The 52869-nt window shown below is 49.0% G+C and carries 43 protein-coding genes, 1 rRNA gene and 1 pseudogene; 18 read left to right on the top strand and 27 right to left on the bottom strand.

The annotated features are described in order from the left end of the window. Window positions 1-625 precede the first annotated feature (625 nt). A pseudogene (locus F1593_RS29305) lies at window positions 626-769 on the bottom strand (IS3 family transposase); the annotation flags it as partial. Between the two features lie 14 nt (window positions 770-783). Between F1593_RS29305 and F1593_RS16375 the strand changes: the two are divergent. Together F1593_RS16375 and pgeF are read left to right on the top strand one after the other, a co-directional pair. Continuing rightward, on the top strand, window positions 784-1557 hold the full coding sequence (locus F1593_RS16375) for an LCP family protein (RefSeq protein WP_149402640.1): 774 nt from the start codon (window positions 784-786) through the stop codon (window positions 1555-1557). Window positions 1558-1726: 169 nt separating this feature from the next. After that, a complete protein-coding gene (gene pgeF, locus F1593_RS16370; protein WP_149402639.1) occupies window positions 1727-2635 on the top strand; it encodes a peptidoglycan editing factor PgeF in 909 nt (302 codons plus the stop codon). A gap of 231 nt (window positions 2636-2866) precedes the next feature. Here pgeF and F1593_RS16365 read toward each other — a convergent pair whose 3' ends face one another. From F1593_RS16365 to F1593_RS16320, 10 genes are all read right to left on the bottom strand, one after another. Continuing rightward, window positions 2867-3217, bottom strand: a complete 351-nt coding sequence (locus F1593_RS16365; RefSeq protein WP_172632172.1) for a cupin domain-containing protein — start codon at window positions 3215-3217, stop codon at window positions 2867-2869. 173 nt (window positions 3218-3390) lie between these two features. Beyond that, window positions 3391-4011, bottom strand: coding sequence for a TetR/AcrR family transcriptional regulator (locus F1593_RS16360; RefSeq protein WP_149402637.1), 621 nt, complete (start codon window positions 4009-4011; stop codon window positions 3391-3393). A 194-nt stretch (window positions 4012-4205) separates the two neighbouring features. Continuing rightward, on the bottom strand, window positions 4206-5798 hold the full coding sequence (locus F1593_RS16355; protein ID WP_149402636.1) for an acyl-CoA carboxylase subunit beta: 1593 nt from the start codon (window positions 5796-5798) through the stop codon (window positions 4206-4208). A gap of 28 nt (window positions 5799-5826) precedes the next feature. Next, on the bottom strand, window positions 5827-7068 hold the full coding sequence (locus F1593_RS16350; protein WP_149402635.1) for an RNA-guided endonuclease InsQ/TnpB family protein: 1242 nt from the start codon (window positions 7066-7068) through the stop codon (window positions 5827-5829). Then, window positions 7046-7654, bottom strand: coding sequence for an IS607 family transposase (locus F1593_RS16345; protein WP_149402634.1), 609 nt, complete (start codon window positions 7652-7654; stop codon window positions 7046-7048). Before F1593_RS16345 ends, F1593_RS16350 begins: the two co-directional genes overlap by 23 nt. Window positions 7655-7840: 186 nt before the next feature. Continuing rightward, window positions 7841-8293: a hypothetical protein gene (locus F1593_RS16340; protein WP_149402633.1), complete on the bottom strand. Its 453-nt coding sequence runs from the start codon at window positions 8291-8293 to the stop codon at window positions 7841-7843. 16 nt (window positions 8294-8309) lie between these two features. Beyond that, window positions 8310-8549 carry a hypothetical protein gene (locus F1593_RS16335; protein WP_235932602.1) on the bottom strand — a complete coding sequence of 80 codons (240 nt, stop codon included), beginning with the start codon at window positions 8547-8549 and terminating at the stop codon, window positions 8310-8312. Between the two features lie 229 nt (window positions 8550-8778). After that, window positions 8779-10047: a GAF domain-containing sensor histidine kinase gene (locus F1593_RS16330; protein WP_149402631.1), complete on the bottom strand. Its 1269-nt coding sequence runs from the start codon at window positions 10045-10047 to the stop codon at window positions 8779-8781. 141 nt (window positions 10048-10188) lie between these two features. Beyond that, the gene (locus tag F1593_RS16325) at window positions 10189-11805 is read right to left on the bottom strand and encodes a sensor histidine kinase (RefSeq protein ID WP_149402630.1); all 1617 of its coding nucleotides are present in this window, start codon (window positions 11803-11805) and stop codon (window positions 10189-10191) included. A 2-nt stretch (window positions 11806-11807) separates the two neighbouring features. Continuing rightward, window positions 11808-12563, bottom strand: coding sequence for a response regulator transcription factor (locus tag F1593_RS16320; protein ID WP_149402629.1), 756 nt, complete (start codon window positions 12561-12563; stop codon window positions 11808-11810). Between the two features lie 205 nt (window positions 12564-12768). Between F1593_RS16320 and F1593_RS16315 the strand changes: the two genes are divergently transcribed. Together F1593_RS16315 and F1593_RS16310 are read left to right on the top strand one after the other, a co-directional pair. Continuing rightward, complete coding sequence (locus tag F1593_RS16315) at window positions 12769-13458, top strand: hypothetical protein (protein WP_149402628.1); 690 nt, start codon at window positions 12769-12771, stop codon at window positions 13456-13458. 255 nt (window positions 13459-13713) lie between these two features. Continuing rightward, window positions 13714-15120, top strand: a complete 1407-nt coding sequence (locus F1593_RS16310; RefSeq protein ID WP_149402627.1) for a hemolysin family protein — start codon at window positions 13714-13716, stop codon at window positions 15118-15120. A gap of 34 nt (window positions 15121-15154) precedes the next feature. On the opposite strand, the gene F1593_RS16305 is transcribed toward F1593_RS16310, so the two are convergent. Together F1593_RS16305 and F1593_RS16300 are read right to left on the bottom strand one after the other, a co-directional pair. Next, window positions 15155-16522, bottom strand: a complete 1368-nt coding sequence (locus tag F1593_RS16305) for an AGE family epimerase/isomerase (RefSeq protein WP_149402626.1) — start codon at window positions 16520-16522, stop codon at window positions 15155-15157. 35 nt (window positions 16523-16557) lie between these two features. Next, window positions 16558-17613, bottom strand: a complete 1056-nt coding sequence (locus F1593_RS16300; protein ID WP_149402625.1) for a lysylphosphatidylglycerol synthase transmembrane domain-containing protein — start codon at window positions 17611-17613, stop codon at window positions 16558-16560. A gap of 520 nt (window positions 17614-18133) precedes the next feature. On the opposite strand from F1593_RS16300, the gene F1593_RS16295 reads away from it, so the two are divergent. From F1593_RS16295 to F1593_RS16270, 6 genes are all read left to right on the top strand, one after another. Further along, a complete protein-coding gene (locus F1593_RS16295; RefSeq protein WP_149402624.1) occupies window positions 18134-20572 on the top strand; it encodes an FtsK/SpoIIIE domain-containing protein in 2439 nt (812 codons plus the stop codon). A 2-nt stretch (window positions 20573-20574) separates the two neighbouring features. Then, entirely contained in the window at window positions 20575-21687 is a 1113-nt protein-coding gene (locus tag F1593_RS16290; protein ID WP_149402623.1) for an FtsK/SpoIIIE domain-containing protein, read from the top strand. A 297-nt stretch (window positions 21688-21984) separates the two neighbouring features. Beyond that, entirely contained in the window at window positions 21985-22740 is a 756-nt protein-coding gene (locus F1593_RS16285) for a 2-phosphosulfolactate phosphatase (RefSeq protein WP_149402622.1), read from the top strand. A gap of 162 nt (window positions 22741-22902) precedes the next feature. Next, window positions 22903-23715 carry a hypothetical protein gene (locus F1593_RS16280; protein ID WP_149402621.1) on the top strand — a complete coding sequence of 271 codons (813 nt, stop codon included), beginning with the start codon at window positions 22903-22905 and terminating at the stop codon, window positions 23713-23715. Between the two features lie 447 nt (window positions 23716-24162). Continuing rightward, window positions 24163-24936, top strand: a complete 774-nt coding sequence (locus F1593_RS16275) for a hypothetical protein (RefSeq protein WP_149402620.1) — start codon at window positions 24163-24165, stop codon at window positions 24934-24936. A 48-nt stretch (window positions 24937-24984) separates the two neighbouring features. Further along, window positions 24985-25521: a hypothetical protein gene (locus F1593_RS16270; protein ID WP_149402619.1), complete on the top strand. Its 537-nt coding sequence runs from the start codon at window positions 24985-24987 to the stop codon at window positions 25519-25521. 101 nt (window positions 25522-25622) lie between these two features. On the opposite strand, the gene F1593_RS16265 is transcribed toward F1593_RS16270, so the two are convergent. From F1593_RS16265 to F1593_RS16250, 4 genes are all read right to left on the bottom strand, one after another. Further along, window positions 25623-26600, bottom strand: coding sequence for an NAD(P)H-quinone oxidoreductase (locus tag F1593_RS16265; RefSeq protein WP_149402618.1), 978 nt, complete (start codon window positions 26598-26600; stop codon window positions 25623-25625). 187 nt (window positions 26601-26787) lie between these two features. Continuing rightward, window positions 26788-27306, bottom strand: a complete 519-nt coding sequence (locus F1593_RS16260; protein ID WP_149402617.1) for a YceI family protein — start codon at window positions 27304-27306, stop codon at window positions 26788-26790. Window positions 27307-27559: 253 nt separating this feature from the next. Further along, window positions 27560-27745, bottom strand: coding sequence for a 30S ribosomal protein S21 (gene rpsU, locus F1593_RS16255; RefSeq protein ID WP_149402616.1), 186 nt, complete (start codon window positions 27743-27745; stop codon window positions 27560-27562). Window positions 27746-27751: 6 nt separating this feature from the next. Next, window positions 27752-28117, bottom strand: coding sequence for a zinc-ribbon domain containing protein (locus tag F1593_RS16250; RefSeq protein WP_149402615.1), 366 nt, complete (start codon window positions 28115-28117; stop codon window positions 27752-27754). Between the two features lie 282 nt (window positions 28118-28399). Here F1593_RS16250 and F1593_RS16245 point away from each other — a divergent pair, with 282 nt between their 5' ends. From F1593_RS16245 to F1593_RS16235, 3 genes are all read left to right on the top strand, one after another. Beyond that, window positions 28400-29830, top strand: a complete 1431-nt coding sequence (locus F1593_RS16245) for a UDP-N-acetylmuramoyl-tripeptide--D-alanyl-D-alanine ligase (protein WP_149402614.1) — start codon at window positions 28400-28402, stop codon at window positions 29828-29830. A gap of 28 nt (window positions 29831-29858) precedes the next feature. Beyond that, a complete protein-coding gene (locus F1593_RS16240; protein WP_149402613.1) occupies window positions 29859-30974 on the top strand; it encodes a D-alanine--D-alanine ligase family protein in 1116 nt (371 codons plus the stop codon). An 88-nt stretch (window positions 30975-31062) separates the two neighbouring features. After that, the gene (locus F1593_RS16235) at window positions 31063-32136 is read left to right on the top strand and encodes a dipeptide epimerase (RefSeq protein ID WP_149402612.1); all 1074 of its coding nucleotides are present in this window, start codon (window positions 31063-31065) and stop codon (window positions 32134-32136) included. Window positions 32137-32315: 179 nt separating this feature from the next. Here F1593_RS16235 and F1593_RS16230 read toward each other — a convergent pair whose 3' ends face one another. After that, window positions 32316-33857, bottom strand: coding sequence for an ABC transporter ATP-binding protein (locus F1593_RS16230; RefSeq protein WP_172632170.1), 1542 nt, complete (start codon window positions 33855-33857; stop codon window positions 32316-32318). Between the two features lie 262 nt (window positions 33858-34119). Between F1593_RS16230 and F1593_RS16225 the strand changes: the two genes are divergently transcribed. The 4 genes from F1593_RS16225 to F1593_RS16210 all read left to right on the top strand — a co-directional run bounded on the left by F1593_RS16225 (window position 34120) and on the right by F1593_RS16210 (window position 43053). After that, window positions 34120-35508: an IS110 family RNA-guided transposase gene (locus tag F1593_RS16225; RefSeq protein ID WP_149402610.1), complete on the top strand. Its 1389-nt coding sequence runs from the start codon at window positions 34120-34122 to the stop codon at window positions 35506-35508. Window positions 35509-36158: 650 nt separating this feature from the next. After that, a complete protein-coding gene (locus F1593_RS16220; RefSeq protein ID WP_149402609.1) occupies window positions 36159-37001 on the top strand; it encodes a sulfurtransferase in 843 nt (280 codons plus the stop codon). Between the two features lie 295 nt (window positions 37002-37296). Then, window positions 37297-40092: a protein kinase domain-containing protein gene (locus F1593_RS16215; protein ID WP_149402608.1), complete on the top strand. Its 2796-nt coding sequence runs from the start codon at window positions 37297-37299 to the stop codon at window positions 40090-40092. Window positions 40093-40170: 78 nt separating this feature from the next. After that, window positions 40171-43053: a protein kinase domain-containing protein gene (locus F1593_RS16210; protein ID WP_149402607.1), complete on the top strand. Its 2883-nt coding sequence runs from the start codon at window positions 40171-40173 to the stop codon at window positions 43051-43053. Between the two features lie 76 nt (window positions 43054-43129). On the opposite strand, the gene F1593_RS16205 is transcribed toward F1593_RS16210, so the two are convergent. The 6 genes from F1593_RS16205 to F1593_RS16180 all read right to left on the bottom strand — a co-directional run bounded on the left by F1593_RS16205 (window position 43130) and on the right by F1593_RS16180 (window position 46132). Then, window positions 43130-43381, bottom strand: a complete 252-nt coding sequence (locus F1593_RS16205) for a DUF167 domain-containing protein (protein WP_149402606.1) — start codon at window positions 43379-43381, stop codon at window positions 43130-43132. A 4-nt stretch (window positions 43382-43385) separates the two neighbouring features. Next, a complete protein-coding gene (locus F1593_RS16200) occupies window positions 43386-43676 on the bottom strand; it encodes a YggT family protein (RefSeq protein ID WP_149402605.1) in 291 nt (96 codons plus the stop codon). A gap of 2 nt (window positions 43677-43678) precedes the next feature. After that, window positions 43679-44173, bottom strand: a complete 495-nt coding sequence (locus F1593_RS16195) for a DUF6391 domain-containing protein (protein WP_149402604.1) — start codon at window positions 44171-44173, stop codon at window positions 43679-43681. 66 nt (window positions 44174-44239) lie between these two features. Beyond that, a complete protein-coding gene (locus F1593_RS16190) occupies window positions 44240-44998 on the bottom strand; it encodes a YggS family pyridoxal phosphate-dependent enzyme (protein WP_216368884.1) in 759 nt (252 codons plus the stop codon). Between the two features lie 115 nt (window positions 44999-45113). Beyond that, on the bottom strand, window positions 45114-45527 hold the full coding sequence (gene mce / locus F1593_RS16185) for a methylmalonyl-CoA epimerase (protein WP_149402603.1): 414 nt from the start codon (window positions 45525-45527) through the stop codon (window positions 45114-45116). 44 nt (window positions 45528-45571) lie between these two features. Beyond that, window positions 45572-46132 carry a ribonuclease FAU-1 family protein gene (locus F1593_RS16180; protein WP_149402602.1) on the bottom strand — a complete coding sequence of 187 codons (561 nt, stop codon included), beginning with the start codon at window positions 46130-46132 and terminating at the stop codon, window positions 45572-45574. A 315-nt stretch (window positions 46133-46447) separates the two neighbouring features. Between F1593_RS16180 and F1593_RS16175 the strand changes: the two genes are divergently transcribed. Then, a complete protein-coding gene (locus F1593_RS16175; protein WP_172632169.1) occupies window positions 46448-50560 on the top strand; it encodes an adenylate/guanylate cyclase domain-containing protein in 4113 nt (1370 codons plus the stop codon). Here F1593_RS16175 and F1593_RS16170 read toward each other — a convergent pair. The 3 genes from F1593_RS16170 to F1593_RS16160 all read right to left on the bottom strand — a co-directional run. Next, the gene (locus tag F1593_RS16170; RefSeq protein ID WP_149402600.1) at window positions 50557-51552 is read right to left on the bottom strand and encodes an MBL fold metallo-hydrolase; all 996 of its coding nucleotides are present in this window, start codon (window positions 51550-51552) and stop codon (window positions 50557-50559) included. The two genes, F1593_RS16175 and F1593_RS16170, sit on opposite strands and share 4 nt — an antisense overlap. Before the next feature lie 81 nt (window positions 51553-51633). Continuing rightward, the gene (locus F1593_RS16165; RefSeq protein ID WP_172632168.1) at window positions 51634-52488 is read right to left on the bottom strand and encodes an amidohydrolase family protein; all 855 of its coding nucleotides are present in this window, start codon (window positions 52486-52488) and stop codon (window positions 51634-51636) included. Window positions 52489-52661: 173 nt separating this feature from the next. Next, window positions 52662-52869, bottom strand: a 23S ribosomal RNA gene (locus tag F1593_RS16160); the annotation flags it as partial.

Below are 52869 nucleotides of genomic sequence, written 5' to 3'. Positions count from 1 at the left end.
GATAGACCATCACGACGGCATTGAGCTTGCGTTCACGTGAAAACCAGCGCTGGTGCTGGCTCAGGAGATCACAAACCAACGCACGAGGATAGAGACGTTCAAGCATCGGCAAGGAAATGTGATGGCAAAGCTTGTCATCATCAGGAAGATACGTTATTCTAAAAGGCATAAGGAATTTTCTTTCTGGATCTATGTAACGTTTTTTTTATTATGCCAGAAAGAAACTTCCTTTTCTCGTTATTTAAGCGGTATTGCCCTTCACGGGTGGAGGGCCACGATCCTCTCGCACTGGCTCTCCTTCCTGCCTGCTCTGGTGCGGCTTTGGGGCGCAATGGCAATGCCCCTCCACCCGTGAAGGGTGGCTCCTACGGATGCATCGGCGTTCCCCATGCTCCCTCTTTCCATTCATTTGTTGGAGTAGGTGAGTCATTCTGCCACATGGTCGCTAAAGTACGCGATTGCTTATGAGCAGTTTCCTGCTTGAAAGCCTTATCCTGGTTAGTCACTTCTCTTGTCACAACATGAACTTCTCGCGAAAGGTCATACAAACAAACAAAGACACAAAGTAAGAGAGGTCGTATGAGGCATTTTTACAAACTCTCTTACTCCACCAATCAAGCACGGCTTTTTTCAACCAGTCCAGCTCCACTTTTAACTGACCAATCTGCTGATACAAGGTGGCCGTGAGATCCTCCTCACTTTTTTCCTGGCTAGAACTCCGTGTTGAGAACAGCGTGAGGAATCTGTCTAAGGCTTGTTTTTTCCATTGCCAATAAGGTGACCATGGTTTCCATTCCACGTGACTCCTGGGTTTCGGTGCCGGATGGCATAGGCATGCATAAAATCGATCAAGCATTCTCGCTTGGGGTCCAACAAACAAATAAATTCGATGATGGGGTACGTGTTGCCCGCGATACCATCGAACAGGATTATAGCATCACCATTGATCGCTATGCCTGGGTGGGCCTGGATGGCTTCTCCAAAATCATTGATACATTAGGCGGTGTCGATATTGATGTTGAGCATTCTGTTGTCGATGATGCCTATCCCAATGATGCAGGCAAGGGCAGCAACTCCGGGGATACCTATGCCTATAAACGCCTCCATCTAACGCCTGGACCGCAACATCTTACCGGTCAGCAAGCCCTGGAATATGTGCGCTCCCGCCATTCTGATCTGGTGGGAGATATTGGACGTACCCAACGTCAACAACAGGTGCTGGAAGCGCTCAAATTGAAAATCAATGCCTCTACAATCATTGAAAATTTCACCCAGCTTCTTAATGATGTATCTGGAAGCATCTATACAGATCTCAATGAGACTGAAATGCTCGCCTTCGCCAATTATGGGCGCACACTCCTCAACCAACCCATTGACCATCTCATCTTAGGCGTTGGGACTGGTAATCAAAATTATGGCGCTCTCGCCACCATTTATGATCCCTCAGCCGGCGCGGATCAGGATATCGTCATTTCAAATTGTGACAATATCCAGCCTGTCATCAACCGCATTTTCAACCTTGGCAACACGCAGAGCTGTAAAGTCAACGGCTCTTGATACCATCAAGACGCCCTAAATGGCCATGTATTCAACTAGCAGGGCTGGAGCCTGCTAGTTCTTTTTGGGTAGCAGATCTGTCACAGAAAAGCCATTGGAACAGCTATGATGGTACAATAAAGGTAGCGTTTTTAGCCAAACGGATTGGGATTGTAACAAAGGAGCCGCTTTGATCGAGCAACACTACGAGAACGTCCATTATCTGCAATTTAGCCACTACCAGGCCTTTCCAGAACTTACCCATGGAGTATTTACCCGCCATGGCGGCGTGAGCAAAGCTCCCTATGCCAGCCTGAATACCTCTGCACCTCCACGTGGAGGAGGAGATAGCTTTACCAACGCCATCCAGAACCGCCAGTTAGCACTCCAGGCATTGGATCTGTCGACTCTTCCCAGCGTCACCTTATGGCAAATTCACGGTGCTGATGTGGTTACCCTTGATCGACACGCGGGATGGCGCACCGACTGGGCCAATATGTCCTATTATGAGCAGCCCTGGACGGCTGAGACGATCCATCAGGGAGATGCCTTGCTGAGCCAGGAACAGGATATCGCCATGGCGCTCTCCTTCGCTGACTGCACCCCGATCACCGTCTATGATCCCGTCAAACGCGTCTTTGGCATCGCCCATGGAGGATGGCGTGGAACCGCACGCGGGATTGTGCTGGCGACCATTGAAGAGATGCAAACACGCTTTGGTTGCCGACCAGAGGATATTTATGCCGGTATCGCGCCTGCCATCGGACCTTGCTGCTATGAGGTTTCCCAGGAGGTCGAGGATATCTTTCTAGGCCGACAAGACTTTCCAACCCAGCCGACCCTGCCCGAATACCGTCCATTAGTCCAGGCATCCGCCGTCTTTTCGCGTGTGGCCCTGGCCAACGGCAACAGCTTGCGACTTGACCTGCAGGCCACAAATCACAAACAACTACTACAAGCTGGAGTATTGCCAGAACATATCGAAACAATGGATATCTGTACCGGCTGCCATACCGATCAATTCTTCTCACATCGCAAAGAACAGGGCAAAACCGGACGCTTCGTAGTCATCATGGCCCTCACACCAGAGCAAGCATAAGACACCACAAGCAAAGAATGCCTCATTTTTCACACAATACTGCTCAAATACCGAGAATCAGGATGGAGAAGTGTAGGTGCGTGCCGAGGTCGCAACCGAGGTGCGCTCTCCCGCTCCTCTATTTCCCCTATTCCTCCCTCAATATCGGTGCTGGGGACATTCGAGATGCGTTGGGGTGAGATAATCGTACGAGCAAGGGAGCATTGGCCTACACTGCGCTCCGTGCAATGCCTACAACACAATAACCTCTGTTTGATAGCGGGCCATCAGCTCGACCATTTGCCTGGGATCAGCGGGTGTAGATTCCTGCATCAGCTTGCTCAATTCCTCAAAGTAGTCAATATAAAGTGGAGGTGTAAATGTGTTCAGGAAACGAGCAGGCTTGTTAGTTAGATTGTCGAACGTATGGATGGCTCCAATGGGGACCATAATGAAATCCCCCTGGCTGGCCCGCAGCTTTTCTGTCCCAACCATAAATTCCAACTCGCCTTCAAGGATATTAAAAACCTCTTCGTGCGCATGATGCACGTGGAGAGGTGGGGTTGGAGCATGAGGAGGGATAGTAAATTCGGCTATGCCCAATGTTCTCCGCGTATGCGTCCCGTCCTCCTGCACGATCATCTAAATAGGACCAAGTGGAATAATACGTCCTTCTCCCGCCTTTAGTACCACAACATCCATAAAAATTCCCTTTCTCCAAATCATCGATGCTTATTGCTTATTCGAGCAAGCAATAAGACTTATAAAAAAAGTATCTACTCTCCAGCATGTGAAAGTAAACTGTGCAACATGCGTGCGAGCAATTGATAGGAGGCATCGAGATCGAAGGTAGGGTCCATGATCTTTTGCAACGCCAGCCCATCAAAGAGAGGGAGCAGCAGAGACGCCAGGGTATTGGGATCGATAGCTGAACCCTTTGTATCAGACTCCAATACTTTCGCCATCACAGAGCCAATCTCCTCGCGCCGCTGTGCCAGCCGTTCCCGCACCTTCGGCTCGATGAGTGGATTATGTAAGCCAAGCGAGAACGATTCGTAGCGCAGGCGATACACATTTGGTTCCTGACCAACACGCTCATACAGTTTTGTCAGAAAAGCATCTAGCGCCTGGTCGGCGGGCACCTCCTGGACGAGCAGTTTCATCGTCTGGTTGAAACGCTGACCAGCTTCTTGCAACACCTCAACCAGCAACTGATCCTTACCACCGAAGTAGTAATGCACCAGTCCGGGCGCAGCTTGGGCCTCACGCGAGATCTCACGCAGGGTTGTCGCATCATATCCTTTTTCGGCCAACACCTTAGAGGTAGCGGCAATAATGCGCTCCCTGGTCATTTGCAGTTCTTCTGATTGGTCAGTTTTGTTTTGTTGCTTGCTCATGCAATTAACATACCATAACTTTGATAGCAATTGCAAGTGGCTTCTCTATGATTTATGCTGCCATAGCAGCAAAAAAAGTGCTAGCAAGATTGTGACCTCTTGCTAGCATTACGCAATGGGCATTAAGGGCACGCGTGGTTTCAATTACAGCATAGCCAGGCGACCAAATGTATAGCTTCATCTCACGCCTGCTATTACAGTGGAATGTTGCCGTGCTTCTTAGGAGGATTGGTGTCCCGCTTGTTCTTGAGCATCTCCAGCGCGCTGATTAATTTGATGCGTGTATAGGCAGGCTCAATAACCTCATCGATATAGCCTCGGCTGGCGGAGATATAGGGATTGGCAAATTTGACATTGTATTCGGTAATCAACTCTTTACGTCGCAATTCAGGATCAGCCGCCCGTTCTATCTCATCCTTAAAAAGGATATTGACCGCGCCTTCCGCACCCATCACGGCTATCTCAGCGGTAGGCCAGGCATAATTGATATCGCCGCGAATGTGTTTGCTACTCATGACATCATAGGCACCGCCGTAGGCTTTGCGGGTAATCACCGTAATCTTGGGCACCGTGGCCTCACAGTAGGCATAGAGTAGCTTCGCGCCGTGGCGGATAATGCCCGCGTGTTCCTGTCCTACACCAGGTAAGAAGCCGGGGACATCCTCTAGCGTGATCAATGGGATATTGAAGCAATCGCAGAAGCGTACAAAGCGTGCGGCCTTATCCGAGGCATTGATATCCAGGACGCCCGCCAGGGAGCGCGGCTGCTGCGCGATGATACCCACCGAGCGACCATTCAGCCGTGCGAAGCCAACAATGATATTGGGAGCAAAGCGTTCCTGAACCTCAAAGAAGACGCCATCATCCACAATCTGTTGAATCACTTCCTGCATATCGTATGGCTTGCCAGGATGGTCAGGAATAATTTGATTGAGCGAGGATGCGATCCGATCAGGCACATCGGTCGGCGTGATGCGGGGAGGATCATCGAGATTATTAGACGGTAGATAACTGAGGAGCTGGCGGATCATACGCATGCAAGCAGGTTCGTCGGGACAGGCAAAATGGGCCACCCCACTGACACCATTATGCACCTGAGCGCCGCCCAGATCCTCGAAACTGACATCCTCATGGGTGACTGATTTCAGAACATTTGGGCCGGTCACAAACATATAGCTAGTCTCTTCAACCATAAAAATAAAGTCGGTGATTGCTGGTGAATAGACCGCGCCACCCGCGCAGGGTCCCATAATCGCTGAGATCTGTGGCACCACTCCCGAGGCAAGTGTATTGCGTAAGAAAATATCAGCATACGCACCCAGACTAACTACACCCTCCTGAATACGTGCGCCGCCAGAATCGTTTAAGCCCAGCACAGGTGCCCCGTTGCGCATCGCCAGATCCATCACCTTGCAAATCTTTTCCGCGTGCGCCTCCGAGAGTGATCCCCCAAAGACCGTAAAGTCCTGCGAAAAGACATAGACCAGACGGCCATCGATCTTCCCATAACCTGTCACCACACCATCGCCGGGAATACGTTGTGCATCCAGACCAAAATCGCTGGCACGATGCGTCACAAACATATCCAGTTCATTAAAGCTCCCTGGATCAAGTAAGAGATCCAGACGCTCACGGGCCGTCAATTTTCCCTTTTTATGTTGAGTGGCAATGCGCTTCTCGCCGCCACCGCGTAACGCTTCCGTACGCAAGGCATGCAATTCAGCAATCTTCTCCTGCGTACTCTTCACATCAGACATTTCCTGTGGGCTTCGTTCATCCGTAGTCATCTTAGGCTCATCTGCTTTCTAAAATGTGTTAAAACATACTTAGTTGTTGCACTTGAACCGGACAGGAAGCCTCTTTGACTTCTACGCTGTTTTGATCCGCCTGCAATACACCGCACTCCACAATAGGAGTGTGTGGCGGGAGCCCCGCAAGGAACCTCGTAAGGATGTTCACGGCAGAATTGTCGTCTCGATCCATGACGAGTCCACATTCCACGCAACAATACGTCCGTTTCCACAGCGGCATAGCTTGAAGGTGCTCACACCCGCTGCACATTTTCGAAGTGTTGCGCTCATCTATAAAGTGAAGCTCTTTCCCGTACAATGAACATTTGTATTTCAGCATCTCAATAAAGGTGGAGAGCCCCCAATCGTTGAAAACTGCTCGATTGAGATACTTCTTGCGCTCGACATGCTGTTTCATGACCATTTGTCTCTGGGAAAGATTACCCACGACGACGGTTCTCTCAACCATTCGTCGTGCAACGAGGTGGGATGCCTTATGGAGGCTATCCCTCTGTTTATCGCGCTTCTTTTGCGAAACGCGCTTATACACCTTACTCAGATGCTTGTAGCGTCTCGACTTCTTTTTACATTTGTCGCGCTTGGAGCGGATCTTATCGAGTTGACGGTTATACCACTGTCCCCCCTTGAAGCCGCCAACGTGATAAAACGTACCATCGGTATTGACGCCTGTTGCCAGCGTCTTGATGCCCAAATCAAAGGCAACAACACCATCTGTGTTGCAGGTCTCTTCTGGCTGTTCAGCTACAAAGGAGGCAGAGTAGTTTCCTCTGGCATCTCGACTAATAGCAACCTCTTTAAAATTTGGAGGCGGTTCCTCGGTAAATCGAGCTTGAACGTTGGGGTAGTGTTTCTTCTTGCCTTTTCCTCCCGTAGGCAGAATTATCACCTTCCCCTCAATTTTGATATACATGGCTGGATAACACAGGGTAAAGAAACTATGCCGCGGTCGCACTCTGGGAAACCCCGGCGTTTCACCTGCCTTGACGCGACGGAAAAAGGCTTGCATCGCTCCGTCAAGACGAAAATACACTTCGTGCAAGAGCTTGCCGTACACCTGTCGTAACTCAGGATCGTGCTGTTTGCTCTCTTGGAGGCTCTTTTTGGCTTCGTAGAGATTCCACTTTTCACCATCGCGCAACCGCATGACCCACCAATTGTAAAGACCACGGCATTTTCCTTGCATAAATTCAAGCGTTGCAGCATCTTGATCGGAGACTTCAAGCCTAATCTTTGTGCAAAGCAGCATCTTTAATCCCTCGCTTATAGGATCGAAGCCCATGAAGCCTTGCAGAGAATACAGTGGTTATAGCGATCAAGTCCTGAACCATTTCCTGCTCAGGTGAAAATGTATCGCCATTGATTATCACAATCTCACAATTGTGCCGTCCACAAAATGCCTCAAAGTAGCTATACCCAAAACGCACTAAACGATCACGATGTGCAATCACCATCCGCCTGACATTGCCTAGTTCAACCTGTTCCATCAGGTAATTAAAGTTCTTGCGCTTGTAGTTAAGTCCACTGCCGATATCCTGTAACCACTCATCAACTTTGAGATGATGCGCCAGGCAATACCTTTTCAATGCCTCAACCTGATTGAGCAAATCAGGCTTTTGTGCAACCCCTGATACTCTGGCATACACGATGGTCTGTCCTTTGTCAGCCGCTTTCAATCCTCGATACTCAAGGTATTGATCGTGTGTGTAGTAGCGTCGATTAGATTGTGGAGACCGATGAGCAACCAGCTTCCCCTCACGATCCCACTTCTGTAATGTTTTGGTAGACTTACCGATAAGTTTCCCAAACGATTGTATATTATATGTGTTTAACATGCACACAAATTAACATAATTGGGTGCATAAGTCAATGCTGTTTTTATTTCTCCATTGACATCACATACAGATCCAAAAATAGACAGGGCCACATGAGATGACATCAGAGAAATCATCCTGCATGCGGCCTAACAGATTATATACACAGAGCTCAGACCAGGCGCCGTAGCTTGCATAAGAATTTTTTTACAGATGTTGGCAACGCAGTGAAATTATACCAGGGGCAAAATGATTCGCCTTTTGCAAATACTCTTGCTCGTTGGCCTCAATCATCAACTTATGCAGAACCACTACATCGCCATCAGGAAGTGGCTCAGCGGGCTGTAAGCATAGCTCCATTACTGCGCAGCCGCGTTCGTACACCTTTACCAGACCACCTCCACCTGGAATGCGATAGACGCGACTATCGATTGTCGGACTCGGTACTTCAAGGTATCCGAACTTGATCAGTTGCTGATATTGATTCTCGGAGAGCATCTCGCGCATAAGGGCCTTGGCTCGACTCTCAGCTGAGAGGTGCTCACTCACCGATTCACGTAAACGTCCAACACTGCCATCTGGAGATTGTGACAGGTAGTAAATCGCGAGCAAGAGAAACAACAGCCAGATACCGAGGAATAAACTCAGCGTTTCCAACATAGGTTGCCTCTACTCCTCACCCACCGACAACGCGAGGGACGAGGACAATTTGCTCGGCGGTACGATCAAACTTGTCGATACGCTCTACAGTTTTTCCTGGCTCTACTTTGAAGGCGGTGGCCCCTTTTTTGCGCTCGTCCATAAAGATGCGCTCAGCCTCGTGAATAGCCGCCATCGCTTCTGGATCGTGTGTCTCCACTTTCTGGGCATCCCAGGTGATCCGATCATCGCCACGGCGGGACATGACTCGTAGCATACCCACAGTCTGTCTCCTTCTCCTGTACAAAAGCTTCAATCGAAGCTTCCTTACCGAGCCCGATTTCCTGGCTTCTCAACAGCAAGGAACGTATTGGAACAATTTGAGCATAGCACGCAAACATAAGCGCGTCAAGGGCAATGTATTAAGCAGCCATAAATATATCGGAAAAACTGTTCTGGTTATTGAACAGGGAGGTGAATTTAAGAGTAGATTCGCGAGGTTACATCTAACTTAACAGGCACGGCAAAAGACAGGTAAAGGTGCTTCCCTGTCCAACAACACTTTCAACAGAAATAGTTCCACCATGTAATTCCACTATCATTTTGATAATTGCCAGCCCTAAGCCCTGTCCGCCAGCATGCCCTACACGCTCATTGGGAGCTTGAAAGAAGCGCTCAAAGATCTGCTGCTGAAATTCCGGGGCAATTCCACAACCGGTATCCTGTACCTGCAATCTGACCATACGCTCCATGCTATCGTCATCATCCTCGACATCCTCAGCAGCAAAATCAGATCTGGATGATGAGGACAGAGCATGTCCTGTCTCGATAACAGAGGCGGTAATTGTTACCTCGCCACCAACGGAGGTAAATTGGAGGCCATTGTTGATAAGGTTGCGCAAGACCTGCTGTAAACGAACCGCATCAGCATACAGATGAGGAAAGTCTGGCTCAATAGCCACATGGATTTGAATACCATTATCTGCTGCCGTTAACTCTAGCTCTTCAACCGCGTTCTCAATAATCTCTGGTAGCCGGATTATTTCGCGATTAAGGCGCATCTGGCCTGCATCGGCGCGCGAAATCAGCAACAGATCTTCCAGCAGGGCATACAGATTCTCGCTACTGGCACGCGCACGCTGCACAAAGTCCCGTTGCTGCTCATTTAAATCGCCGCCAACACCGGAGAGAGTCAATTCCAAATAACCATTGATCGCATTCAGAGGGGAACGCAATTCATGCGTCAGCATCGATAAAAAATTCGCCCTGGAACGTGTCGCCATATGCTGTGCATTCGCCTGTTGCACACTCCAAATGGTCAAAGATGCTTGATCTGCCAGCACAGTCAACAACTGGCGAGCAGCAGCATCAAAGGCGATCCTGTCAGAGTACGTAATAGTCAGAGTACCAATACAGATCTGCTCATATAACAAAGGAACAGCAAATAAAGAGGTCGTCACGCAACCATCCAACACGGTGGCATCATCGGTAGCCAGTGGCTCCGCATGCTGGACCACCCAACCGGCAACACCCTCGCCATAGCGAAAAGGCACCTCTAGCCAACCATCAGAGACGGTCTGAGTAGAAGAGAAGGACAGTAACGAGGTACCGGACTGCACCAGCAGAGCAATAGTACAGCAGGCAGAAGGAAATAAAGCGCTCACATTCCGCACAATTTTCTGTACTGCCTGCAGTAGGGGCAATGAATCATTGGAAAACTCAGGAACCTTTTCCAGGAACCTACAATCATGTACAAATGCACTATGCGAATTCATCCGCTTCTCTTCACTTCTCTACTAAAAATATAGCTTTCTTTTCCTTATCGACAAAACATGTGTATCTATTGAACGTCATGAGTTATAGTATATCATTGATGTATAATGTGGTCGAGAGAACAGCTCCGATAGGCTATGCAATTACGACAAACGCATTTGACTCTGCAGCAATGGTTGGGGAGGTTGCGTATCATCTACCGTCTGCAATGGCAGGATAAAAGAGATACACGCACCCATACCCGGTCGGCTTTCGGCCCAGACCTTCCCGCCATGCACTTCAACAATCGCCTGCACAATCGCCAGTCCCAGACCACTCCCGCCGATATGGGATTGACGAGCATGATCGACGCGATAAAAGCGCTCAAAAACACGCGGCAATGCATCCTCTGGTATACCTTCGCCTGTATCCATCACAGAGACAACTAACAAGCTATCGCGCTGCTGCGCATCGATGATCACCTTACCACCTGCTGGCGTATAGTGGAAAGAATTATTGCAGAGATTCGAGAAGACGCGGGTTAGCATATCCGGATCAGCCTCGATCAGGGGTAAACTATAAGAAACGCTATTTACAGGTTCTATCTGGCGGCGCTCAAACTCGGTTGCCAGCGTCGCAAATGTCTCATCTATCAGAGCTGCCAGACGGAGCGGCTTCAATTTGGGTTGTAATGCTCTGGCCTCTACTTTCGCCATCACATGCAGATCCTGGACCAGGCGGCGCAACCGCAATGTCTCACGAACGATAATGCGACCCGTCGCCTCATAATCCTCATGGCTCTGATCAATACCATCTACCAGTGCCTCACCCAGTCCTGCAATCGCGGTCAGTGGAGTCGCCAGATCATGTGTGATATTCATAATCAGTTCACGCCGCCAGGCTTCCTGCTTATGCAGTTCATCGACATCGCTTTTCAACTGGGTCGCCATCTCATTAAAACTATGGGCCAGTTCACCCAGTTCGCCCGGCGCATCCACGCTGACCTGCGTGTCATAGTCGCCAGCGGCCAGAACACGCGATGCCTGCGTGAGCCTTGCCAGAGGCCGGGTAATCGTCTGAGAATAGGCAATGGCGGCAGCGGCAACCAACAAAGCAATAATAGGGGTTGCAATCAGCACCGCGACACCGGCAGTACTCACAAAACCTGGTATGGCAGTGGAAAAGGGTGTGGCAATCACAGCCCCGATGGGTGCACTCGAACCATCATTCCTTCCACCTCCAAAAATTGGAGCCACGGCAAATGGTAACGAGGTATTCACCGGTGTTTGCCGACCCAGGCTCCCATCAGCGGACGTTCCCTTTAATGCACTTTTGATCGCATTCTGTAACCGGGCTTGATCCGCACTGAGATGGGTTAAATCCGAAGGATAAAAGAAGGCGCGCAGAGCTGTGAATGCACTGTTGCGGGTAATACCAAGTGGATAAATGAGCCTCCCCTGATCATTCAAAAAGAGATAAAGATGCTCAGGATCATGGCTGATTTTATCTGTGTTTGCATTCATCACGCCATTGGCCGAGCGCTTGAGATTTTCTAACGTAGTGCGCTCAGGATGCGTCAGGTGATTATGTTCATAGAGGATACCGACGCTTTGCGCTTTATCCTGCACCAGTGAGCCCAGATGTGATTGCAAATCAACGCTATAATAATACTCAATCACGAGGATGGTCGTCAGGGCTAACAGGCCAGTTGATACCAACGCAATCAGCGCCGAGCCCAGCGCCAGACGCCAACGAATATTTTTCCACCAGCGAATACGCATCGTTACTTCCCCTGTGAAGCTGTATGTATGGGCAGCTTAAATTCAAAACGATAGCCTACACTCCAAACGGTTTTAATATACCGTTGTCCTGGATCAACATCGACCTTCTTACGCAACGCGCTCATATGCACATCAATGGTATGCCCATCCCCCAGATAATCATATCCCCATACCTTATTCATCAGAACCTCACGGGTAAAGACTCGATTGGGCGATTGGGCCAGGAGAGCCAGGAGATCAAACTCGGTGGGGGTCAGCGCAACTTCACGCCCTTTGACTTCGACGCGCCGCGCCAGCATATCAATCGTCAGCCCCGGAAAAATTAACATGCCCTCGCTGACACGTTCACGCTCCTCAGTAGAGGACTTAGGCTGCGCCTCCTCGGTTCCTTGATTCCCCGTACGGCGCAGGATGGCACGTATACGGCTCACCAGTTCACGGGGACTAAAAGGCTTGACCAGATAATCATCCGCCCCGATCTCCAGACCAGCGATCCGATCATCTTCATCCCCACGCGCAGTGAGCATCAGAATAGGTGTTTGTGACCAGGCTCGAATACGCCGGCACACCTCAAAACCATCGATGGCTGGCAACATAATATCCAGCACCACCAGATCAGGCTTCTCACGCGCATGGAGCGCCAAACCATCCGCTCCGTCCTTCGCGATCACAACTGTATAGCCCGCATTTTTAAGATAGAGATTGATGAGATGAATAATACCTTCTTCATCCTCAATAACCAGAATTTTTTGCGACATAAACTGCACTCCTGGGGAATCATGATCATTCAAAATTTATAGTAGCATACCCTTACGAGAAAAAGCATAGTCTTTTGCAGTCCTATAGCAATCTTGAGGAATTCTTGAAATTTACAAGAGGGCATCTTCACTTTTAAGATATAAGATAGCAATGTACGGCGGATCACAAAAATAGAAACAATCAATGAAAGTTCAGGAGATAAAAATGAAAAATTTCTTCCAACGTCGAAAAATGTTATTGGTCAGTCTTGGTGGTGCATGTGCTATGCTCATCATTCTCGCAGGCGTTCTTTTTGTTGCTCCGCTGATAGCCTCAGCCGCTAGTGGAAACAACGCAAGCACACCAGCCACAACCAGGAATACCTATTGCGCTCAATATAATCAGAATCTGGCAAAAAGCTTGAATGTGCCGGTAAGCACTCTGACACAGGATCGTAAAGCGGCCATTACCAATGTCATCAACCAGATGGTGAAAGATGGCAAGTTAAAACAGGCCCGCGCTACCGCTATTGAGAAACGCATTGCCAATAGCAAGGGAACCGCCTGTCCTAAAGTTATCACGGCAGCCCACAAGCATGCTTACGCATGGCTGAATAAATATCAGACCAATATCACCAGTTCGCTGGCACAGGGTCTCCATCTTACCTCTGCTCAACTGCTGGCGCAATTTAAGGCTGGTAAGAATCTCGAGCAGATCGCTAAGGCTCAGAATGTTTCAACCAGCGCGCTCACAACCCTGGTACAAAATACCGCCAATAGCGTTGTCAAGCAGGCCGTTAGCGCTGGCACATTGACACAAAAACGTGCCACAGCTATCACGACCTTCATCCAGAAACATCCCGCACAGATTCAGCATCTGGAAGCGGCTGTCGTCAAAAAAGCCAGCAAAAAATAGAACATCGTGCATGCAGCAATAGAAAGAGCCAGCGGCGCTCCTTGTTTGCCAGTCCAGTGGCAAACAAGGAGCGCCGCTGGCTCTTTTTGCTCAAGAACGTCAAAGCAGAGAACAGCGCATAGGATCAGAACATTGTATACTACTAGTGGGTCTCCGCCAGGTTGGTTACTGCTAAATAGAAGATGGGAATTGGAATCCTGAATTGGTCATACGTTTACATGTATCAAGGACTGTGAGCAGAAAGGGTAATCATTCGTGGATGTCAGTTCAATCGTTGGTTTGATCGCTGTCTTTGCATTGGTGGGGGCGAATGGCTTTTTTGTAGCCGGAGAGTTCGCGCTGGTGAAGGTACGTGCTACCCGTGTAGAGCAACTGGTGACAGAAGGCAATAAGACGGCTCAGGTTGTGCGCGCGCAGGTACAACATCTAGATACCTTTATCGCTGCGACACAACTGGGCATTACGTTAGCCAGTCTGGCCCTGGGTTGGATCGGTGAGCCTTCGCTGGCACATTTGATCGAGCCGCTATTCCTCTGGCTGGGTGGTGTCGCTGCTGAAGCCATCACCCATACGATTGCAGTTATTATCAGCTTTCTTTTGATCACGATTTTTCATATTGTGCTGGGTGAACTGGTTCCCAAATCGATTGCACTCCAAAGGGCCGAAGGGACAGCTCTCTTTGTAGCGCGTCCACTTTATATCTTCTCGCGACTCTTTAGACCTTGTATTATGATGATGAATGGTGTGGGCAATTTTGTGGTGCGTTCCCTGGGTCTGGAAGTGACCAGCGAGCATGCGGCTGTGCATTCGGTAGAGGAATTAGAGATGCTGGTGGCGCAAAGTCGTGAGGCAGGGATACTCCAACAGCAGGAAGAGGTCTTGCTACGCCATGTTTTTGACTTTAGCGATAAGACGGCTCAGCAAATCATGGTACCTCGTAGCGAAGTGGTCGCAGTCCCCATCACCATCACACGCGAGACATTGATTCAGACCTTTTCGCGTGAGGGCTATACACGCCTGCCAGTCTACGAGGACTCATTGGACAATATTATCGGGCTGGCGCACATCAAGGATATTTTTCAATCCCATAGTACGCAGCAGGCCCAGAACTTCTCGCTGCGTACTATGTTGCGTCCAGTTCTCTACGTTACAGAGACATCGGCACTGGATATTATTTTGGGGCAGATACGCAACAAACGTATTCATATGGCGGTCGTCATCGACGAATACGGCACGACCGCTGGCATTATTACACTCGAAGATATTATCGAAGAACTGGTCGGCGAGGTTCACGATGAATTTGATACCAGCGAACAGGGTGTACGCCATGAAATAGAGTACCTCCCTGATGGCTCAATCTCAGTGGATGGTTTAATGGCGCTCTCCAGCTTTGCCGATCAATTTGGTAAAAATACCGATAATATCGAGAAGATCCATGCGAACACGCTCGCTGGCTATATCTTTGAAAAGCTGGATCGCTTGCCCTCGCTTGGCGATAGCGTTCTCTTTGATAATTATCGGTTGCGCGTTGAAGAGATGGATGGACGCCGCATCGCACGTGTAAAAGTTACACGTGCACAACCAGAAGACAATAAAGAACCACTACTTGTGGTAAAAACCAGGAAACGCCGTACATCGACAGGAAAGCCAGCCAGAAGCTAGCTTTCCTGTGGACGCTGATGAACGCGGATCTTCTTTACCAGGTGAGATGGGCTACTTCTGTCTGCTGTAAACTATCCAAAGCCAGGCCCATTGCCTCGGTAGTAAAAAAGTTTTCGTAGCCGATACCGGTCCCTGGACTACTCGTGTAAATCTTGAATGTAGGCGTCATGCGATAAAAGTATCCATGATAGGTAGGCTGGTAGAAACGTGTCGCTAAGAGTTTGATAAGTTGCTGCTCTTCCGCCATAAAGCGTACGGGTTGACCCAGCGCCTGCAAGGCTTGATTATAGTGCAATAGTCCAATCAGCACATGGATCTGGGCGCGCGTCTCTTTATAACTGGCCTGGAGCATTCCCGTGCTCAGATCTTTCGCGAAGAACAAGCCACCATTCTGATGATCAAAAAGATTGCTTTGAAACAGACTATGCAACACCGCACCAGCTGTATCCAGGTATTGCTGCTTATGATCGACGCTATACGCCCTGAGCAGCGCCTCTACAATGGCTCCTTCCGTAGCTGGCTTGGCCTGGGTATTCATCGGCTGCTGCTGGCTGGCTGAAAAAACCGTCATATTGTTATAGAACAGATGCGCACTACGATTAAAAGCGTTGGATAGCACCTGCTTCATGGTTGACTCACCGGCCTGCACCCAGGCGGATTGCTGCCAGCGTGTACCTGCATCGATCAGCGCAGCCCCGGCCGTCATAGAATGTTCGCTTGCATAGACTCCTGGCGTATGGGCGCGGTTATACACCATTCCGATGGTAGGATCATACCAGCGCGTATAGTAGTTGCTGGCAACCGCCCGGGCATCTTGAATCAGCTCATCATTATGCAGCAACTTCCCATCCCGCAACAGATAAAAGTAGATCCAACCTTTGGGTAAACTATAACGCGCAAACTCTTGCTGAATCAGATGTAAGGCTTTCTGTGTCTCAGCAACAAACGTATGGTCATTTGGATGCAAAGTTTGATATTCAGCCAGCGCATTCAGATAGAACAGATCAACCTGTGGATCGTGGCTGCCACTGGTCGCATCATCCATTCCCTGACGCAAGGCGTTGGTATGCCTGGGATCATCCATTTTCCAGTTAATAAAGAGTCCTCCAGTCACGATCCCTTTCGTCTGCGCCTGTGGATTCCAGCCGTGCGCCCGTATATTGGCTAATACCTGACGCGCCAGCGTATCGATTTCAGGTGAATCCTGACCAATAGTATCCTGCCACTGACGCTGTCCCGCCAATTGTCCAGCAGGAGGAACGGAAGCCGCTCTACTCGCGATGGTTTTATGCGCCTGATGATGAACAACAGGTGCTCTATCACTACAGGCCAGCATAAAAAGCACTAACCAGCACAGATAAAATGTGCACAAAAGCCTCGGTTTGAGAAAACGCAACATCATTCACCATCCATTTTTTATAATATCAACTTGCCCATTCAGACACCCGTTCCCAGAGAAATCTCCATCTGCTCGTGTTTTAAGCCAGAAGTAAGATAAAGGACACCACCAACCATTCCGAATAATAAGACCTGCGCATCCATCAAAAGAATCAGCAACATTGCCGTAGGCACTGGCACATGAACGGTTGAGAATAGGAGTACGAAAGCTCCCTCTCGCACGCCAAAGCCATTGATGGAGAAGGGGAAAAATGCGATGATCGAGACAAGAGGAATCGCGATCATATAGAAAGGGAGCGGCACGCTGATATGTAAGAGCAAACCATAAATGTAAAAGTTTACGATGTAGCCGATGTGGTAAAGCAAACCAAAGAGTGTCGCTATACCAAGGGTGCGAGGGCGTCTGAAACTGGCTCGTAAAGCCTGTCCCAATTGCAACAAAGAAGGGATTAAACAGCTGGGGAGCCAGCGCAATCGAGAAAAGCGAGGCAAAAACTCAACCAGCAGGTATGCCAATCCCAATACGGTCAACATAGCCATACACGCCAGGATGTAGCCAATTTTTATTTGTCGCGCTATCAACATATGCCAGAACAGAAAGGCTGGTAAAGAGGCAAGTATCATCGCAAAAAAGCCAGTCATACGACTCATCAAGACAGCGCTGGCTGAGCCAGCCATATTCCTGCCCTCTTTCGCCACATAATAGGTCTTAACAACATCTCCGCCCATACCCGTCGGTAGAAAATGGTTGAATGCGATGCCTATCGTGTAAAGATTGACCAGACGGCGCAGATCAAGAACTATGTGCTCTGCATCGAGCAAGGACTGCCATTGATAGGAACTGACAACGATACCGTAGAAACCAAGTGCAATACCAATCAATAGCATACCCGGATCTAAATGAGCGGCCTGCCTCAACAGATCAACCCAGGAAACTGATCGCAATAAGAACGCGAGCAGAACAAGGGTACATCCCAACCGTAGCAGGAGGCTTCGATACTTTCTGAAAAAGCTCTGTGGCTTCTTTTCTGGCACCACAGGAAGAGATTGATTATCATCGGGGGGGATGGCCCCAGAAGAGGTGGGAATACTCATCGCGTGTCTCCTCTTTCTGCTGCTAGCATTTGTCACAGGTGCCTATAATACAACACACAGACGAAATGCATTGAAGGTCATTAATAGAAATATTGCTCTTACAGCCATGCTGTTACATTCCCCCTTCAGAAACTATCATCGACCAGAACCATCTCAAACAAAAGGTTTATTACCACTATTTCTGCTTATGTTCTGTAGCATCTTATTTTGTGATCTTTACATAGGAGTTTTCCCCTCCGCGCCTGGCCTTACAGGTAGAGGTTTTCAGGCAACCGCCCAACTTTCCCAGGCAAAGAAGGCCCGGGAGAACTGGTGGGTCACCAAGAAACCTCTACCCGTGTACCCACACCTGCCTGTAAGCAAGCATAAAGATAGTTTAGGGTAAGACAGAAGCACTATAGCATTGTCACAGGCTACAGCTTGTGATAGGATAGAAAAGATTCCTTTTGCGCAAAGGGATAGCGCGATTTTTCATTAGCAAATACATATATGGGAATGGATATGTCGAGGAGGGGCCACCATGTCTTATCAACAGCCTTTTGTTGAAATAACGCGTAAAGCGCGCATCAAACCAGATATACCAGATGAAGCCATCACGTTACCGACGCCACCAGTCTTACCAATCCCACCACAAACCACTACCTTCACCATCATCTTTTTCAGTCTGGCCGGTATGGCTGTGTATGGCTATGTGTTTACCCATCTCAATACAGGTCAGAGCAGTGTCTACATCTGGCCGTTCATTGCTATCAGCGGATTTATGGCCCTGAGCACATTGGTCACATTTGCGGGACAATACATACAGGTATACCGCCGCAGTAGCTATCTACTCACACGCTATCAGGAACAGTTGCAAGAGACGGAGGCCCAACTGAGATTGCTCCACTGGCGCGAAGGGCAAGCCCATATGGAACTCAATCCACCCCTGGGACAATATGATTTTAAGTCACCGTTCTATGCGCAACTCGACATTAAGCCGCTATTACAGCATAATTTTGATGAATATAATATGGGATTGTGGGCACGGAAACCAGAGGACCAGGATTTTCTGCATATCCGCATCGGCATCGAGAGGCGTCCCAGTACGTACCGTGTACATAAGAGTGAGAGTAATGAGATACGTATTGAACAATCCAGTCGTATAGACGCCTATCATGACTATGCTAGAAGGATGGTGACCACCTATACTCAACTCTACACGCCATTGTTGATCCCAATTCAACAACAAAATCCTATTGCCATTGTAGGACCGGGGATGAAATTGCCAGCAGCGCGTGGATTACTGCATGCGATGGTCAGCCAGATTGTCTATCATCATTCACCTGCCGATGTACGCATCATCGTGCTGGCCCCACGTTCACAGGAAACAGCCTGGCAATGGGCCACAATCCTACCTCATACCATTCTCTATGATCCTCGTCAGACAAACGAACAATTGGATGAGGCAAATACTATCCATGCCTGCGCTATCGGCACCGGGGCGATTATGGAATTGCTACCCATACTTTCTCGCGAATTGGGACGGCGTGAATTACTGCTGGAAGATGACCGACAAACCTCCCAAACAACGATTCTGCCCCAATTAGTGATTGTTGTGGATGAATTTGATGCTCCCGGTGATCTTGATCAGCCCATGCAGGCCAGTATAGCAGCGGGTATTCCGTCCTCCAATCCCAACATGCGCCTCTCCATCTCTCCGCTTAAACGTCCAGAAATGGCTCTGGCAATCAGTCGTGGTGCGGCAATAGGAGTATCAGTGCTCTGCACATCTACCAATCCCACTACTATTCCACCCAGCACCCGGTTATTGATTGACCTGACCGAGGAACACCCTCCCAGGCCAATAATAGAAGAAGGAACTCCACTATTAGATTTAAAGAAACGGAAACATTCCAGAGCGGAAACTATCCCGGCAGAGGATCAAGCGTCAACACCATTTATACAACAGGCCCTCGTTCGTAATCTGACTGATAAAGTACAGCCATCGATCCAATGCCTGCAAATAGACAGTGCTACACGTGACGATCTGCGCGCACTGGCCTTACGGATGCAATCATTGCGTGCCGCCAGCAGCAAACGTCTGGAGATGAGAACACAGATCGATCTGCGTATGCTCTTCGAATTCCCCATTGATATGGCAAACTACGATCCCTTCAAACGCTGGAACAATCCACTTTTTCGGACCCCTTATCCCTTGCTACGGATACCAATTGGATTAAAAATTGGCGATGAAATGCAATATTTAGATCTGATCAACGATGGACCACATGGATTATTGATCGGACAGACAGGTTCAGGAAAAAGTGAGCTCATACAAACACTTCTGCTTTCTCTCACATTCACCTATCGACCGACTGAAGTGAACTTCTTATTGATCGATTATAAAACAGGGCTGGCATTGGCACCATTTAAGCGCCTTCCACATACCATTGGCTTTCTTCCTAATACGTCATCCCCCGCCCTGATCCAACGCTTTATGACTATGTTACAGGCTGAAATAAGCAGGCGAGAAAAATTGCAGCAAGAAGGAAAGAGGCCGCCCCATCTTATTATCATCATTGAAGGCTTCACTGAGATGGCGAAGCGCATTGGCACTTTCATCGAGGAATTATTTACCATCACAGAGAGAGGAAATGATCCTGATATACATCTGCTGCTGGTCGCACAACGTCCTGAGGGCATGATTGGTACCAGGGCACGCGACTATGTACAGTATCGTCTATGTCTGCGTTGCGCGTCACCCGAGCATAGCCGCGAAATACTTCGCCGACCAGATGCTGCCTCTCTACCAGCCAGTATTCCTGGACGCGGCTACCTGTTACATGGTGACAACCAGTTGGATCTCTTTCAATGCGCACGAGTTACTACACCAGTGCCCGTCACCATAGCGCAAGAGACGAGCCTGGATGGTCAGGCTCAACTCAATGCACTACTCTCATTACCATTTAAAGGAAAGTAATCATGATGTCATTGCTACATTCGGGACACTCAACCCGGCCCCTGTTTGAGGTTGCCATTGAACAGATCAGAGCCGCTTATAGCCAGGAAACTGCCAGACAAGAAGGCATTCATTACTGGCCTGATCCCCTCCCTACTCCCTCGCATCTCTTGCCCGATCCACTGATCCTCTTTCATCCCGGAGAATTTGATCGACCGGCAACGGAAAGTGTACATCAGCATCCCTATCTGGCAGTCATTCCGATGACACGCCGCGAGGTGCTTGAACGCCGGAATCGAGAAAATATCAAGCCCTCCATGCAAATTCCACTCGGCCTGATTGATAATCCCGAACATCAAAAACAAGAAACCTTGTTGGTAGATCTGCATGGTGCGAAGGACGAACAGGCCGGAGGCCCTTTATTGATTGTGGGGGCACAACAGAGCGGCAAAGCTACCGCCCTTCAAACGATGATATTCTGGTTAGTCTCACGTTTCTTTCCTGAACAACTACATTGCGCAATCATTGATCCATTCAGCGAACTCAATCATTTACAAGCCCTATCTCATATGTATAACAGGCAGTATGAACATTGCTGGACTACAGGTAGTTCAGATGAGCAGATCAACCGCTTCGCCAAACTGATCAATACCGAAATACAACAACGTCGAGATGCCTTTCCCGCCCAGCGTTGGAACACACAAACCCTCTCACAACTCTGGACCCAGGGACACACGATACCGCAACTTCTCATTATTATAAGCAACTTTCAGACTTTCTCGGACCGGCACAGCGCGACGATAGTCCTAAAAAGGCTCACCCAGAGCGTGATCGAGGCGCGCGCGATGGGTGTTTACCTCATCGTTACCACAACCGAAACCAATACCCGCTATCTACCAGCCGAAATCATGAATAAATGCAGTACCCGCATTGGACTGCGCCTCAACGAGCAACAACGCCATGAACTCTTTGGCAGAATACCATTTGTACCTGAACCAGTACCGGGACGTGGACTCATCCAGACCCCGGATCGCAAGCTTCATCATATACAAATCGCACTTCCCCTCGCCGGCAAGGATGAGAACGTACGTGAGCACCATTTGAAAACAGAACTCATAGACGATTTCCATGCCTGAAACCTGACTCATACTGTCACCAGCCTCCACAAGAATAGCTACTTATTTGTATAAATAATCAGTAGCTATTTTATAATGGGAGCCGTAGGCATCGCACGGAGTGCCTACATAATCCAGCATAGCAATATAAGATGTATTTATGTTTTTTTGAATAATAGGATGTGAATTGTGATGTTTCGTTGCGATGTCAGTCTGCACATATGTTTTATAACATTTGCTGGGTACACATTCGCAATGAGAGTGCTACAATCTTAGAGTAAAGGGAACAGAAACATAGATAAAAGAAGGAGGGGACATATGAAGTTGTATGTGCATATGAGTCCGGCGGATGTGGCAGCTATCCAACCGCCGATTGAGGATGTTTATATTGTGATTGATGTTGTGCGCGCCACTACCGCGATGACGACGATGTTCGATCGTGGCGCTCGGCGCGTGCTAGCGGCGGATACGGTTGAGCAAGCCAGACAATCCGCACAACGAACTCCAGGAAGATTGCTGTGTGGAGAGCGCCATGCGCTACCTCTGCCAGGATTTGATTATGGCAATTCGCCCGCCGAGTTTGCACAGCTAGATCTGCGCCAACGCGAATTGATCCTGACTACCACCAATGGTTCGCGCGCCTTCTTTGCCTGTCCCACACAGAGTATCCGTCTGGCAGGTTGCTTCTATAATGCAGCAGCTGTTACCGCTGCTGCTATCCAACAGGCTGAGCGACAAAAAAGCAATATCCAGATTGTCTGCGCCGCCGAAAATGGCTATTTCGCACTCGATGATACCGTCTGCGCTGGCTATCTGGTTCGTGAAATCCAGCGACAATTGCCTGCGCTCCAGTGTCATGAAAGCGCCTCTACCGCCAGCGAACTCTATCAGCTCTATCCACCTGCCAGATTGGCGGCGTGCAGCCATTCTATCCAGCAAGTGGTAGAGGCAGGATTGAGCAGGGATATTGAAATATGCCTGCAGCAGAGTGGCAGTAACAGTATTGGACAGGTTATCAGACAGGAGCCTGAAACGGGTCTACTAATCCTTGAACCATTCACAGATAAAGTCTGATTTCATCATACACAGGAGGGAAAGATCCATAACACAAGCAGTGCTGAAATCCACCTGCCAGTTCCATCCTTCGGGGGAAGTTTCGTTTTTATGCTTTGTGCTATGCTCTCCCCGAAGCGATATGTGAAAGAGGTGCCCAAATGAAGCACAGGAGTCTCAACAATGGAAATACAGGACCCAGAACGATTTCAACAATGTGCGGCGGCAAGTGCCGCGTCGGCTCGCACACTGGCAACTGCTGGCGTCCTGTGCATATATGCAGGGGCTGAAAACACTGGATCTGGCGTTAATCTGCTCCTCAATTCAACTGTGTTAGCCCAGATCGCACAGGCATATACCAATCTGGCCAATAATCCTTCACAGGAGGATATGTACAATATTGCAATTACCGAGCCGATCCAAATTTCCTTACCAGTGACCGAGATAGAATTTGAAATTGTCCTGGAGGATCTCACAAAACATCTCCTCTATTTATACTCCGCCCTCCACAATCTCCATCTCAGCTATGCACGCTTCCAAAGTGCTAAGGTCGCTCTTAATCAAAACCAACAGGATCAATACAGTAGCATCTATCAGGATGCGCGCCTCTTTGCGGTTCTACAACGCCAGACTATCTGGCGACATCTGATGCTCTGCCTGCATCTGCATACCGATGTATTGATGGATGCTTCGCGTGTTAATCTGTTATGGCACAAATTTAAACAAGGCCTCCCCAATCAAAGTATCTTTTCCAGTCACGAAATCAGGGAGGTGATCACAGATACCTGGAAAGAACAGGCTAAAGCCATCGCCAGCTATAATCTGATGGCCTTCGGAATTGAAACACCACCAGCAATCCTGCAATTGTTGCAACAGCAAGAAACCATCGCCCGACCTGTACTCCTGCTTGATAACCAGTGGCACAAAAATATAGCCCAGCTTGAACAAACATATTACGAAACGATCAATACTTTTTACGACCAGGAAAACACATAAATTTTCTCACATGCTCTGCAATATCCCGAGAGCATATTCACATTTTTTATGCAGGCAGGCGCCGACGATTTCCCTCCCCAGCGAGAAATACGTCGACGCCTGCCTGCATAGCATAGTACAGGCAAAATATACATAATGAATCTACATGTTTTGTGATAAAATAGAAGCATATAATTTATTGTATTTGACAAATAGGATTTTAAATGCTATAAGATATTCATTACCAGATGTAAATTGCGATAATCTATAATAACGATTTCCATAGAAAATCGCAAAATCATCATGTCTATGTAATGGTCAAATAGTCCCTTTTCCGTGAGGGGGGATGCTCTGCAATGAACAAGGATAGCTGTTTGTCTACTCATCAACTCCTGGATGTCAACAAAATACCAAACAGATGGGCGCAGGGCAATAAGGAAATGTGGGGAGTCTGAAAGGAGACTAACAATGACCTTCCGCCCATATCATGCGCAGCAAGATGCAACTAAACGTAGTTCATCCACATCTCGTCGGAAGCATGTTGACAAGGCCAATCTATTACAGGATATCGCTCGTCATGCAATCGTAGAAAATGAAAATATCGCTCCATTACCTGGCAACATTGGAATTGATGCAACGGGCACGGTCAGCGTCAGAGGGAATGGGAATAACGATCATAAAATGGCCGCTACGCAATATCAGCAATGCCTCATTCGGCTCTCAACAGAAAAAGCCTATCAACGTATTGTGGAGGCCGCCCAACGGAAAATAGATCTGTTCGAGCGGCTCTACGATGAGAGTAGAAGCGATGCGTATCGCTGGTTCAAGCATAGCTTTCGCATCGCCATTATCGAAGCCTTTGTCATCACCTTATCCATTATGATGCCCCTCTTAGTGCGCCTCTTTCACCAGGAAGCACAACTCCTCTTCGTTTTTATGGGAGTTGTAACCATTAATATAATCAATGCAGTGATCACTATTTTGATCCTGCGACATGCGATACAAATGAACCAACAAGTTGATCTCTATCTGCATAGCCTGACAGACATTCGTAGTTTCTCGAACATTGCCAGCTTTATTTCCCAGCTACAAATCGATGATACCCACAAACATCTGCTTCAAAAAACCCTGGTCTCGACATCGCTCGGCATTTCGGAACAGTCGCCAACCAGGGGAGCGGAATATCATCAAAGCAAACCAGGATTAGAAAACCAGCTTGCTGCCCGGACAACTGTACAGTAATGATGATAGCTGATATTCAGGATGTGTCAGGAGGGGTATGGGTGCAACATGCAAAAAAGAAGCCAGACAAAAACATCTTCCCAACGTAAATTCCAAAGTAAAGAGGTGGAAGCAAGTCTTGTAGAGGATGGCATGGCTCTCGTACAGATGTATCAACAAAGTCGTTTTGAAGCTCAGTGCTGGTTCTACACCAGCCTCATCGTCACCATTATTGGTACTGTGTTCATCTTAGGTACAATACTACTCTTCCTCTTCTTCAATGAGTCCATCCTGGTAGCGAGAAGTGGAAAATTCGCGCTGACCATCGCAAACATTGTGACAGGAGTCACGCAGCACCTGATCATCGCACAGACCAGAGCAGCCAATAAACGCGCTGACCACTATGCCACAGAATTGCGCAGAGAAGCCAATGAACTCAATATTTATGAAATATTACGTGTCATCTCAACTGCCTTGCCCGAAGGAGAGGAACGCAATAATCTCATCGTGCATACTATCACCAAAACATTAATCAATCCAAACCCTGAAGTTCTGCTTCCTTATTCAATCCCAGGCTTCCCCCAGGGAAAGTTCGTGTCTAAATAGTCAAATATGCAAAGACCTGAAATCCCCATTCTCTGGAAAAACCACAAAAGGCAGACCGATCTCTGCTCAAGTAGAAGCTTGTGAGATCGGTCTGAAATGGATTAATCGATCTGCAAGATCAATTTGCCAAAATTGCGGTTTTCCGCCATCACGGTATGGGCCTTAGCAATCTCAGCTAGCGGAAACACCTCTTCCACAATCGGCATCACGGCAGAACTTGCCAGCAACGGGACCACCTGGGTAGCAAAGAGGCGTGTCACCGTCAACTTCTCTTCAAGTGTCCGTGAACGCAGCGTACAACCAAAAATTTGCAAGCGTTTCGCCATGACCAGTCCCAGGTTCACCTGTGCATCAGCGCCACCCAGTGTTGCCAGAAATACTAAGCGTCCCCAGGCAGTCAGAGCCTCAAGATTCTGTGCCATATACCCGGCTCCCACAAAATCGAGCACCACGTGAACACCTTCGCCATTGGTCAACTGCTTCACATCGGCAGCGAAATTCTGATCCGATAATCCTACTTCCAACCCCAGCGTTTTGGCGCGTTCAAGCTTGCTGCTTGTGCGTGAGGTACCATAGACAGTCACACCTGCCGCCTTCGCCAGTTGAATGGCAGCAGTACCCACACCGCTCCCCGCCGCATGCACCAGCAAGCGTTCCCCCATCTTTAATTTAGCCTGCGTAAACAAAGCATCGTGCGCCGTCATAAAAACTTCTGGTATCGCCGCCGCCTGAATATAATCCAGATTCTCTGGAATTTCAACCAGCATCCCCTCATGGATCAGGACATACTCAGCCTGAGCGCCACCGCCGACAATACCCATAACGCGTTGCCCAGGTTGCCAGCGCTGCACCAGTGAACCGACAGCATCCACTTCACCCGCGAACTCCATACCAGGAATATTGGAAGGCACACCTGCCGGGGCAGGATAAAATCCAGCTCGCTGCGCCAGATCCGCCCGATTCAAACCGGCCGCATGCACCCGCACACGCACCCATTCTCCAAATGGTTCAGGCTGCGCAACATCCTGTATTTCTAATACTTCCGTCCCACCGGGGCGGGTAATTACCACAGCACGCATAACAACACACTCCTTTATCTATCAGTATACAAAAGATTTTTAGTGTAACCCTATCGTATGCATGATAAAGCCTTCAACGCAAGGACACAGACACATTGACCAGAGGCCAACAACCAAAACAATGGTCGGTCGTCTCTTGCTTGAAACAAGAGACGACCGACCATTGTTTTGGGAAAGGAATACCTGATTATTGCTGTGTGGCTTCGAATTCCAGGTTGAGTTTTACTTCGTCACCAATGACAGCACCGCCGGTCTCAAGCAGACCATTCCAGACCAGGCCAAATTCTTTGCGGCTGATCTTTGTGGTGGCAGTGAAGCCCGTGCGCTGCAGACCATAGGGATCTTTGATGATACCAGAATATTCGACATCAAATGTGACAGATTTTGTCACGTCGCGGATCGTCAAATCACCGGTGACTTTATAGTCACTGCCAGCTTTTGTGACATTGGTGCTCTTGAATGTAATTTTTGGGTACTTCTCGGCATCGAAGAAATCTGCTGAGCGCAGGTGCCCGTCACGATTAGCATCATGCGTATCGATGCTAGCTACATCGGCCTCTGCCTGAACCCAGGAGTTAGCAGGCGTTGCCTCGTCGATGTTTAATGTGCCACTCACAGCAGTGAAATGACCACGAGTTGTGCTAACCACCATATGGCGAATAGCGAAACCAATATTTGAATGCGTAGCATCAATTGTCCAAGCCATGAAAGAATCCTCCAAATAATTTAACCCGTAAAAAGTTAGTCGCTTTACTAACGTAAGCATAGCATAAACACTTCTATTTGTCAAGGTGCTTATTTAAAATTAGCAAACAAACTAATGTGTGTGGTTGCAATGAGCTGGATAAAAAGGGAAGAGGAAACAAAAAACAAAGAGCACATCCAATAGCCGATGCTATCGGATGTGCTCCTCATTGACGTTGAATCAAGTTAACTGCTGGAATCTACGCGTACAGAAACTAGAAACGGGACCGACGCTGTTTACGTCGGGCGGCCTCTGCCTTCCGTTTGCGGCGAGACTGTGGACTCTCGTAATAGCGACGACGACGAGCTTCGGCAAGAATACCCGCGTTTTGTACTTTACGATTGAATCGTTTCAGCGCAAGTTCAAACGATTCACCGGTTTGGATAGTAATTTCACTCATTGGAAATTACCAGCGGGATGACCGGCGATCACCACCACCATTGCCACCGCGGCTGGCGGTGCGAGGCTGGTAGCAATCACTGCAATAAACCGGGCGATCTTCGCGGGGTTGGAATGGAACCTGAGCTTCATTACCACAACTTGCGCAGATCGCGGTATACATCTGACGTGGCTCACGATAGCCGCCGTCGTTGCCGCCACGTGATGAACGTGAGCGATCACCCATGTTCGCCTTGCGGGCGGCACGGCATGATGGGCAACGTGACGGGTTGTTTGTTAGTCCACGGCTAGCATAAAATTCCTGTTCGCCGGCGGTAAAACTAAATTCCTGATTGCAGTCTCGGCAAATCAACGTCTGGTCTGTGAATGACATAAATGCTTCTCAATTCTTGGGTCTAAATTTTTCCCATATAGCTTGTCTTCTGCTCTGGTACTACTTCCACGGATCAGCCGTTGGGAGCACCTGAGTACCTAGCAGTATCTTGAGATTATACCATATCTTTTTTATAAATGCTATGGTTTTTTAACCAATTTCAAAACAATGGCAAAATTCATTTTACAGCAATAGTTACTATGCAGCGTGAAGAAGACGAGAATAGGTAACCATGATATAATCAGCACAAAGTACAGTAGAATTTGCAAAGGATACAACTGCATGTTCACCCTCAATGATATACTGCAAGGTACTGCTGGAAAGGCTCGCGTGCTCAGCCACTCCACACCCGATCCACAACTCGTCTTTCGCTCAGCCCATCATGATAATCGTCAAATTGAGCCCGGGGATCTTTTTGTCGCGCTCAAAGGGGCCAAAGTTGATGGACACCGCTTTATCGCAGCAGCAGCTCAGGCCGGAGCAATTGGCGCACTCTGTACGCAAGAAGTGACCGACGACATACCGGCTGATTTTATCCAGATTATCGTGCCTGATGTGGTTGAGGCCCTCCATGCCACAGCCCGGACACGAGCACAACGTCAGCCAGAAACAACCTATATAGGTATCACTGGCAGTAATGGCAAGACCAGTACCAAGGAGGCAGTAGCAACAGTACTTGGTAATCTGGCCCCTACCTTAAAGACATTGGCTTCTTATAATACTGAAATCGGTTATCCCTTAACCCTGCTCCGCCTGGAACCCCGGCATCGTTATGCGGTCCTGGAGATGGGGGCACAGTGGGTTGGCGAATTGGCCTGGCTATGTACCATTAAAGCGCCGGATTGGTCGTTGATTACTAATGTTGGAGCTTCACACCTTGAATATTTTGGAAGCCAGGAACGAGTGGCGCAGGCCAAAAGCGAATTAGTGCAGGCTCTCGCACCTGAAGGTATCGCCATCTTGAACTATGACGATCCCAATGTCCGTGCGATGCATACAAAAACACAGGCCCAGATTCTTTCCTATGGTACCTCGGAAGATGCGCGAGTACGCGCCAGTGAAATCGGTGGCGATGCGCTCCGTGGACGAAGCTTTACACTCCATTATCAAGGAGAGCAGATTCCAGTCCAACTGCATATTCCAGGAGAGCATGGCATCACGATTGCCCTGGCAGCCGCAGCCGTGGGACTGGCCGCAGGTCTGTCTTTAACCGATATCAAAGGAGCCCTGGAGGATTTAACCGCCTTTAAACGCCGTGGCGAGATTAAGACAGGTCCCAATGGCAGTACCTTGATTGATGATAGCTATAATGCCAACCGGCAATCAATTCTGGCTATTGCACATACCATGCATGAGGCGCACATTGATGCCAATGGTAAACGCTGGGCCGTCCTGGGTGATATTTTAGAACTGGGCAGTTATGCCGAAGAAGAACATTATCAGACAGGCGTGGCCCTGGCAGGTCTGGTGGATTACATCGTCGCGATTGGCGAGCATGCTCGTCAGTATGTGGCAGGAGCGGTTGAGGCAGGTATGCCTGAAAAGTCCACTTATTATTTCGCCGCCAGCTTAGAAAATCGCGTCGAACTCGAAGCAGCAAAACAGGCTGCCGCCGAACTCTTAAAACAACAGGTAACAAGCAATGACCTGGTGCTGCTGAAGGCATCACTGGGTCTGGCTATGGATACGTTACTCACCATGGTGCAAGCATAACAATCCAACACACGAGAAAGGTAAACGAATGACAACCAAAAAGATCCGCGTAGGCGTTGTTTTTGGTGGCAGGTCTGGCGAACATGAAGTTTCCCTGGCTTCAGCCAAAGCAGTAATGGAAAACCTTGATCCAGAGAAATATGCAGTCGTACCTATTGGGATCACGAAAGCAGGGCAATGGTTACTGGGCACCGAGCCCGCAACCTTGTTGGCAGCAGAACAACCAAACGGTGGGATAGCTGATACGTTTCGCAGTGTTACCTTTACTGGTGATCCTACAGTTAAACATCTGATCCCACTCGAAGGTGGCTCCGCTCTAGGTGAACAGGGCGCGCTGGATGTCATCATTCCAGTCCTGCATGGCACGTATGGAGAAGATGGAACCTTACAGGGATTACTGGAGATGGCGAATGTGCCTTATGTCGGTTGTGGCGTGCTGGGTGCGGCTGTCGGCATGGATAAAGAGAAGATGAAGATGATCTTCGATAGCGCTGGCTTGCCTAACGTCAACTATCTGGTCTATCGCCGCAACCAATGGGCGCGCTCACCGGAAGCAATTTTAGATGCCATAGAAACTCAACTAGGCTATCCAAACTTCGTTAAACCTGTCAATCTGGGCTCTAGCGTTGGGATCAACAAGGCTCACAATCGCACCGAGTTGGAACATGCCATCAATGTCGCCGCCGAATATGATCGCAAAATTATTATTGAGCAAGGCATTAACTGCCGCGAGTTCGAGTGTGCGGTCCTGGGCAATGACGAACCCATTGTTTCGGTGGTCGGCGAAATAATTGCTAGCAATGAATTCTATGATTACAACGCCAAATATATCGATAACCAATCCCAGGCCGTCATTCCAGCGAACATTCCCCAGCAAACCACCGAAGAAATTCGCCGCTATGCAATTGCAGCATTTCAAGCTCTGGATCTTAGCGGACTCTCTCGCATTGACTTCTTTCTGGATAAAGATAGCGGCAAGATCTATATCAATGAGGTCAATACCCTGCCAGGCTTTACCGAGATCAGCATGTATCCTAAATTATGGGCGGCCAGCGGTATCCCGTATTCAGAACTCTTAGAGCGGCTCATCGAACTGGCACAAGAACGCTATGAGGATCGTCAACACAATCGTACAAATCTTTAAAGCCCTGGTATTGATGAACCTGAAGATAGCATCCAACAAATAGCGACAACTATGCGTGCACGAGACGCAGAGAAGCAAAGGTGTGGATATGGTCAAAACTACCATTCGTTCAATCACCGTTGAACCGCTCAATATTCCGCTACGCGAGCCATTTGCTATCGCGACGGGAAGCGTAATGGAAGCGCGGAACGTGCTCATCAAGCTCACACTTCAAGATGGAAGTGTGGGCTATGGTGAGTGTGCGCCCTTTCCACCCAGTACAGGTGAATCGCAGTCCACAGCTCTGGCAGCGGCTACAGGATGTATAGACCTCCTGATAGGACGAGATGCAGCCCAGTGGCGTATTCTCTCTAAATTGATACGTAGTCTTTATTTTTCACAAATGACGGTCTGCGCGGGCCTCGAAATGGCAATCCTGGATGCACTCACCCACTCCTATGGTATTCCACTCTATATATTTTTTGGTGGCGCGAGTACATTCATTGAAACAGATATGAGCATTCCTCTGGTCACACCTGAGCACGGCTATGAACTGGCAGAAGAGATTATGGCCCGCGGGATGAAGACGATCAAGGTCAAAGTCGGCGGCGATTTACGAGAGGATGTGAACCGAGTGGAAGCGATACGCAGTGGTGCACCCCATCTTGGTATCACCTTGGATGCCAATCAAGGCTATACACCCCATGAAGCCTTGCTCTGCCTTGAAGCTCTCGATGATCGTGATATTCGGCCACTTCTGCTCGAACAGCCAGGACCCAAAGATGATCTTACCGGCATGCGCTATGTGACACAACATACCACCGTTCCTGTCGCAGCGGATGAAAGCGCTTGTAGTGCGGCCGCAGTCGCACAGATCATCGCCAATCAATCCGCTACGGTGATTAACATCAAGTTAATGAAAACAGGCATTGTGGAAGCACTGGACATTGCGGCCCTCTGTCGAGCTTCACATACCCAGCTAATGATTGGAGCCATGATCGAATCCCGTCTCGCAATCAGTGCTGCCTCCCATTTTGCCGCTGGCCTGGGCGGCTTCACCTTTATCGACCTCGATACTCCCATGCTCCTCACAGAAGATCCCTTCACGGGCGGCTATGAACAAAAAGGGGGGATCTATCAGCTCTCTGAAACCGCGAGTGGTTTGGGTGTAACACCAAAATAAACATGGGTCTTTTCCCTGCTTATTTTGGTGTTATTTGCAACTAAGATGTAAGAGAGGATTACTAAGGATGCAACTCCTTAGTAATCCTCTCTTAGCGCCGCCTGATGATTTTTACCTTTTTATGCTGGTAGACGGTCAGCGAAAAGGGCTGGCTGCCCTTTACAATCCCGCTTGCTATGCTATCGATAGGCTTCGGCCTGGAGGTTGAAGAGTTCGGCATAACGACCATCCAGGGCAATAAGCTCTTGATGGGAACCTATTTCAAGCATCCGGCCATGCTCAATGACAATAATCCGATCCGCCAGGCGTACGGTGCTGAAACGATGGCTGATGAAAATGGCGGTTTTGCCAGTTGTGAGCTGCCGAAATCGGGTGAAGACGTCGTATTCAGATTGAGGATCAAGCGCGCTGGTTGGCTCATCCAGAATCAGGATACGAGCATCGCGCATAAATGCCCGAGCCAATGCGACCTTCTGCCACTCACCTCCACTCAACTGAGCACCTTCTTTAAACCAGCGTCCCAGCATCGTATCATATCCATTGTCCAACTTTTCGATCACGGCATCCGCGCCGCTCTTTTGAGCAGACTGTTCGATGAAGTCTCGGTTTTCTATTTCCGCCAGTCGCCCGATTCCAATATTCTCGCTAGCAGTAAGATGATAGCGTACAAAATCCTGAAAAATTACGCCCACATGCTGACGCAAATCCTCGAGATTATAATCACGAATAGAATGTCCTCCAATGAGAATTTCTCCTTCATCGGGATCATACAGGCGCGTCAGTAGCTTGACTAATGTTGTCTTGCCCGCCCCATTGCGTCCTACCAGCGCGACGGATTCGCCTGCCTTCACGACAAAATTGATATGACTCAGGGCAGCTTCCGTCTTGCCTGGATAAGTAAAACTGACATCGCGAAACTCAATATCCAATCCCTGTACATCTACCGGGAAGGTCAATGTAGCAGGTTGCGGTGGGGAAACAATTATGGGTTGGTATTCCATAAACTCAAAGAGTGTATTGACATACAAGGTATTTTCGTAGATGGTTGAAATGCCATCCAGGACACTTTGGAAGCTCGTACCGGCCTGAATGGATGCCTGTGTATACTTGACCAGCCCGCCCAACTTAATACGACCCAGCACGGCCTGGAGCGCTACATAGAGATAGATAGAAGAGTTGGCAATCACCGTAATGGCTGACCAGGCAAAATTACTCAGATTGCGGGGAATGATGAGCTTCTTATTCTCATCGTAGAAGGTCTCCATCAACGAGACATAGCGTGCGATAAAAAAATCACCCAGATTGAAGAGTTTAACTTCTTTATTATAATCATCCACCGTCAACACATGAGTCAGATACCACATCTTCCGCCGTTCCGGCGCTTCAGCACGCATCCTGCGGTAGCGCCGCCAGCCATAGCGACTACTGGCAATAAAAGATGGTATCGGAATAATAAAAGCAACCAGCATAAGCCACCAGGCCAGTTGAAGTAACAAAATTAACATCGAGACCAGCGTGATTAGTGTACGTGCTGTATCGAAAATCTCTGAGACGAGAATAACTGGCTTATAATTCGTCTCTTCCCGGGCATGACGTAATTTGTCATAAAATTCGGTGTTCTCAAAGAAGGAGAGATCTAATGTATTGGCCTTGTGCAGAATGCTGAGTTGAATATGATTGGCAACCTGATCCTGTAATAAGGACTGTGAAATAGTATTCAAATAGTCCATGCTCCTGCGGAGCACCCGGAACCATGAAAAGGAGGTAAAATAGGAGGTGAACCAGCGCCAAGATTCACAGATCGAGATTTTATCTAGTGGAACAAACCTGGGTTCAAATATGATCGGGATACCTGTAGGCACCCAGAACTGTGGCTCCCAGACGAGGGAAGCACGAAGGAGAATTTCTTTATGGGACGGTATCCTCTTGGCGAAACTGGTTGCATGAGCGTGAAGAAAGCAGCCCCTTTGCCAGGAGGAAAGCATGGAGAAAGATCTCATCAGTGTGGTCTTTGAACGCTGTTGTGGATTGGACATTCACAAAAAGATGATCGTGGCATGTTTGCTTCTTCGAGGAGCCAATGGGCATCTCAAAAAAGAGACGCGAACATTTAGTACGATGACGACAGGATTACTGGAGTTGTTGGATTGGCTCAAAGGAGCGAGATGCACTCATGTGGCTATGGAGAGCACAGGGGTGTTCTGGAAACCGATCTACAATGTGCTGGAAGGGGAGATGGAGGTGCTGCTGGTCAACGCGCAGCATATCAAAGCGGTTCCGGGGCGCAAAACGGATGTGAAGGATGCCGAATGGATTGCCAGTTTACTTCAACATGGCTTACTCACCGCCAGCTTTATCCCTCCTCGTCCCCAACGGGAATTACGGGAATTAACGCGCACGCGCAAAACCCTGATTGAGGAACGAGCTCGCATCGTGAACCGGATCCAGAAGGTGCTTGAAGACGCCAATATCAAACTCTCTTCGGTGGTCACTGATATCACCGGCAAAACCGCTCGGCAGATCTTGCATGCGATGCTGCAAGGAGAGCAGGACCTGGAAACCCTGGCAGGGATGGCACGTGGGAAACTGCGGAGCAAGCAGCTGCAATTGGCGCAGGCTGTTCAAGGAACGCTGCGAGCGCATCATCGCTTTGTGCTCTCGCAGCATCTGGCTCACCTGGACTTTTTAAGCCAACAGATTGAGGCGTTTGATCAGCAAATTGCCGAGCAGTTAGGCCTGGGCAACGGACCGGAAGACCCCGATCCTTCACCCTCCTCAAAGCAAGCCGCCAAAGAGGCTTTACAAGATGCTCAGTCAGAGGAAATCGTCGAGGAAGAAGAAGGCCAAACGCGGCGTCTGGGTGAGCATCGACAGGATCTTCGACGAGCCATTGAGCGCCTGGATGCGATTACGGGGATCAGTCTGCGCACCGCCGAGGTCGTGGTCGCCGAGATCGGCATCCAGATGGATCGTTTTCCGACCCAGGAGCAATTAGCATCCTGGGTCGGACTCTGTCCAGGCAACAAGGTGAGTGCAGGCAAACGGTTAAGCGGCAAAACGACCAAAGGAAATCGATGGTTGCGCACGGCCCTCATTGAAGCCGCACAAGGAGCAGCCAGCAGTAAAGGAACGTTCCTGGGAGCGTATTATCGACGCTTGTGTCAACGCATGGGCCGAAAAAAGGCCATCGTGGCAGTAGCTCATCGGATTCTGCTGACCATTTACCATGTGCTCAAAGAGGATGAGCCTTTTCGGGAATTGGGAGAGCAGTATGCCAGCGAAAAAGAGCGAGAGACCACCAAACGTCGAGCGCTTCGCCGTCTTGAGCAATTAGGGTACCAGGTCCAATTACAGCAGGCAGAGACGGCATGATCTCTGCTGCCTGCTTTTGTGGAGCGGCTATTTTCAGGAGAATTCGTCAAACAACGATCTACCAGACTCACTACCAGTTGGAGAATAACCGGCAGCCAGATGGGTGCAATTGAATGGATGAGTATACCACGTACAACGCTATCAATTACCAGTTGAGAAATAGTTACCGAGACCACAGGCGTCAGGCCACGCAAGATGCTGATAACCGCCATGGCAACCGTTAGCGGAGCATTGGCAGACCAGACCAGTTGCAGGATACGTGGCAAACTAGAGAAGGCTGCAAAGACGCGCGAGAGCTTAAAGGTTTCTTCCGAATCTTCCGTTGCGGCGGTTACACGTGTAGCAGGCATACTTCACTCCCCGGGATACTGCATAAAATAAGAAGTGCTAACAGAATAGATACATAACAAAGTATACACATTTATATTTATATATATCAGCTTCAAAACATTACAATATCTTCATAAAATGGCTCCTTCTTACAAAGAATGACTCTTGAAAAGACTCCTGGATAGGAATTACATAGAAAAAGACAAAACCTGTACAATTTTCCCTTGACATCCCCTATGTCCAGCTTCTATACTACAGTAGAAGTTTTGAATGTTGATCCACTAAGTCAACAATTGGTGAATACTAAGGAGGACAGACACATGTCTGAGTATGCACATCCAGAGGCACTCGTCGATTCAAGCTGGGTCGCGGACCATCTCAATGATGCAAATGTACGTTTGATTGAAGCCGATGAAGACGTACTGTTATACGAAGTTGGGCATATCCCTGGAGCTGTTAAACTCGACTGGCATGTCGATGTACAGGATCCACTGAGCCGCGACTTTCTTTCTAAAGAAGGGCTTGAGAAACTTTTTGCCAAATGGGGCATCAGCAACGATACGACGATTGTCCTGTATGGTGATCGCAACAACTGGTATGCTGCTTATTCATACTGGCTGTTCACCCAATATGGTCATAAAAATCTGGTGCTCTTAAACGGTGGTCGCGCCAAGTGGGAGGCCGAGGGCCGTCCTTACACAAAAGAGGTTCCTCACTTCGAAGAGACAACCTATCATGCCGAGCCTGCTGACGAGAGCATCCGCGCCTTCCGCGATCAGGTATTCGCTGGCTTGAAAGATGAGAATCTGCGCCTCGTCGATGTTCGCTCACCACAGGAATACAGCGGCGAACTGCTGCATATGGTCAACTATCCTCAGGAGGGCGCACAGCGCGCCGGACATATTCCCGGAGCCAAGAATATCCCCTGGGCTGTGACTGCCAATGCCGATGGCACCTTCAAAACAGTTGCTGAACTGCGTGATATCTATGCAGCCAAAGATGTCACACCTGATAAAAATGTCATCTCTTACTGCCGTATCGGCGAGCGTTCCGCGCATACATGGTTTGTGCTGACCCGCCTGCTGGGCTACGAGAATGTACGCAACTATGACGGCTCCTGGACCGAGTGGGGCAGCCTGGTACGTTCACCAATCGAGCGCTAATCATTCGCTAAATAACACAATTATAAAAAAGGACCCTGTCAGGAATATTCTTCCCACAGGGTCCTTTTTTATGGCCACTGCCTTGTTTTAACTTTTCGCGTAAGATTACGTATGTAATAGAAGAATAAAAGAATTGTGCAGCAATGGCGCTCGACTTACAAAGATAAACCAGTTATAATTTTCCTGCTCAAGTAATTAGATATAGTACAGGTATTTTTTGATTTTTCACTGTACATATATTCATAGCATGGAAAGACGTAATCAGCTACATGCGTCTTAAAAGGCAGGCAAAAAGATGAAATGTCCTTACTGTGGAGCAGAACTCCGCAATAATGTCCGCTTTTGTGGGAATTGCGGTAATAATGTGAGTGCTGCTTCGACAGCTACGCCTTCAAATAGCGGGATCACGCTACCAAATTCACTGAGTACAGCTACTCACTTACAAGGGGATCGCTATGCTATCAAAAAGATTCTCGGTCAGGGAGGCATGGGGACAGCATTGCTTGCCACGGATAGTCGCTTAGATGGTAAGCTTGTTGTGATCAAGGAACTGATCTCAGACAATGTTGATCAACAGCGCCGCCTGGAAGATGTGCGCAATTTTAAGCGTGAAGTCGCAACGCTGGCCCATATTGATCATCCTCTGGTACCCAATGTGACCGACCACTTTCAGGAAGGTACACGCTACTTCATGGTGCAGGAATATATCGAGGGAGAGAACCTTGAGGAGCGTCTGGAACGGACCCAAAAGCCTTTCAGCGAGCGAGAAGCATTGATCTGCGCGTCTGAGATTCTCGATATTCTGGAATATCTGGCCCAGCAGGTACCACCAATCATGCATCGCGATATCAAACCGGCCAACGTTATTATTGGGGCCAAAGATCGCCGGGCCCATCTGGTCGATTTTGGCATTGCTCGTACTGATGAGGTGCGTAATGCGCAACACAAACAAACCTCAGCACTGGGTACGCCAGGCTACGCACCACCTGAACAATATCAGGGCAACGCGGATGCGCGCTCAGATCTCTATGCATTGGCCGCCACATTGCATCATATTCTGACCAATCGCGATCCACGAGGTGAAACGCCCTTCCAATATCCTTTAGTGCGCACGCTCAACCCCGCCCTCTCACCTGAAATTGAACAGGTATTGGCGAAAACATTACAGGTCGATATGAAACAACGCTACCAGAGCGCCACCGCCATGAAGTTTGAGATCGATACCATTCTACGTCAGCGTTTTGGTGTCTCTGGCAATATCGATAGCTATACGCTGGGAAATTCTGGACAGATACCAAAAATCACAAACTCGACCGTATCCTCACCGGATCCAGCGCAGGCCGTGACTCAGCAGGGAACAATTCCAACCACATTACAGACACCACAACAACTGGGCCAAGGCTCCTGGGCGCAAACAACACCTGTTCCTCCGACGCTGTTACCATCAGTAGCACCGGTAGCATCTGGGAATACATCATCGCCCACATATCCTGTCTATCCCCAGATTCAGGCAGGTCAACAGCCCCAACCATCTCAACAGCCCCAACCACAGTGGCAACCAGCACGCAAACGCCGCCATACAGGACTGATTATTGTCCTCACAGTATTGCTGGTCTTACTATTGGCGGGGGGCTCATTGTTGATATACGCTAACCTGGGGAAAAAGACAACATCCACGCTGAGCGTTACGATGGTCAATGGTGAACCTATCGGCATTAGCGATGGCACAACCGCCATCGATACCACGCTTGAAGATGGTGCACTCAAGATACAGGCGGCGCAGGCCTTTAAACAGGCAAATGGCAATTATAATGCGACGATCTCGCTCCTCAATCAGGCACTTGGCAAGAATGAGAACGATGCGGAAGCACTGATCTATCAAGAGAATATTCATGTGCTCACTTCTGGCTCGCCATATGTGACACTGGTAATCGCGACAATGCTCAGCGGTGATCAAATACAGGTGGGACGTGATAATCTTCAAGGTGCCTATGTGGCACAAAAAGAATATAACGATGGATCGAAACTCCATGGTGGGATTCTGGTGCGTTTATTGATCGCCAACACAGGCAGCCCACATGATCCCAGCCTCAATTATAATGTCCCCAGGGTGGTGCAACAAATTGTCCAATTGCAGCAATCCGATCCCACGGTAATCGGCGTAATGGGCTGGCCTTTTAGTGGACGAACACAGGCCGCTATCAGTACGCTGAGCAACGCACACATTCCATTGGTATCCCAGACATCCTCCAGTGATATGCTTACCAATGCCTCTCCTTACTTTTTCAGGATCGTTCCCTCCAACCAGATACAGGGAATACAGGGAGCAAAATACGCTGAGCAAAACCTGCATGCGAAAAAGGTCGCGCTTTTCTATGACGATCAGGATAGTTATAGCCAGAGTCTGGCACAGGATTTTCGCCAGCAATTTGTGAATCAGGATAAAAATCAGGTTGTTGAGGAAAAATATACCATCGGAAAAGCAGATACCATTTCCAGCGCTGTCCAGCAAACACTAAGACAAAATATCGACTTGATCTACTTCTCTGGCTATGCCAGTGATGTAAGCACACTGCTCTCTAATCTCCCAGCCGGTAACTTACCCGTCATGGGGGGAGATGCGCTCTATGAATTAGGTGGCTATCAAAGCAGTGCCCGTGCCAAATTCAACCGCTTACGCTTCACTGCCTTTGCCTATCCCGATGAATGGGATGTCTTAAACCATAGCGCGCAAAAGCCAGATTTTTTCATGGAATATACCGCAGCATTTACTGCTTATGGGCCACATACTGGAGGTTCATATGGCTTTACGCGTGCGGATAATGATGTTATTCTCTCCTATGATGCAACCATTGCCTTGCTAACTGCGTACAATAATGCATTGAACACAGGAAAGCAACATCCAACCGTTGAGGACGAGCGTCAGGCTTTACATACGCTCAACGGTACCAATGCCATCCAGGGAGTAAGTGGGCAAATTGCTTTTGGCGCGAATGGAGATCCCACTGATAAAGCGATTGTGGTGCTCTATGTCGATCCAATGGGACGTATCCATATGGAACCTACACTTCTGGGACGCTTTTTAAAGTAGGGGTTGTGTGGCGATAATGCCAGCATACATAATCACTACACACAAGATAACTACGAGATTGGAATAACAGGCACAACTATGAAATGTCCTTTTTGCGGCACGGTAAATCCGGCCGGTGAAACCTTTTGTGCCAATTGTGGTGGTTACCTGGACTCATCTGTGAATGAGCAAACCGTTGTTGGGCAAGTGAGTCCAACGACAAATAATCCTGTAACCAGCCCGGGCCAGGTGGGGAATAGTAGTAGTAGTGGTGGAATTGGTACAACAACTAATGGAGGCGGTAGAGGTACTTCCAGTACCCTGACTCCCAATGCACAGTTACAAAATGGCCGCTATGTGGTCGAAAAAGTTTTGGGTCAGGGTGGTATGGGCGCAGCGGTATTAGCACGTGATACTCGCGTCTCCAACAAACGCGTCGTGATTAAAGAGTTAATCTCAGATGAGAGCGATGCGCAACAACGTCAGGAGGATGTCCATAATTTCGAGCGTGAGGTAGATACGCTGGCAGATCTGGATCATCCTCTGATTCCAACGGTGACCGATAGTTTTCAAGAAGCGTCGCGCTACTATATGGTGCAAGAATATGCTCCAGGCGAAAATCTGGAAGATCATATGGAGCGCACCCAAAAATCGATGCCTGAACTTGAAGCACTTACCTATATTTCACAGGTATTGGATATTCTCGAATATCTGGGAACGAAAAAGCCTCCTATTGTACATCGTGATATTAAACCAGCGAACATTATTATTAGCGCGCGCGATAAACGCGCCCGCCTGGTAGACTTCGGCATTGCACGCGCGGATGAGGCAAAACACGCCAAACGCAAACAAACGACCGCGCTGGGCACCCCAGGCTACGCGCCGCCCGAACAATATCAGGGTAACGCAGATGCGCGTTCGGATCTCTATGCGCTGGCCGCCACGCTCCACCATCTGGTCACTAATCGCGATCCGCGTAATTATCCACCGTTTAATTATCCACCCGCTCGCAGTATCAATCCTCAGGTTTCTCCTGAGCTTGAACGCATTCTTGAACGCGCATTGACCATTGATGTCACCAAACGCTATCAAAACGCAGCGGAAATGAAAGGTGCGATCGACGCACTATTGCAAAATCGTTTCCATACCACAAGCGAGAACAGCAGTTATCTCCTCAATTCAGCACCATTGCGGACGGTGCCAGCCCCTCCCACCCCCCCGACACCGCCCACCAAACCTGCCTATAATCAAGGCTATGGCCCGGTCAGAAGCACACCTGCACCTCCTGCCAATCCCTATCCCATCAATAACCAGGCTCAACGACCAGGAGGACGCTGGGGGAATCAACAGCAAATCCAGCAGTTTCCGCCACGCCAACAGAAAAAAGAAGTCAACTATATGCTATGGAGCCTGCTGCTCCTGATTATTGTCATCGTCATCATCGCATTCCTCTTTTTCAGCTTACATGCAGGACCAACCATCCCACCTGGAGGCGGAGCCCATCCCATTGGCAATACCAGCCAGATAACTCAGAAAAATCCATCCGCCAACAACAACTCAACCAGTAGTAATTCTATCAGCGTCACGATGATCAATGGCGAGCCCATCGGCTTAAGTGATGGTCACTTCGTCTTTGATACCTCGCGCAGAAACGCACAATATAAAAAAGAAGCCGTTGCGGCAATGCAACACAACAATGATAGTCAGGCAGCAACCTACTGGACGGACGCCGTGAATGGCAAATCAAGCAACGGGGATTCTGGTGATGCTGAGGCACATATTTATCAAGAAGATCTACGCGTCCTTAACTCCAATAGCCCCTATCTCACCTATGTCATAGGCACCGTCCTCAGCGGAAACAATACGGGAACCGGAGCAGATAATCTCCAGGGAGCCTATGTTGCTCAGCACGAATGGAATAGTCAGCATACCCTGGGACAACTTCAAATCCGTCTGATTATCGCTAATACCGGCAGCAATGAGGCCAACGCTACCACCGTTGCCAATCAAATTGTGCAAGCAGCAGCTAAAGATCATAGTATTGTGGGAGTCATGGGCTGGTCATTCAGCGCACACGCAGAGAACGCATCCACAATCCTGACAAGAGCAAAAATTCCCATGGTCTCGGCTACCGCTTCTAGTGATGCCCTTACGAATAGCTCGACATATTTCTTCCGCGTTGCCCCATCTAATAATACCGAGGCCAGCGTGGCAGCGACCTACGCCGAAAATCAACTGCGCGCGAAAAAAGCCGTCATCTTTATGGATGACTCAGACTCCTATAGTCAGAGCCTGGGCAATGACTTCCAGTCCTCTTTTACGGCCAGCACTATTGGTGGTCAAATTACGCAAGTCATCCCCTACCAGCGCAATAACAAACAGTCTATCCTTATGGGTCTGCAGAAACTGACCGCTGATCCGGGACTGATCTATTTCGCGGGCTACGCCAACGATGTCGATACGCTCTTGACAGGGCTACCCAATCAGCCACAACTGGCAAACACGCAAATTTTAGGAGGTGATGCTCTCTACGAACTTGGAGGCTACACCCAGCAAGCGCGTCCTAATCTCTATCGTCTACATTTCACCGCCTTTGCCTATCCTGATGAATGGGATGTACTTGGTCATAGCAAGCAGAAGCCAGCCTTCTTCCAGAATTACATAGCGGACTTTAGTGGGGCAAATACAACGACAGTGTATGGCTATGTACGGCCAACTAACAATGCAATACTTTCCTACGATGCCATGGTTGCCCTGCTCACAGCAAGTAAGCAAGCAATCAGAGGAGGAACCTCTCTGACCGCTACTGATCTTCAAGCAGCGTTAACTCAGATCAAAAACCTGCAAGGCGTGAGTGGACAGATTACTTTCGGTGCCGATGGAAATCCTGTCAATAAAGCAGTTGTAATCTTATCTTTTGACAAAGGTCAGCGTATTCACATGGAAAATAACCTTGGAAGTGGAACATTCCTGGCACATTAGGACAGGACAGGAAAACAGAACGAGAACGAGAACGAGGGATGTCATCTGGCATCCCTCGTTCTCGTTCTCGTTCTGTTTATTGTAGTAAACGCTTCAGTTCCTCGGAGGTCAGTTGTTCAATGGCGACGGTTTTGTGACGGCTGGTCGCCCCACGAACAATGGTAATAGAGCGTTTGGGAAGCGCGAGTTGCTGGGCAAGTAGAGCTATCAACGCCTCATTGGCTGCGCCATCTACAGGAGGAGCAGTCAGACGGGCCTTGATTTTAGTACCGTCCCACTCTAATTTGTTCCGGCCACTGCGCGGGATGACACGAACTGACAGCAGCATCTGCCTACCAGCCCAGGGGTCTGACAGCTTGTAACAACAAAATTTGCACAGTTTGCAACATAAACCAGGCCACGAAAAAGGAGAGGTCCAGCACCCACATCTGACCTATCACACGCCGGATCGGCACGATAAAAGGATCGGTCAGGCGGGCCAGAAAACGGATAAAAACATTGCGCTCGTCAATGCGAAACCAGGATGCGATAGCCCGGACCAACATTGCCAGGATCAAAAAGCTGATACCATAGTTGATCAGATAGGTGAAGATGGGTACAGGCAACGGCGGTGGCGTATACATAATTACTCCTGAACAGTACGAACTTCGATAAAGGTAAACCCAAAGAGCTTACGACGAGTGATATCGGTGACGCGAACACCAGTAACGTCGGGCAAGGTCGTAAAGTGCTTCTGAACATATTCCCCAACAGGACGGGCCGCCATCCAGCCTGCGACCGAAGAAGCCGCAGTCGATGCCACACGCGTACGATTATTGCTGGAAGCCATACCCAGTAATGTCCCAATCGTTACCATTGAGACACCCACGGCCAGATTCGTTCCACAATTGGGGTGAATCGCCAGTTCAGCTTCACCCGCCAGGAGACGCCGTAAAGCCTCATCCAGGGCTCGCCGTAACAGGCCCAGATCGACATCCCCAAAGATAATAAAACCATCGTTATTTGAACGGGCGCTGACACTTAAAGATGGATCCATAGTCGCCATGATTGTAAATGTAGCATGCTCTAGTGCATGATTTTGCCTGGTACGTCGGCTAAACAACAAATCATCGAACTTCATAAAGGATCTCCTTTCACACAGCCAGCCTGCAACCGTAGTTGTCAGATAGCCTGGACCCGCAGCCGCTCAACAAGCGAGAGGTTGTTTGACCTGAATTCGTTCGCCAAAAATCGCACGCCCTACCCGTACAATCGTCGCACCCTCTTCAATGGCAACGGGATAATCATCAGTCATCCCCATCGAAAGATGTTCCCAGTTTACAGCAGGGAATTGTTGGCGTAGCTCATCTCGCAATTCACGCAAGGCGCGAAAGACTGGACGAACCTGCTCGGCATCCTCAACCAATGGCGCGACCGTCATTAATCCACACACCTCCAGTTGGGGAAGGGAAAGAATTTGACGCACAATACCAGGAGCATCCGCTGCTGACATACCTTCCTTGCTGGCTTCACCGGAAATGTTTACCTGTAAGAAAACTGCTTGTCGTAATGATTCTCCTGTGGCCTGGCTCTTTTTTTCCACGGCACGCTGTAAGGCTTCAGCCGCATGAAAACTATCAATGCTATGAATATACGCAAAAGAAGCCGCCGCTTTATTGGCTTTGTTTGTCTGCACATGCCCGATCATATGCCAGCGGAGATCGGCTGGACAAAAGGCAGCCTGCTTTTCCAGGGCTTCCTGGATACGGTTTTCGCCAAAATCTCTCATTCCTAAATTATACGCTATCTTTATGAATTCGAGTGGCTTTGTTTTGGAGACTGCTACCAGTGTAATTTCCTCTGGTGAGCGTCCAGCACGTCGCGCCGCCTCAGCAATCGTAGTGCGTACATGGGCAATATTCTCAGCAATTAACGCTTCCTGGCTGATAGGGGGCTGGTTTATCACGGTTCTCTCTCTACTGATCACAACAGAACAATTTCATTTTATTATATCAATATTGTACACCAGATGTGATGGTCAGAATGCAAAACCAACCGTCAAACGATCAGGCTCAAGGCCATCAATGTTCATCTTTCTGCAACATTTCCAGGAGCACCCCATTGGTGCCTTTGGGATGCAGAAAGATGGCGCGTCCCTCGGCAGCTATTCTTGGCTGCTGGTCAAGAACGACGACACCTTTCGCCTTCAACTCCTGCAGGGTCGCATCGATATCATCAACTTCCAGACAGATATGATGCATACCCTCACCGCGCTTCTCCAGGAAGCGCATCAGACTTGAATCGGGAGTCATCGGCTCGATCAATTCAATCTTGCTAGCCAGCGGACCACCTGGAGACAAGAAGGCAATACGTATCTGTTCCGTAGGCACCTCTCTGATCTCATCTGGCTCAATTCCCAGGGTATCTCGATAAAAAGCGACCGCTTGTTCCAGTTCGCGCACAAGAATCGCTACATGGTCAATACGTCTGGACATCTTCACACTGCCTTTTTCATTCAGATAGCAGGCCAGCGCGTGTGCTAGCTTGCCACCACGGTATGGAGATTGGTCAGATCTAAACGATGCGGCACTACCGCAAACAGGCCGGTACTGCTGCTACGCTGGATCAAACTGGTGACGGTTTGTAACGCCATCAAGGCACTGACCCGTGTAGTTTCATCATACTCTAATACTGCAGACATATGCTCAAATTCAGCCTGGGTCAGCACTTCATAATTTAAATCAGGCTCAAACAGAATGCTTAAATCCAGATCCACATAGGAGAGTTGATTCAATACAATGTGGGCAGGCTGTATAATATTGGCATATGTGTGAATCAAGACATCTTGATTATAGAAGGCACTGAGCATAAACCAGCGTCCCGGCCAATAAAATTGCACACAATTATTGCGCAGATCGCGTGTCCCTGAGGCCCAATTCATAGGGGTACCGGCAGGAAGCCATAAACGCACACAATCATCGGTCACTGCGGACGATAATTCTGTTCCCAGTTGAACCTGCGGCTGTATACTATACGCTCTCCACGAGCCCCGCAACAACTTGTCATAACTATGGCACTCCACTCTAAAATCACGTTGCATACATTACTCCCTTCTCGCTATTTATAGTAAGGAATATAGGCAAAATCGTCAAGTAAAAACTGCGTATTCCGCGACTCTTATAAACGAAACCTCAGAAACTGTTCCATATTATATCTCTATCATAACAAAACAACTCCGTGAATCCATCCAATACAGCCCACCGGCAGGATAGCCAGGCTCTCATGTACGGTTATGCTATCTCGTTACAGAGTAGCTCTTCTTCTAAAGCTATTCAATATCATAGGTGTGTTGTACAATAAAGAACGATTGCAGAGAAGAATTTCATCATCCCATACAGTAGAAAAATGGATTTGTATGCGTTGCCTGAATTGCCAGACAGTAAACCCACCGAATGCGAAATTTTGCCTTGAATGTGGAAAGAATCTGACTGCCTGTCCTCATTGCGGTACCATTAATCCCACCGGAGCAAAGTTTTGCATCGAATGCGGAAATTCATTGCTACCCAAACAGTATGCAGATAAAGCATCTACGGTAGCTTATGAGCCAGTCGTTGAGAGTGAAGCACTCCATACATTATCAGCCAGACAACCTGTAATAGTTGAAGCGCCAGCGGCAGTGCCACCCACAGTTGTACATACAGCAGAAGAGGAGCGACGGGTGGTGACGGTTATGTTTGCTGATATCACGGGCTCGACCCCATTGGCGGATCGACTCGATCCAGAGGATATGCGTGCCATCCTGGCAGGTTATTTTAATTTGATGACCGCACAGATCCGTAAACACGATGGGACCGTGGAAAAATATATTGGCGATGCGGTCATGGCAGTGTTCGGTTCACCCATCACGCATGAAGATGATCCTGGCCGCGCGATACGGGCCGCGCTGGATATGCAGGCCGCCCTGACACTCTTCAATGAACAGCGCCTGGTGCGTGATCCTGAGGCGACTCGACTCCAGATGCGCATCGGCATCAATACGGGTGAGGTAGCGACTCCGGGGATCACTGCGACACGCTATCAGGATTTCCTGATCACGGGCGATGCGGTGAATATGGCTGCTCGCTTGCAGCAAACGGCAATGCCCGATACGATCCTGGTGGGAGAGCGGACCTATCTATCCAGCCGCGCAGTGTTTGATTTTCAAGCCGTGGCCCCCTTACACGTCAAGGGAAAAACCGAGCCACTCACAGCCTATGTGGTACTCAAGCTATGTGAACCCACCGGCATTATTGAGCAGCATCCGCGTGGGTTGATCAGCCGTGCTAGCAGACTGGTGGGACGGGGTCTCGAATTGACCTTACTCCATGCCAGTTACGCACGTGTCCAGACTGAACGACATCCACATCTCATCACCATTCTGGGTACGCCCGGTATTGGTAAAACACGCCTGGTACGTGAATTCATCACACGTGAACAAGAATTAGTCAAAAGTACCTCACCCATTGGAGAGCTGGTACCGCCGCTGATCCTTAAAGGACGTTGCCCTCCCTATGGCGAAGGTATTACCTACTGGCCCTTAATCGAAATTCTACGCTCGATGCTCCATGTCCAGGAGGATGATACCGATGAGAGTATTCAGTTGCGCTTCATCGATTTCTTGCGTACCACATTTACAGCGGCGCAACGCTCTGAAGTACCCGAGGAGATCGCGGAGACGTTGCTACGCCACATCGGACAGGGCTTGATTGGGAAGAAGCGCCGGGAAGATGAGTCAGGCTACGAAAGACCTGGTAAGGTAGCGACACAGACACCTACAAAGGGAACACAATCAAAACAAAATTGTGCCCCGATCGCGCTCTTGCGGGCCTGGCGCATACTCTTAGAGGCTCTGGCAGAACGCCAACCGCTGATCATTATCATTGATGACCTGCAATGGGCGGACGAAGCTTTACTGGATCTCTTTGAATATCTTACAGATCGCGTGACTGCGGTCCCCATCCTCATTCTCTGTCCCGCCCGACCGGATTTCCTGGAACACCGCCGCGATTGGGGCAGCGGTCAGAGAAACTTTACCATGATTGAGCTGGATGCTCTGACCAGTGAAGAGAGTAATGATCTTATCGATGCCTTGCTCAATACCAATGAATTGCCAGAAAACTTACGCTATACGATTATGGCCCGTTCAGAGGGTAACCCCTTCTTTGTGGAAGAGATTGTGCGAATGTTTATCGATCAGAAAATTCTGATACGTGGAGAAAGCTCCGAGCGGGGACAAGATTGTTGGATGGTCAATTATCCCAAATATACTTATCCAGGAGAATTTAGCCAGCCGCTCCAATTGGTAAACGATGAGTTGCATTCGGAAGAGCCGCTCAATTCTCCCTATTTGCTTCCATTACCCTACGTTCCCGACACCATTCAGGGCGTACTGGCGGCACGCGTGGATCTGCTGAATCCTACTGATAAATTGATATTGCAGCACTGCGCTATTATCGGCCGCACATTCTGGCTTTCAGCCCTGTTAGAGTTGGGAGCCAGCACGAATGCGGATACCATTATTAATGCGCTGGTATCGCTGATGCACCATGATTTTATCACCGAGATTACGACCAAAATGGTCAGCCCTATCACGTCAGATCGCACTTTTATCTTCAAGCATATCCTGACACGCGATGTCGTCTATAACAATATCCCACGTCAACGGCGGTCACGCGAACATACTCAGATGGCGCTCTGGCTCGAAGATCATACCACCACCAAGCAAGCAAGCTTTGTCGAGTTGATTGCCCATCATTTTCAGCGCGCACTCACCACCTGGTCGCCTAATGCAACCATTGATACACTTGAAATCATTAAACAGAAATATCCGACAACGCAATCCATACGGCTCACACGCGCCGATTTGCGGGCGCAAGCTATCAATTACTTAACGATTACCGGGGATCAGGCAATGGACTGCTATTACGCGCTAAGAGCCTTACAGGCCTATACTGATGCCATGGAGTTTCTCGATGAGAGTCAGGCTGATGCCTATACACGCAGCCAGATGCTCTATAAAATTGGGGAAGCTCACGCACAGCGCGGGAACCTTGATAGCGCCTGGCTTCAATTCCGCCGTGCCCTCCAACTCGTCTTGCCAGCAACACCACAAACAGATAAGTTCTATTTGCTCAAGATCTATAATCAGCTTTCATTATTAGCAACGCGCTCATTGGCGCTCTTTGACAGTCCACCAGATCCACAAGAGATACAGTCCTACGTCAATGCTGGCCTGGCCTTGCTTGAAGATATGCCAGCGAGCCGTGAACATGTGTCCTTTCTTACCTATCTGGTTTTCTGGTTTATTACTCAATTAGATGAAGCGCCGGTCGAGCAAAAAAACATGCTGGCAGAACAAGGATTGCAGAAAGGTGAGCAGGCACTACGTATGGCCGAAGAGCTTGGAGATCCCATCATACTCTCCCTCACGTTGGACGCCATGGGCTTTATCTATGCGCAATACTATCGCCGCTATCGCAAGGCACGCGAGATCCTGAACCGTCGCCTGCAACTGGAACATCTGATTACGAATCGAGAAGAACTGTATGATCTCTATATAACATTAGGAGGCACTTATCAGACCATTGCCGAGTATGCAACCGCTTTAACCTATTATGGGAAGGCCTGGAGTAATGCACTCGCGATGGAGAGCCCTCCCATGGTCTTGTCGAGTATGGTTGGACGCATGAATACATGGTATCGCTGGAACCGCTGGGATGAGGCACAGCAGGTGGCACACGAGATCCTGCAATTCATTGAGAAGTATCAACAGGATGAAAAACGCCAGCTCTGGGCACTGGAAACTCTGGCAACTATCGCCTATCATCGTGGTCAACAAGAGGAAGGCGATAAATATACGCGGCAATATAAACGGCTGACTGATCAGAATAGCGAACGGATATCGAATGACAATCTCCCATGTATGGGAACGAAAATACATGCCATCCATTTAGCCCAGGAGGATTGGCCGCGAGCTCTGGAGGATTATCGCTATAAAGTACAGAAAAGCGAACCATTTCCCGATCCGGCAATTCTGGTGACGCTAGTCGAGTTGCTGATAATAAATGAGGAAACGGAACAGCAAGAGGATTTGTTTGATCGTGCCGTCACGCTTTGTGAAAATGCTGGTTCGAACAAGAGTCTCGCGGTAGCGTTGCGCGCACGCGGACGCCTGGCCCTGCAAAAACAGCAATGGGAACAGGCAGAAGCTGATTTACGACGTTCCAATCACTATTGTGAAAAACTTGATCTGCCCTGGGAACGGGCTCATACACTGCATTATCTGGGTCTATTCTACAAATGCCGTGCGGATACACGGGATACAGATGAGGCCCGAGAGCTGCGGAAAAGCGACCTGGATCTGACATGCTACTATCTGGAACAAGCGCTGGGCTTTTATGAGTCGCTCTCTGCAACCCCATCAGCACAACGTGTACGCAAAGAACTGGCCGCTGTGAATGCGTTGGACAAAAAAAACATCATTGGCTAAAGCCATAAGCGTGTGGAATCCCAGATGGCCCCCATGGTGGGCGGTAAGGCGACAATCTGGATATAGGAGAGATTGACATGAGCGGCTAACAAGGAGAGACGCATATTTTCCAGTGCCAACTGAGGTGTATTATTGGTACGGCTTAAATGGGCAAGCCAGAGCCAGCGCATCCCGCCTTCGCGCCAGATACGCAGCACAGCTTCGGCTGCCTGATCGTTGGCAAGATGGCCTGTAGGACTGAGAATACGGCGCTTGAGCATCCAGGGATAGGGGCCACGCCGCAAGCGCTCCCGGTCATGGTTAGATTCCAGAATCAGGAGATCAGCATGTTGCATCTGTTCAAGCATTGCCAGGGTAACTTCCCCGCTATCCGTCACCAAACAGACACGACATCCACCCGCCTCTAATAGATAACCACAAGGGGCAGTGGCATCATGCGAGATAGCAAATGAGGTGATTGTGATATCACCAACAATGCGCCGGGTACCGCTGGGAAAGACCAATGCCGAAAATAAATATTGAGAAGCTGGCGATGTTGAAAACGCACCATCCGCTACCGCTACGCCTATCTGCCCGGGTTGGCTCTCCAATAACGCAGCATTAGCTGTATCTGCTCCATTTTTTGTCAGCAGGACTTCAGGTTGTGTGTCAGTATCAGACTTTTGATAGGCTGGCACCAGTTTACCTGAGTCAGTGCTCCAGACGCCAGTGACAATGCCCTCTTGAATAGCTTTCAATGTGTGGGTATTGGCAATGACAGGCAAAGAATGATTTTTCACCAGCACAGGAATGCCTCGTACATGATCACTATGCTCATGCGTAACCAGAATACCCTGTAGCTGCAATGGCGATACTCCAACCGAGGCCAGACGTGTTGTTAACATGCGTGCGCTTAAACCCGCATCCAGCAAAAGCCTGGTCCTGCCTTGAGGACCAGCCTCCACGAGATAAGCATTACCACTACTACCACTTCCGAGAGAGACAACACGCATGATCAAGATACCTCATTGCAATACTAAAAGAAGTAGAAATACTAGAATGATATACCATGGCTGCTAGTTAGGAACAGGAGGTCAATTTCTTTGATCGTGAAGGCCTAATAGGTGTTGAGCGTTGCCTCCCAGGATCATTGCCAGCGACTGTGTATCTATGCCGGTCTGTTGAATATGAGCTATCACACGTTTTTGACGTAGCAATCCAAAATCACTGGCGAAAAGAATGCGCTCCGCGCCAACCAATTGGGCCACCGACTTAAAAATATCTGATCGGTAGAGATAAGGGGACGCAGCAGTATCATACCACACGTGCGAGGCGAGGCGCTGGATTTCTGGCATCAGCGTATAGAATGGCAGCCCGCCTCCCCAATGAGCGGCAATAAAGCGGATATCGGGAAAGGCAGTGAGAAAAGTAACAATATCCTGCACCGAAACATCACCTTTGCCAGGATAGAGATGCCCAACCGGTTCGCTACAATGGGAGAGTACTAACAACTGATAATGGCGTACAATCTCCATCAAAGGAGTAAGGAGAGGGATATCACTGAGACGATAGCCCTGGCCGTGTGGCATTAATTCTCCCAGACCAATCATACCGGCCTGAGCGCAACGTTCTAATTCATGTTGCGCCCGTACTCCTGCCGTAGGTTGGATAACCGCCATACCATAAATGCGACCAGGATAGCGTCGCATGGCATCAATCACATAGCTATTGGTAGCCTCGATTAATGCAGGATCGGTCCAGCCAAAGGAAAAAGTAACGGAAGCGTCCACACCAGAAATAGCCATTTCAGTCACAAGATCTTCCGCGCTGGCCATACGAGATTTGGGATTAGAATAGAGGGCAGCGAACCAGGGATCACGCTCACAATAACGAGCGCGGTGCTTGCATATTTCTGGTGGAAATATATGGGTATGAAAGTCAATGAGCATATCCCTGCTCCTCTTCAACACAAAAAAGGACTTGCCAAAAGCAAATCCTACTTGTATGGGTCTGAACCACTGAAAAGTGCATTTCCTCAATTTTGCCGAGCGCTTTCCTGTCAGCTTTGTTGAAGCAGACGACGCGCCATCCATTGTAGAGCCACGATGAAGATACAAATGTGTGAAACAAGCCGTACGATCATTAGGGCGGCTTCGCTGCACCTGTTACCAGGCTTGCACGTGCCGTCTATCAACCAGGTGTTCTGCCTGGGATCTTGATCTCACGAAGAGATGGGAAAACTTATCTTGGGTGCGGCTTCGCGCTTAGATGCCTTCAGCGCTTATCCCTTCTCGACATAGCTATCCAGCTCTGGCCCGGGCGGGCCAACT

Source organism: Dictyobacter arantiisoli, assembly GCF_008326305.1.
GTDB classification, from domain to species: Bacteria; Chloroflexota; Ktedonobacteria; order Ktedonobacterales; family Ktedonobacteraceae; genus Dictyobacter; species Dictyobacter arantiisoli.
This window is presented reverse-complemented; position numbering and strand designations above follow the sequence as displayed.

Excerpts from the sequence above, each read along its gene's own strand:
- F1593_RS16210 (WP_149402607.1), top strand. The coding sequence starts at position 40,171 with ATGAAATGTCCTTTTTGCGGCACGGTAAATCCGGCCGGTGAAACCTTT.
- F1593_RS16270 (WP_149402619.1), top strand. The coding sequence starts at position 24,985 with ATGCAAAAAAGAAGCCAGACAAAAACATCTTCCCAACGTAAATTCCAA.
- F1593_RS16330 (WP_149402631.1), bottom strand. The coding sequence starts at position 10,047 with ATGAATTCGCATAGTGCATTTGTACATGATTGTAGGTTCCTGGAAAAG.
- F1593_RS16300 (WP_149402625.1), bottom strand. The coding sequence starts at position 17,613 with ATGAGTATTCCCACCTCTTCTGGGGCCATCCCCCCCGATGATAATCAA.
- F1593_RS16260 (WP_149402617.1), bottom strand. The coding sequence starts at position 27,306 with ATGGCTTGGACAATTGATGCTACGCATTCAAATATTGGTTTCGCTATT.
- F1593_RS16275 (WP_149402620.1), top strand. The coding sequence starts at position 24,163 with ATGACCTTCCGCCCATATCATGCGCAGCAAGATGCAACTAAACGTAGT.
- F1593_RS16195 (WP_149402604.1), bottom strand. The coding sequence starts at position 44,173 with ATGAAGTTCGATGATTTGTTGTTTAGCCGACGTACCAGGCAAAATCAT.
- F1593_RS16205 (WP_149402606.1), bottom strand. The coding sequence starts at position 43,381 with ATGCTGCTGTCAGTTCGTGTCATCCCGCGCAGTGGCCGGAACAAATTA.
- F1593_RS16280 (WP_149402621.1), top strand. The coding sequence starts at position 22,903 with ATGGAAATACAGGACCCAGAACGATTTCAACAATGTGCGGCGGCAAGT.
- F1593_RS16180 (WP_149402602.1), bottom strand. The coding sequence starts at position 46,132 with ATGCAACGTGATTTTAGAGTGGAGTGCCATAGTTATGACAAGTTGTTG.
- F1593_RS16375 (WP_149402640.1), top strand. The coding sequence starts at position 784 with ATGGTTTCCATTCCACGTGACTCCTGGGTTTCGGTGCCGGATGGCATA.
- F1593_RS16265 (WP_149402618.1), bottom strand. The coding sequence starts at position 26,600 with ATGCGTGCTGTGGTAATTACCCGCCCCGGTGGGACGGAAGTATTAGAA.
- rpsU (WP_149402616.1), bottom strand. The coding sequence starts at position 27,745 with ATGAGTGAAATTACTATCCAAACCGGTGAATCGTTTGAACTTGCGCTG.
- F1593_RS16200 (WP_149402605.1), bottom strand. The coding sequence starts at position 43,676 with ATGTATACGCCACCGCCGTTGCCTGTACCCATCTTCACCTATCTGATC.
- F1593_RS16295 (WP_149402624.1), top strand. The coding sequence starts at position 18,134 with ATGTCTTATCAACAGCCTTTTGTTGAAATAACGCGTAAAGCGCGCATC.
- F1593_RS16170 (WP_149402600.1), bottom strand. The coding sequence starts at position 51,552 with ATGCGTGTTGTCTCTCTCGGAAGTGGTAGTAGTGGTAATGCTTATCTC.
- F1593_RS16350 (WP_149402635.1), bottom strand. The coding sequence starts at position 7,068 with ATGCTGCTTTGCACAAAGATTAGGCTTGAAGTCTCCGATCAAGATGCT.
- F1593_RS16355 (WP_149402636.1), bottom strand. The coding sequence starts at position 5,798 with ATGACTACGGATGAACGAAGCCCACAGGAAATGTCTGATGTGAAGAGT.
- F1593_RS16305 (WP_149402626.1), bottom strand. The coding sequence starts at position 16,522 with ATGATGTTGCGTTTTCTCAAACCGAGGCTTTTGTGCACATTTTATCTG.
- F1593_RS16340 (WP_149402633.1), bottom strand. The coding sequence starts at position 8,293 with ATGTTGGAAACGCTGAGTTTATTCCTCGGTATCTGGCTGTTGTTTCTC.
- F1593_RS16285 (WP_149402622.1), top strand. The coding sequence starts at position 21,985 with ATGAAGTTGTATGTGCATATGAGTCCGGCGGATGTGGCAGCTATCCAA.
- F1593_RS16220 (WP_149402609.1), top strand. The coding sequence starts at position 36,159 with ATGTCTGAGTATGCACATCCAGAGGCACTCGTCGATTCAAGCTGGGTC.
- F1593_RS16240 (WP_149402613.1), top strand. The coding sequence starts at position 29,859 with ATGACAACCAAAAAGATCCGCGTAGGCGTTGTTTTTGGTGGCAGGTCT.
- mce (WP_149402603.1), bottom strand. The coding sequence starts at position 45,527 with ATGTCCAGACGTATTGACCATGTAGCGATTCTTGTGCGCGAACTGGAA.
- F1593_RS16290 (WP_149402623.1), top strand. The coding sequence starts at position 20,575 with ATGATGTCATTGCTACATTCGGGACACTCAACCCGGCCCCTGTTTGAG.
- F1593_RS16245 (WP_149402614.1), top strand. The coding sequence starts at position 28,400 with ATGTTCACCCTCAATGATATACTGCAAGGTACTGCTGGAAAGGCTCGC.
- F1593_RS16325 (WP_149402630.1), bottom strand. The coding sequence starts at position 11,805 with ATGCGTATTCGCTGGTGGAAAAATATTCGTTGGCGTCTGGCGCTGGGC.
- F1593_RS16335 (WP_235932602.1), bottom strand. The coding sequence starts at position 8,549 with ATGCTACGAGTCATGTCCCGCCGTGGCGATGATCGGATCACCTGGGAT.
- F1593_RS16225 (WP_149402610.1), top strand. The coding sequence starts at position 34,120 with ATGGAGAAAGATCTCATCAGTGTGGTCTTTGAACGCTGTTGTGGATTG.
- F1593_RS16215 (WP_149402608.1), top strand. The coding sequence starts at position 37,297 with ATGAAATGTCCTTACTGTGGAGCAGAACTCCGCAATAATGTCCGCTTT.
- F1593_RS16345 (WP_149402634.1), bottom strand. The coding sequence starts at position 7,654 with ATGTTAAACACATATAATATACAATCGTTTGGGAAACTTATCGGTAAG.
- F1593_RS16165 (WP_172632168.1), bottom strand. The coding sequence starts at position 52,488 with ATGCTCATTGACTTTCATACCCATATATTTCCACCAGAAATATGCAAG.
- F1593_RS16250 (WP_149402615.1), bottom strand. The coding sequence starts at position 28,117 with ATGTCATTCACAGACCAGACGTTGATTTGCCGAGACTGCAATCAGGAA.
- F1593_RS16235 (WP_149402612.1), top strand. The coding sequence starts at position 31,063 with ATGGTCAAAACTACCATTCGTTCAATCACCGTTGAACCGCTCAATATT.
- F1593_RS16175 (WP_172632169.1), top strand. The coding sequence starts at position 46,448 with ATGCGTTGCCTGAATTGCCAGACAGTAAACCCACCGAATGCGAAATTT.
- F1593_RS16320 (WP_149402629.1), bottom strand. The coding sequence starts at position 12,563 with ATGTCGCAAAAAATTCTGGTTATTGAGGATGAAGAAGGTATTATTCAT.
- F1593_RS16360 (WP_149402637.1), bottom strand. The coding sequence starts at position 4,011 with ATGAGCAAGCAACAAAACAAAACTGACCAATCAGAAGAACTGCAAATG.
- F1593_RS16315 (WP_149402628.1), top strand. The coding sequence starts at position 12,769 with ATGAAAAATTTCTTCCAACGTCGAAAAATGTTATTGGTCAGTCTTGGT.